Source organism: Providencia vermicola (assembly GCF_010748935.1).
GTDB lineage: Bacteria > Pseudomonadota > Gammaproteobacteria > Enterobacterales > Enterobacteriaceae > Providencia > Providencia zhejiangensis.
On record NZ_CP048797.1, the window covers coordinates 57672 to 115131 of the forward strand.

The window sequence follows — 57460 nt, forward strand, 5'->3', positions numbered from 1 at the left end:
CAACTTGACGCCGAAGCCTATGGCGTGAAATCCAGCGTTATTGATATGGCCCGCTGGGTTCAGGCCAACATGGATGCCAGCCACGTTCAGGAGAAAACGCTCCAGCAGGGCATTGCGCTTGCGCAGTCTCGCTACTGGCGTATTGGCGATATGTACCAGGGATTAGGCTGGGAGATGCTGAACTGGCCGCTGAAAGCTGATTCGATCATCAACGGCAGCGACAGCAAAGTGGCATTGGCAGCGCTTCCCGCCGTTGAGGTAAACCCGCCCGCCCCCGCAGTGAAAGCCTCATGGGTGCATAAAACGGGCTCCACTGGTGGATTTGGCAGCTACGTAGCCTTCGTTCCAGAAAAAAACCTTGGCATCGTGATGCTGGCAAACAAAAGCTATCCTAACCCTGTCCGTGTCGAGGCGGCCTGGCGCATTCTTGAAAAGCTGCAATAACTGACGATGAGGCCCAGGATATTGGGCCTCCTTTCTTTCTCTTTTTTTCCTGTTGTCATTTACACTTAACAAAAATACAGCAAGGAAAATCCCATGCGCATTTTGCCCGTCGTTGCTGCAGTTACGGCTGCATTCCTGGTTGTCGCGTGTAGCTCCCCGACACCGCCGAAAGGCGTTACCGTGGTAAATAACTTTGATGCCAAACGCTATCTGGGAACCTGGTATGAAATTGCGCGCTTCGACCATCGTTTCGAGCGCGGATTGGATAAAGTGACCGCAACATACAGCTTGCGCGACGACGGCGGCATCAACGTTATTAACAAGGGCTATAACCCTGACAGGGAGATGTGGCAGAAAACGGAAGGGAAAGCCTATTTCACCGGCGACCCAAGCAGAGCCGCGCTTAAGGTTTCTTTTTTCGGCCCCTTCTATGGCGGGTATAACGTAATTGCACTCGACCGGGAATATCGTCACGCGCTGGTTTGTGGTCCGGATCGCGACTACCTGTGGATCCTTTCACGGACCCCTACTATTTCAGATGAAATGAAACAGCAAATGTTAGCCATCGCGACCCGGGAAGGGTTTGAAGTGAATAAACTGATTTGGGTGAAACAGCCTGGCGCTTAGTGAGTGCTCAGCTTCAGACCAATAATGCCAGCAACGATCAGCCCAAGGCTCAGCAAACGTGCCGGGCTGGCAGACTCACCCAGCAGCAAAATCCCTGTAATGGCCGCCCCAACAGCGCCAATACCGGTCCAGACCGCATAAGCGGTTCCTACAGGCAACGTGCGCATTGCCCAGGAGAGCATGGCGATACTGACGATCATCGCCGCAATAGTGATAATGCTTGGCGTAAGACGCGTAAAACCGTGGGTGTATTTCAGGCCAATCGCCCAGACAACTTCGAGCAAACCTGCAATTAATAAAACGATCCAGGACATATCAGGCTCCAGAACAATGGGGCCGTCCCCGGTGAAAGAAGCGTTTGCAGGTCGTCCTGCAAAGCTAATGTGTGAAATGGCATTTTTGCCCGGAAGAAAATGAATTTCAACCTTTTTATTCACCGCCTGCTAAAAGCAAGAATTAAGCATAATTAGCGGCGTAGTTCCCGCATTTGGCACTCATCGGAGTTCTCTATGATGAAGGGCTTTCTGAAACCAGAAAGTCGATTGCCCCTCTTCTGAATGCGAAACGTTTATGCTTAAAATTTTAGTGATTGACCGGTGCCACTTTACCCGCACAGGGATAGAGGCCTTGCTTAATCATTCTGGCAGGTTCAGCTCCTCATTTCTGGTATCAGGAATCAATAATCTCCTGTTAGCAAAAGAGCATATTTTGCAATGGAAACCGCATCTGGTGATCGCGGATTTATACAGTTTTATTAGCGAGACGCACTCCAGTCCGCCAATTAAACCTTTTTTTATGAGTTGTGGCGTCATCCCACTAATTTTACTGCAATCAGCAGACAGACAGCATGCACCCATCGTGCCCTCTCAATCCGTAGCCCATTCGGTCTTGACCAAGCACACCACGCTGAACACACTCTCCCACACAATTCAGGATTTCCTTATTTGCTCAAAAAGGGCACTTCCACAGCCCATGTTTATGCACTCCCTCCCGTAACCTCCAGCATTGGGTTCTTGTAACTCAAAACGAATGGAGAATGCGATGATCAATTTCAAGCCTAAAATTCCGGCGATGCTTGGGGCTCTGGCGGTTCTTACCGCTGGTGCTGCTCATGCAGAGCTGCTGGAATACACCTTTAAGGCTCCAGATGGTACGCAACGGTCTCTGACTCCGAATGCCAACTATGCCAACCCAACGGGCAATATCTCGTTTGCCTTGAGTGCCGGTATCGACCGAAAGGTAAAGATTTCGGTGCTTCGGTCGGATGGAACAGTGGTTTCGACAGCGACCAGCCACCTTCTTGGGGCTACTGATCGCATCACAGTGGGTGGAAAATCCTACTATGGTGCGGAACTTCAACTACCAGCTCCAGTTGGTGGGGCATACACTATCAGGGCGGAAATTCTTGCCTCTGATGGTTCTACAGTACAGACGGATGAATACCCTCTTACTGTCGATGTGACGCCGCCAACCTACTCTTCGCTTGCCCCGGTTTATAGTAACTATGGGCAGGTTACTAGCGGTGATGTTTGGAAACTGGGTCTAGGTGGCTCTGAGGATAATGCCTTTTTGCTGTCAGGAATCTCTGATGAGTCACCCATCAAAGGCGTCAAAGCAAAGCTGTATCGTCAAGACGGTTCACTCTACAAAGATGTATCCGTGAACTACGATGACGCTAACGGACAAGCTAGACAGTCTTTCCAATCTGGCTTTTTCCCAGCCTCTGACTTGGATGAAGTGTTTACACTTCAGTTTGAGATAAGCGATAGCGCTGGAAATAGCTATCTTTCACCTCGTCAAAAAGTGATGTTTGATAGCATAACCAATGCTCCGTCTGCACCTTTTGGTGTTTATGACCCTTCAAGTACAAACAACTTAGGCCCTGGATTAACCGGATTTGTTGCTTACACTGAGGGCATGACAGTTAAAACTAACCCAATCAAGTTAGCTTGGCGTGTTCCGCGTGATAACTGGCATGAGTATAGAGAAGGTGGGATAAATATGACCAATGCCTTGGGAGAGATGTCCAAGGTAGGAGAAGATGCCAGCTATGTTTATCTCGTCACAACCGCACCTTATGGCAATACCGACGGCAATTATTGGCGTTGGGTGAACTTCGGCCAGTGGGGGGGAGGCGGTATTGCTTATAACCTCACACTCTCTCCATCAGCGCCTAAAAGTCCCAGACTTTTGGGTGTGGACTACAATTACAGTGATATAGGATGGTCTAGTTTTTACCGCTACTGGGTGAACAATTCTGTTCTTCCTGTCACTGTTAGTAGTATCCGTGTCAAAGTTGAACCAAGGCCTTACGTTCAAACTGCCGTTCACAGGGGAAGCTGTGAAATTCCTGTTGGTCAAGATAGCTGCGTGATTGCAAATAGCTTCACAATGGCTAAAGGCACAACAGGGTACGTCCACGATAATGCGACAGTTTTCAATCCGGATAAATCTCTTCGCTCGAATCCTCTTTGGGCAGAGGTTAACTGGAACGATCAGCACTACCCTCAGCTAAGTCAGCAGTTCGATCAAAATAGCAAGGTATTTACCTTATTCGTTAACCAGCCAGGACGAGGCGCTTACTTTGATAGGCTGCGTCTGCGAAGTGCATGGATTGAAGATAGCAAAGGCAACAAGCTGTCTCCAACTGGTGGGTTAATAGCCAACAACTGGGAGAACTACACTTACCAGTGGGATCTTAAAACTCTCCCTGAGGGGCAATACAGTCTTGTTGCCGCAGCAGAGGAGATGCACGGGCCTTTAACGCGACAACCAATGTTCCAGATAACGTCTGATAGAACGCCACCAACCATGACACTCAGTGTGGCAGATGGAGCAGCTATCCAGACTCTAGATGATGTTGTTATTACCTTGGCTGATGCTATCGACCCTTCACCTAAATTGACCTCTATTGCCCTTGTAGGGGGGCCTGCCAATGACAAGGTGCAGTTGTCTTGGCGTGAGGAGTCGAAAGGTCGATTCCGCCTTGAGTACCCGGTAATGTTCCCTTCTTTGAAGGAAGGGGAATCTTACACGCTGACTGTTTCCGGTGAGGATGCACAAGGCAATGCGGTTCAAAAGGCTGTTGGCTTCGAGTACAAACCTCGTCAGGTAATGCTGGCGGATGGGATGGATGGCAAGGTCATGGTCCCCGCTGTCACTCATGAATTTGTTCATGCAGATGGCAAACGGATCATCGAAACCAAGCCGCTGACGCTCAGTGATGGTGCTGTCGTGACAGGTTCATACGACGTGTTTGCGACCCTACGTTCTGATGCGAAAGTACCGCTGGTGGTTAATGGGGTGCGTATCGAGCCAGGCCAGACAATGGGGATCATGAGCCAACATGATTTCGGTGCGTCAGGTGGTCGTTTGAGCATTCCGGTTAAACCTGCTGTTCCTGATGTGGTCGGCTCTTCCAGCCTTCTTGTCATGACCTCCGCGCCGAACTCACCCATCTTGGTTGTGGACATCAATACCTGGAAAGGGACGGCTAAGCTCTCTGCTGAATCATGGACAATTCGCCAGGTCATTGACCCAGTGAAAATCTATGCCCTGCCAGAGTCGGGTGTGCCTTGCCGGTTCACCACGAAAGAGGATGTGGCTATGGCCGCAGACCCAATTCGTGACCCGGTGTGTTTGCTCCAGTGGGACAGAACTCCAGATGAGGCTGAACAAACTACGCAGGACAACAACGGGATGAAAGTTGCTGGGCTGGTGGGGCAGGCTGTGAGCATTGGTGAACAACCTGTCGAATACAGCCTGTACCTGTTCAGTGGTGACGGTTCCAAGGTAAAAGTTGGGTCTGGCTCTCAGAACCTGACGGTAACTACTGCCTATGGCTCTGTTGGCTACACCCCGATTGATGACATTGCTCAGGTGAATCGCGTCATTGAAGATTTTGATGTGAACTTCAAGCAGAGCAAGGGGCCAGACTGTTCTATAACCCTCAGCGCAGACCGTGCGAAAAAAGAGGCCGCGAACAAGGCTGTTGGTAGTGCAAGCCGTGCCTGTCTGTTCGAGTGGCAGCAGATCCCCGATGGATTGGTCCAAGACCCGTTATCGGAATCACCTTCGCTCTCTGGTTCATTGGCCTCCAACGGCGTTCATCCACTGGGGTGGCGGGTAAGTATTTTCACCCGTAACGGCACTAGGGTGACGTTGAACGACGAGACTTTCAATGTCGAAGCGGTTGACCCACCAGCTCCGACCGTTGAACTAGCCTCCGACTACAACTTCAAAGACAACATCTACTTGGTGCCGATGACAGGTAACTACCTGGGTGATGCCATTATCAACTCTGAACGAGCTGATCTGGATATTGCCATATCGCGCAACTCGGATGTTCTTGAGTCTGAGACCTTCACTCCGGGATGGGGTGCCACCAATAAGGTGTATCGCCGCATCAATACCGATGAGCGAGCGTTGTGGGAGGAGACCACCTACAAGGTGAACGCGGCCTACAACAAGGTGCCTGATGTGAAGACTGAGGTTGTCTACCGGGCTATCTCTGCACCTTCTGACAGTATCCGTCCTATCGTTGAAGTTAAAGGTGATACCGCGATTGACACCCAGGCATTGCCGGTTAGGGTTCTCATCCGTGATCAGTACAAACCTGATGGTGACTATGACGCTAACACGATGGGGGTGTGGAAAGTACGCCTGATCCAGCAAAAGGCCTACAACGAGACGGTTGCGCTCACTGATTATGCGGAAGCATCGAACGGTGAAGCTCAGTTCTCAGTAGACCTGTCTGGTGTGGATACTTCCTCCGTCCGTATCGCTGCTGAGGCTGTTCTGGAAAGCCCTGTTGAGGGTTACAACCGCACAGAGTTGTCTATCAGACCTGCCTTCTTGACAGTGCTTCGCGGTGGTGCCATCGGTGCTGGCGTGGAGGCTCGCAAGTTGTCTGGTGAAGCTCCGTTCACTGCTGTGTTCAAGCTATCTTTGGACGACCGTCAGGATCTCCGGGCTACCGGCCAGGTTGTGTGGGAAACCAGTAAGGACGACGGTAAAACCTGGGAGCAGTTCATCCCAGAAGATCGATACAAGTATCAGCTTGTGAAGACCTTCGACAAGGGGGAGTACCAGGTTCGGGCCAAGGTGGTGAACGTCAACTCAGGTGCGGAAAAGTACACCGAAGCGGTCAGTGTTGTCGCTTACGACAAACCTGATATTGCTGTTATCGGCCCGACCACGTTGTTTGTCGGAAGTGAAGGCAAGTACACAGCGAACCTGACGTTGAACGATGAGCCAATCTCCGGTGGCAATGCCATTGTTGAGTGGTCTACTGACGGTGGCAAAACCTACGCGCAGACAGGGGATAGCATCACGCTTTCGAGCGATGAAGAAACCCGATACCGCCTGTGGGCTCGTGTGCGCTCTGCCACGGCACCGGCTGATGACGGCTATGCCTATGAAGTTGCGAAAACGGCGGTTGACTTCCGAGCAGTGAAGGCACCTCGTCCTTACGTGACAGGGCCGCGAGTTATTGAGACCGGTAAGAAGTATGTGTTCAAAGCCGAAACCAGCCTGCCTTACCGTGGGATGGACGTGAAGCTGAACGGGTTCTTCACGCTGCCTGATGGCTCGATTGTGCAGGGTGATACTGCTGAGTACGAACCCTCTGACACTGACCTCAATCAGGCTACTGTAGAAACGAAGTACACCACCTGGATCGAAGGATACCGAGATCAGGGTGCAGAGGCTTCGCATAGCCTACGCTCCCGCGTTTGGCAGTATGTATGGCCGAGCTTCGGAATGCAGGTTAGGAAGAACGCAGACGTGGCTCCTGCGACGATCACCGCGTCAGTGCGGCCAATTGCCTTCAACGGCAAGCTGGAAGAGCCGACCTACGAGTGGGAGTTGCCGGAAGGCGCTGTGATTCAGGATCAGCGGCAGGATATTGTCCGGTCCTTTGTGATCAATGAGCCGGGTGATTACAACATCAAGGTCACTGTCCGTGATGCTCGCGGCCATGAGACCGTGATCGAGCAACCGCTCAAGATCGGCCAGGCAGCGCCCTATGCCATTGACCTGCAATACTCTGGCTCGAACAAATACGAGCGTGAGCCTCTGGATGTGCTGTTGCGACCGTACATTTCTGGCGGCCACCCACGCGACCGTATTTCGACTCGTGTTTATTCGGTAGATGGTACACCGTTGGAAAGCAGTGGTTACTACGGCAGAGCAACTCTGGGCGCTGGTGAGCACAGCATCAAGCTGAAAATAACCTCAGAAATGGGGCATGAAGCTGAGGGCGAGGTGAACATCAATGTTGCAGAGAACAAGTTGCCTGCATGTAGCCTGAGCTCACGAGAGACCGTTGGGTCGTGGATCGTCTATGCGAACTGCGAAGATACCGATGGCCGCATGAAGTCCTACGAATGGACCATTGCCGGTGAGTTGCAGAGCATCAGCTCTGATCGAGTGACTATCAGCAAGGGCACCTATGAAACGATGCCGACCATCTCTCTGGTTGGGGTCGATGACTCTGGGGGCAAATCCGAAGCTGTTACCATGAACTAAGGTTCATTCCTCTCAAAGCCCGGTTCAGACCGGGCTTTTTTTTGTATCGCGCTGGAATTGTCCAAATTGGGCTATTACAGAGGCGAGTCTATTTCCATCCCCCGGATACACTGCCCAGCATCCAGTAATCCAATCTTAGGGGATAGACATGCGGACAAAATTACTTGGGGCGCTGATGGTGTTCGGGATTATTACCGGCACGGCTCATGCGTCATCGAAATTGGAAATCACCGATCCCAGAGCGGCGAAGATAGAGGACATTGTAGAGCTACCCATCAAAGGGGTTCGAGCCGTCCAAAGTGATGGGCAGATCATGTTCCTCTCTGAAAACGGACGATTTGTTATTTCAGGACAAATCTACGACCTGTGGAGCAAGAAGCCCCTCAACACGATGTCCCAAATGAGGGATGTAGCGGAGCGTATCCACTTCAAGAGCATGGGCATGGATGTGGACACGCTGAACACTGTGTCGATGGGGCGTGGTGACAAAGAGGTGGTGGTCTTTGTTGATCCTAGGTGCGCGGTTTGCCATCAGCTCATGGGTGATGCCAAATCGCTGGTGGATGATTACACCTTTAAATTTATCGTGATTCCAGCTCTGGGTGCTGAGTCCAACCGCCTGGCAAAAAACTTGTACTGCGCGAAAGACAAAACCCACGCGCTTGATGCGCTGATGAACAACACCCTGGGTTCCCTTCCTTCAAAAGAAACCTGCGACCCCGGCCAATACGACCAAACGCTGCTGACAGCTCATTTCATTGGGATTGAGGGCGTTCCGTTCGTTGTTGCTCCGGATGGTCGTGTCAGCAAAGGACGTCCGAAGAACCTGAAATCATGGTTGGAGAGTGCTGAATGATCGTAACCATCAAAAAGAAACTCGAAGAAACGTTGATCCCGGAGCACTTGCGAGCTGCCGGGATTATTCCTGTCCTGGCCTATGACGAAGACGATCATGTCTTCCTTATGGATGATCACAGTGCAGGCTTTGGTTTCATGTGTGAGCCCCTGTGTGGTGCCGATGAAAAAGTTCAGGAGCGAATGAACGGTTTCCTGAATCAGGAGTTCCCGTCGAAGACTACGCTCCAGTTTGTCCTGTTCCGCTCCCCGGACATCAATCAGGAGATGTACCGGATGATGGGTTTGCGTGATGGCTTCCGTCACGAGCTGCTGACATCTGTTATCAAGGAACGGATTAACTTCCTCCAGCACCACACGACAGATCGCATATTTGCCAAGACCAACAAAGGTATCTACGACAATGGCTTGATCCAAGACCTCAAGCTGTTCGTTACGTGCAAAGTCCCCATCAAGAACAATAACCCGACTGAAAGCGAACTCCAGCAGCTCGCACAGCTTCGCACGAAGGTCGAATCATCGCTTCAAACCGTTGGTCTGCGTCCTCGCACAATGACGGCGGTGAACTACATCCGGATCATGAGCACCATCCTGAATTGGGGGCCAGATGCTTCATGGCGACATGACTCTGTGGATTGGGAGATGGATAAGCCCATCTGCGAGCAAATCTTCGATTACGGCACCGACGTGGAAGTCAGCAAGAATGGCATCAGGCTGGGTGACTACCACGCGAAAGTCATGTCAGCGAAAAAGCTGCCTGACGTTTTCTACTTTGGTGATGCGTTGACCTATGCCGGGGATCTCAGCGGCGGCAATTCCAGCATCAAAGAAAACTACATGGTCGTGACCAATGTTTTTTTCCCTGAGGCAGAAAGCACGAAAAACACTCTGGAGCGCAAACGCCAGTTCACTGTAAACCAAGCCTACGGGCCGATGCTCAAATTCGTGCCGGTGCTGGCGGACAAGAAGGAGAGCTTCGACACTCTCTATGAGTCCATGAAAGAGGGGGCTAAGCCAGTCAAGATCACCTACTCGGTGGTTTTATTTGCTCCAACCAAAGAACGTGTTGAAGCGGCGGCGATGGCCGCACGAAACATCTGGCGTGAATCTCGGTTCGAGCTGATGGAGGACAAGTTCGTTGCTCTGCCGATGTTCCTCAACTGCCTGCCATTCTGTACCGACCGGGATGCAGTGCGAGACCTATTCCGCTACAAGACCATGACAACCGAGCAGGCTGCTGTGGTCCTGCCGGTGTTTGGGGAATGGAAGGGGACCGGGACCTATCATGCAGCGCTGATTTCCCGCAACGGCCAGCTCATGAGTCTGTCTCTTCACGACAGTAATACCAACAAGAACCTGGTGATCGCAGCCGAATCCGGCTCGGGTAAATCGTTCCTTACCAACGAACTGATTTTTTCCTACTTGTCCGAGGGGGCTCAGGTCTGGGTTATTGATGCCGGTAAGTCCTACCAGAAGTTGTCGGAAATGCTCAATGGCGACTTCGTTCACTTTGAAGAAGGAACGCACGTCTGCCTCAACCCGTTTGAGCTCATACAGAACTACGAGGACGAAGAAGACGCGATAGTCAGCCTCGTTTGTGCGATGGCTTCGGCTAAGGGCTTGCTGGATGAATGGCAAATCTCTGCGTTGAAACAGGTCCTTTCTCGCCTGTGGGAAGAGAAAGGTAAAGAGATGAAGGTTGACGACATCGCTGAGCGCTGCCTGGAAGAAGAAAATGACCAGCGCCTCAAGGATATTGGTCAGCAGCTCTACGCCTTTACGTCGCAGGGCAGCTACGGGAAATACTTCTCTCGCAAGAACAACGTCAGCTTCCAGAACCAGTTCACTGTACTGGAGCTCGATGAACTGCAAGGGCGTAAGCACTTGCGTCAGGTTGTACTACTCCAGCTTATTTACCAGATCCAGCAAGAAGTATTCCTGGGTGAACGTAACCGCAAGAAAGTCGTCATCGTGGATGAGGCCTGGGACCTGCTCAAAGAGGGCGAGGTCTCGGTCTTCATGGAACATGCCTACCGCAAATTCCGTAAGTACGGTGGCTCCGTTGTCATTGCAACGCAGTCCATCAACGACCTCTATGAGAACGCAGTGGGCCGCGCCATCGCGGAGAACTCGGCCAGCATGTACTTGCTCGGCCAAACCGAAGAAACCGTGGAATCTGTTAAACGTAGCGGTCGTCTGACCCTTTCAGAGGGCGGGTTCCACACCCTCAAAACGGTACACACCATCCAAGGCGTGTACTCAGAAATCTTTATCAAATCGAAGAGCGGTATGGGCGTCGGTCGCTTGATAGTGGGCGACTTCCAGAAGCTACTTTATTCGACCGATCCGGTGGACGTTAACGCCATCGACCAGTTTGTGAAACAAGGCATGAGCATACCTGAGGCAATCAAGGCCGTAATGCGAAGCCGTCGGCAGGCTGCATAACCAGGGAGACAGTAATGGACATTAAATCAATCGCAATCGCCGCCATTCTCGGTGCCGCTGGTGGCTTCGGCGGTAGCTACTACGTGATGAGCGAACAAACGGCAAGCATCCATCAGCGTTTGAATCAAACCCCGCCAGTGGTCGTGGTTGACTTCGCTAAAGTGGCGTCGGCGTATCCCGCTGGTGCCTCTCAGGAGGAAGTTGAAAGGCTGATGGTCAAGACCAATGACGCAATTTTGAAGTTGAAAGACGCAGGTTATTTGGTCCTTGACGCAAGTGCTGTCGTCGGGGCTCCAAGTGACGTGTACCTCCCTGATGAGGTGCTGAAATGAATTTTCCACTCAAGAAGTATTTCGTCAAAAAGGAATCCTGGAAGCGCTTCGGGGTTAAGGCAGGTGTGACACTAGTGGTTCTTTGGGCTGCTGGTGCGGCCTTTGCCAGCCGCTACCGTATTGGCATTGATCCACAACAGGAGAAGTGCCTGCCGGGTTACACCTTCTTCCTCATTGATCTGAACGACCAAACTCTGGAGAGGGGAGCGGTTTACGCCTTCCAAGCCAAGAACATGCAGCCTTTCTACAAGGACGGGACTCGCATGGTCAAAATCCTCACCGGTATGCCGGGGGATAAAGTCGAGATCAACGATAAGTGGAAGATCACCGTCAATGGTGATGTCGTCGGAGAGGGGCTCCAGCTCGCAGGGAAACTACATCTGCCAGAGAGCCACTTTTACGGCAAGACCACGCTGAAAGAGAACAACTACTGGTTTATGGGCAAAAGCCCATTCAGCTTCGACTCACGTTACTGGGGGACTGTGAAAAATGATCAGATCATTGGCCGCGCATATCCCCTGTTCTAAGAGCGTTCTGGTGGCGTTGATGTTCTCTGTGGCTGGCGGGGCATACGCTCAAGAGTCTCCGCTCACAGAGCAGGATAAGGCGCTTATTGAGCAAGGAAAGCAAATTGCCCAAAAGGCCCAGAAGATGGAAATGCCATCTCTGTTGCAAAACCAACACATGGACGAGGCTCAGGCCGAAGCCAAGGCATTTTTCAAGCAGCTCCAAACTACTAACCCAACGCTCAAGGAGATGCACCGGAAACAGGCTGAAAAGGGTATCTACTCTGACCATCGGATACTGGTTTTCGCCTCGTTGTCTCTTGGCGAACAGGGGTTAGATGACGTCCTAACGGCGGTGTCAGGCCAGCCTGATTCTGTAATTGTGTTCCGTGGCATCCCGGAAGGAATGAACTTGGGGCAGGGAGTTAAAGCTATTCAGGCGCTCGCGGCCAAAAAAGACCCAGTGCCGAACATCATCATCAACCCTACGTTGTTCAAAACGTACAACATCACAGCCGTTCCCACGATTGTGATGCTGGAGGATGAGCCGCTGCCTGGCGAACAACCAAACGTCGTCGCCCAGGTCTCCGGGTTGTCCGACCCGGTATGGTTGGCTCGGGAAGTGGATAACGGAGAAAAAGGCGATCTCGGCGTTAAGGGGCCGGTGGAGAAAATCAGTGAGCCAGACCTTATTGATGTTGCCAAGAAACGCCTTGCCAATATCGACTGGGAAGAGAAGAAGAAACAGGCTATAGAGCGCTTCTGGACCAAGCAGAATTTCAATGAGCTGCCAAGAGCGCCAAAATCTCGAACACGAGAAATTGACCCTAGCGTCATGATCACCAGTGACATCAGCACTCCGGATGGCACTGTGTTCGCTCACGCGGGTGACGTGATCAACCCATTGTGCGATCCGAAGGAAGTTTGCAAGCCTGGAACGCGGCCATTTACCCAAGCGGTCGTAGTTTTCGACCCGCTGGACAAAAAGCAAATGGAACTACTCGCCAAGAAGCTGCCTGAAATCAAGCTGGAGCCTGGCGTACAACGGATCACCTATATCGCCACAGAGTTCGACAAAGACAAAGGCTGGGATTCCTACAAGAGTGTCACCGACAACTTTGACGCGCCGGTATATCTGCTGACGCCAGATCTGATTACCCGGTTCGAGCTGGAGCACACACCGAGCGTCATTACTGCCAGAGGCAAGAAGTTTGTTGTCCGCGAACTTGCTGAGGAGGGCGGTGAATGATTTTTGCCCCGGCTTTCCAACCAATTAAAGACGTCGGCACAGGTTCGTTTGTCGCTGCTGAGGTACTGGCTCGTTGGTACGACGAAGGCCGGGTTCTTACACCATCCTCTCTGTCATCTCCTCCTTATTGGGGACTGGTGGATATGGAGATGGCACGGTTCATTCAGGACAACCTTCATTATTGCTTGGATCTGTACCCGGCTCTCTTTCTGAATGTCTCCGAACAAACTTTGCAATCAGACGTCATCTTCAAGGCGTGGTGTAGGGTTGTCCGCGACATTGCTAAAAATCACTCATCACGGCTTGTCATCGAGATTACAGAGGGCATTCAGGACGCCTCTCTCGCATCGAGATGGGAGGCTCTGACCGAAATAGGGGTTGAGCTGGCGCTGGATGACTATGGAGACAAAAACTCTTCTCTGGATCGCCTGAGCCGTTATGACTGGCACTATTGCAAGTTTGACGCGAGAAGACTGCGGTCGCTTGAAGACTACCCGGCCATCCTCCACTGCCGCCGAAAAGGCATACAGCTCATTGCTGAGCAGGTGGAGAGCTTCCCATTGGGGGAGAGCGCCAAATTACTTGGACTGTCATGGCAACAAGGTTTCTATCACGGGAAGCCTGCTGTCATGGAGAAAAATTTGAATTACGTAAAGGCCTTACCATGATGCAAAAAATTCTACGGATCATGGCCGTTAGCGCGGTCTTTTGGGTTGGTTCGGTATCGGCTGACCCTGGGTGCCAGAATGCGGAAGTGATCGGCGGAAAACTGATTACTGACATCTGCTGGAGCTGTATTTTCCCTATCAAAGTAGCAGGGGTTCCTATAAGTGGTGGAGGCGGATCATTCCCGAGTGAAGCCGTAAGCAACCCTCTGTGTATGTGCGAGGATAATCTAGGGGTCCCTCGGCCTGGAGTCACCACTTCTATGTGGGAGCCAGCACGGCTCGTTGAATTTCAGAGAGTGCCTGGCTGCTCATCAGTCTTGAATGGTGTCAGGTTCCCGTTTGATAGGACTAACCAAGGGCATCATGGCATGGGAGACATGGATGGTGGTGATGGTTCTTTTATGCACTATCACTACTATGCGTTTCCTCTGTTGGTGATGCTCGATTTATTTATTAAGCAGACCTGTAATGCTGATGGGTATATGGATCTCGACATCATGTACATGTCGGAGCTCGACCCGACCTGGAACAATGATGAGCTCGCTTTTTTTACCAATCCAGAGGCGGCGGCAGTAGCAAACCCAATTGCGGCGGCTGCGTGTACTGCTGATGCTGTCTCATCAACCGCTGGAAAACCTTTAAAACAGCTTTTCTGGTGTGCTGGTTCATGGGGCACCCTGTATCCATTTAGTGGCAACCAGAATGGTGGAAAAGGTGTTATCCGCGATAGCAGTCTTCTTAGCACAAGGGTTCTGGCTGCTTTGCATCGCCGGGGGTTAGCGTGGAAGACAATGGGTTCTGAGGCTATGTGTAGAGGCGTTATTAGCCCAACACTACCCAAAACGCAGTACAAATTCACGCTATTGCATCCGGTTCCAGAGACAAACTCATCTCACGTAATTGGCGAATCCACTCTTACGTGGGGTCTGGCGCGAACTATACCGGCAATTGGGCAAGACCCTATTTACACCATCTGGCGATGGAATGATTGCTGTAACAATTGAGCAGACCCTAACGAATTTGCACGGGCATTTTAGATTATGCCCCAAAAGGGCCACTACACGTACAGGTGGCCCTTGTCTTCTCAGATAGCATGGGAAGGTTGAAATGGAGAACACAATGCGAAGTCATAATTACTTTATGAAAGCTGTGGCCTCGCTGTTGACAGTAACCATGTCTGCGCTGCCGATACATTCCTACGCTAACGGTAGCCAAGACCAGGACATCACAGCGGTGGGTAAAGAGGCCCAGGCTTTCGGACAAAACCTCTCAAACTCATTCAAGTCGAGCTCGGGGACTGTGCAAGATGGCACAATCTCTATGCCGACGTTGAAAGACGGTCAATTCCAAATGAACGGGGGGAGTCAGATTAATGTCAATGATCTATTCCCCGGAACGAGCGGGACCAACAATAAACCTGATAGTTATTACTTCCCTGATGCCAATAAACCTGATGTGGGCGGTCTGCAAGGCATTTACGACTCTGGCGATGACATGGACAGCGTGGGGAATAATGCAAAAGGGTCGCTGTGGAGTGATGCCAATAGTGCTAATCCATCAATCTCTGGTGCGGCATACAAGGTTCTTCTCGATGCCTCTAATCGATCACGCCCTGATTTCAGTAATGACCCGGTACTAAATCTAAGCAAAAAGACCTATGAGGATATGGACCTCATCGCAGGTGGCTTTGGGGATTGTTCTGCCGAAACAACCATCAATCAGAATACTATCAACGCCCACATTCCAGAGTATGAACGGTGTCAGCGTGTTGTAGATCAAAGCGCGGACTGTGAGGTTGTCCATGACTACGACGCCTCTGTGGTGAAGCACTATGATGGTCCATATAACCTCAAATCTTGTGGAGAAGGCTGTACTGAGTTGTGGATTGGTCGAGTGGGGGACAACTACTGGAGTGGTAACTGCAAGATTTATGAGGAGTACACGCGGGTCCAAGTCAGCAATCCAGATGCCATAGTGTCTGCAACGCTTGAATACGCCAAGTGGGATGACTACATGCAAGTGTGGGTCGGTAAGTCCGGCCAAGAGACTAAAGTGTGGTCTGGCCCAGATGGCAACTTCCCTCCAGAAACAGCCGGTAGATGTGAGCTCTCCACGAGTTGGGAGCGAAACCCTAATGTTGATATCACTCCCTATTTTAAGAACGTGAAAGATGGTGATGTTGTTACGTTTAAGATCCGCGTTTCAGTAAGTGGCGAAGGTGAGGGTTTTGGCCGCATAAAACTCCGCTATGACCCATCGAAAGCCATTACCAAGGATGAGTGGGCTCCACAGAGCTGCATGGATTCAGCCAAAGGGGTGGTAGATGGTTTTGCGGAAGGCGAGATCACATGTATAGATGACCCGACTGATGCTACTGGCTGCACAGTCATCAATGGGATCAAAGTTTGCGAATCTCAACTCAAGCCGTCACCTTTGCCTGGTATTCCAAAACTATGCAAAAAGGTTCGAGTTAAAGCTGACTATGACTTCTATAAGGGGCAAATGGACTGCTGGACAGACCCTCAAGGTGAAACGCACTGTCCGGTAAACACGGGCGGGAATCTCGATAGCTGTCAGAAATATGAAGAAAACCCTCAGTGCGGCTTCATCAGTTCCAAATGTGTTGATGGTGCTCAGGGAAGTTCTGGTACGTGCTACGTCCACGAGGATACTTATGACTGTGGTACAGATGTTTCTGTTCCGACCTTGGAAAAGGAAACTGAGTACCAGTGCGGTGGGCCTATACGCTGCATGGGAGATGACTGCCTTGATTTGACCAAAACACAAAGCACTGATTTTGCTCGCGCTACTGCGTTGCTCAATGCAGCCCAATTCATGACGCAGGATATGAGCTGCACAGGCCAAGATGGGGATGACAATCCTACCGGGGATGAAAACGTTATTTGCTCTGCTTTTGCAGGGGAAGCTGGCGAATGCAAGATAGCTGTTGGGGGAGTTTCTGATTGCTGTGAAAAGCCAACCAATATATCTCTTGCCGATTATCTGAACCTAATAATGGCCGTTCCAAAGCTCGATGGCGCAGTGATGGGGCTGACTGATGGTAATGCGCTTAAAGGTGCTTATCAGGTACTTAGGGAACCTGCCCTTCAAGGGTGGACAGAAGTCACAAAACCGTTCACAAGTTATATAGAGAACGTTTCAGGTGCTGTTGATTCGTTCTTCCAGCCTGTAGAGCAGTTTGTTGATCAACTCATTGACCAGCTCAAAGAGCAAGTCAAAGAAGTGATGATGGATGTCATGAAATCAGCAGGCCAAGATGCAGCAACAGAGCAGGCGGCTGCCGCAGCATCTGAACAAGCTGCCGAAGCAATGATGGAGACTGCGACAACATGGCTTAGCACTGCCATGACGATATATACCGTCTATGTCGTTGCGATGGTGATGATCCAGATGATTTATAAGTGCGAGGAAGAAGAGTTCACTATGAACGCAAAAAGAGCGCTCAAGAATTGCACCTATGTAGGCTCTTATTGTAAATCTAAGGTGTTGGGCGCTTGTATTGAAAAAAGAGAAGCGTATTGCTGCTTCAATTCTCCGCTCTCTCGTATTATACAAGAACAGGTTCGCCCTCAATTGGGGCAGAACTTTGGAGACCCCAAAAATCCTCAGTGTGAAGGGATTCCACTAGATAAAATTGCCGAAATTGATTGGAGCAAAATTAATTTGGATGAGTGGCTTGGGATATTACAGCAGAACGGTAAATTCCCTGATCCGGCCTCAATAAATCTCGACTCGCTGACTGGAGCAGGGAATGACTTCAATATTGACGGGACGCGGAAGAATGCTCAGGAAAGGGCGTTGGAGCGGTTGGAAGGGATTGATATTGACGCGAAGCGAAAAGAGGCGACAAACAGCATAGACCCTCAAACAGGCGCGCCAACTGGTGGTGGATAAAAAAAGGGGCCTTTCGGCCCCTTTCTCATGTAGATTGATTACGCTTCTGGGTAAACAAATAACTCTGCTTTTCCCTGATCAAGAAGGTAAGGGAAAGCAACTTTTTCGCCATTATCCAGCTCAACCGATTTTGGAGCAAGGTAGAGGTAGGCCCAAGCTGGTAGCTGTTTGCTAATAGCTGCGTAGATCGCTTGCTGAGGAGCATGGCTTGCTGCCCCATTACCGACATTCACAAAGTTGTATGCGGTCTCATGGCCTGATGTGAAGGCATACGCTGTACCTTGAACGCCAGAGACAAAATTAGGAGCTGACCCTAGGCGAGGCTCCACGATTTTCACCTTAACGGAACACATGTCAGCTACCTTACTTTGTCCGTTCACCCACGTCGGGCAACCCCATTCATTCTTGTAGAACTGATAGGTTAGGCGACCGTCTTTGTCATACAGAAGCGTGAAATTGGCACCCAAATCAGTCAGCGCTGACTCAATGGAAACTTTCACATGTGAAAGAAATTTGGCCTGAGCGTCTGCCGGTGAAACTGCTTCGTTAGCAGGCATCCAAGCGATCAAGCTATTGCGAGCGCCATGCTGTTTGGGGCCGATAGCCCAGTTCGCAAGGTTGACCAAGCCACCTTGCCAGTCGGTCATTCCGAGCTGAGGGGACATGTAGCCAGACAGCACGTAGGCTGCCCCAAACGTTTTGGTGTCGGTCAGACGCTCCAGCTTGTCACGCGGAACAGAAGCGTCTTGGATGCCTGTTACCAGGCCACCGGCCTCCGCGATGTTGTAAGCGCGACTGTGATTGGTTTTGTACGCTGTGGGTTCGTAACTGCTGGTGGATGCACAGCCAGATAGAGCTGCTACAGCCAGAGCCACGGTGGTGATTAAAGCCTTTTTCATGTTGTTCTCCGTTCTTACCTGAGTTGAATCTGATTTACTTCGATAATATCACAGCATCAAAAAATGCAACCATAAAAGACAAAAAAAAGCCCCTCGGGCGAGGGGCAAAGGTTTGGGCTGGGTTATGCTGCTTTTGTTTTCTCGGCTTCGTCTGCGATTTCCTTGTCGCCGGTTGCAGATTCCGGAGCGGCTTCGGCCACTTCACCTTCTTTGCCTTTGCTGTGGGCGGAAATGCGAGCCCGTTTCTCGATGCCGATGATTCGACCGGCCAGCTTGATGAGGCGTTGCTGCCATTGGTAAGTGGCGTCGGTGCGCTGCTTGCTGGTCAGTACGGTGTTCAGCCAGAGAGTGTCAACGATCCCCATCAGGGTATCCAGTTTGCGGATCAGGTGTGCAAACTGAGCAACCTGAGGAGAGTTGATCTCGATGGTGTATTCATTCGGGTTGGTGTAGCCGGGCATCATGTCGATGCCGTTGTCTTCCATCAGCTTGTTGAGCTGGGCGGTAGCTTTGTCCAGGTCTTCGGAGACCTTGGAAATGTGTTCCAGGATGACGGTTTCAACCTGGTCGATTTCGTCCTGCTCACCGATGATGCGAAGGATCACGTCGATGGAGAACAGGGAGTTGGAAACTCGCTCAAAGCTGCGTTCCATGACGCGCTGAGCTTGGAGGCTGTTTACTTTCAGAACTTGCTTGAAAACAGGGCGAGAGTAGTGGTTGCTGCGGTCGTTGTTTGTGTCCAGTGCTACTTGTGCTTCTGCCATTAGAGATACTCCTAAATTTGAGGTACAGATAAACGCACTGGAAAGGATAAATGCGGTCAATCTGTAACCTGACCTCTCGAAGTGCCCAAAATGGACAGTTACAGCGTTTTCTGTTTAGCAAAGGTGAGCTATATTTGAATCATCTTAGTCGCTCTGCGGCTATAGGTGAGATAGCTGGTCTCCGAAAACAAACAGCATCTAGTCTTATGCCGTATGGCATTACTTAACCCCAAGCCGGGGGCTTCTCCCGGTTTTCGGGTGTTGCCCCTGTTTTTTTTACATAGGAGCAACACCATGCACATCATCACTTTCATTGTAGTTCTGCTTGCATCTCTGGGCGCACTGTACGTAGGCGCGAAGGCATTTGCTTTTTCCTTCATCGTTCTCGCTAAAGTGTTCCAGCGTATCGGTTTGTTCCTTTGGAACAAATTCGCAGTTCCTGCAATGCGGTCTGTACAGGCCGTCATCAAAGAACGTGCTGCCAAGGCTGAACAAGCCAAAGCAGTCGTTGAACCTGAGGTAACTCAAGTTCAAGAAGTCGCTAAACAAGAACCTGACTGGGATTATCTCGAAATCCCGACTTACCTTCGTAAGGGCAAGGAACTTGTTTGGTAATAACTGTCGCTGAGTAATCTTCGACACTTTCAAACCCATCGGGGCAACCATACCCCGACGGGGATGTTGCCCCTTTTTGCTTAGGAGCAACATCATGGAAATCGCTATCATCGCTTTGTGTATCCCTGCTGGTTGGGCAATCTCTCGTCCTTTCGTGAGAATCGCTGAATCGTTCGGTTACTGCTGATAGTCAACGCAAAGGGAGGGGGCAACCCCTCTCTTTCTGGTCAAGCCTCTGTGGCTTGTCCTCAAAGTCTTCTGGTGTCAGTTGGCTTTGACGACAAGCTACAGGGGGAATGTCGAATGCAACAGAATCTTCATGTTTACGACGATCACGCAGGCATCATCTATCTGGCTGATGGACGCGAGGTGAAATTTGATCCGAAACTGTATTCCAGCTCCTACCAGGCGCACAGTGAAGCAGTGAAGTGGGCCAAAGAAACCGGGGTCATTGGTCAAAACGACGATGTGGTGATGTTCGTCCATTGAGGGAGTAGCCTCCAGGAGAGGCTACTCTCCTCGCTCCTTAAAAGTCTTCTTACTCATGGTGAATACCATCAGTAAGCAGATTTTGTTCTCTTCGGAGAGCGAAAAGTGCGATAGCTGGTCGCCAAAAACAAACAGCAAATTAACGTTAATTTACTAGCCCAACCGGGCGCATCCGCCCGGTTCGGGACGTGGTGCGCCTGTCACAATAGGAGCGCACCTATGTCTCAATACTCTCAATTCTCAGTAAGCAAGGTTTTCGGTATGCCCAGCATTCCGGAGAAGGTAACGGCCATCGGCTACGCTGACGGTTCAAACCCTTTCATCCCTGCCACTGATACCAACTACGTTTTCCGCAAAGAGTTTCTGCGAGAGGTCTTGGCCTATCTCAAAGAGCCTGGCGGTGACGCATTGTTCGTAACCGGCCCTACCGGGTCTGGCAAAACCTCAGGTATCACCGAGATCGCTGGTCGTCTCAACTGGCCTGTTCAGCAAATCACTGCCCACGGGCGGATGGAGCTGACAGATCTGATTGGACATCACGCTCTGGTCGCGGAAAAGCCTGGTCAACCACCTGTCATGAAGTTCATGTATGGACCTCTGGCAGTCGCTATGCGTGAAGGTCATCTGCTCCTCATCAACGAGGTGGATTTGGCCGACCCTGCCGAGCTGGCTGGTCTCAACGATGTCCTTGAAGGGCGTCCCCTTGTGATCGCTCAGAATGGCGGGGAAATCATCAAGCCGCACCCGATGTTTCGTGTGGTCGTTACTGGTAACTCTACGGGGTCCGGTGATGCTTCTGGTTTGTACCAGGGGGTGATGATGCAGAACCTCGCAGCTATGGATCGCTATCGTTTCACCAAAGTAGGGTATGCGGATGAGGAAGCTGAACTCAGCATTCTTGGCCGTGCTACTCCGAAACTTCCGGAAAATGTGCGGAAGGGAATGGTTCGGATTGCTAATCAGGTCCGCAAACTGTTTCTTGGCGAAAACGGTGAAGATGGTCAGATCAGCGTCACCATGTCCACTCGGACGTTGGTGCGTTGGGCGAAACTGTCTCTAGCGTTCCGTGGTGCCCCAAATGCTCTTGAATACGCCTTGGATCAAGCTCTGCTTATCCGTGCGGCCAAAGAGGAGCGTGAAGCCATCCTGCGTGTTGCGAAGGATGTGTTCGGGGACCAATGGCGCTAAGAGGTGACGCATGAAGAAAAATGACTGTTTGTGCCGTCGTTACACTGCTAAAGAGTGGGGCAATGACGAAACCACAATAGAAGTCTTCATTGGCTACAAGTTGCTCCGGGAGCCCAGCTCCTCGGAGCCAGGCCAATTCACGATGGTCGAGCTACGCCGAACCGTCACTGATGGGAAAGCTGAAAATTGGTCTGAGACAAAGCTCGAAGGACCTTTTGAAGCTAACGGCCCAGACACGATCCCAATGTCCTACAAGGACAAAGAAAGCCAGTATGTGTCACAGTTTCTCAGCCAGGGGTACACCTTTCTGGATGAGGTGCTGGTAAACGCAGAGACACAGACGGTGCTGGAAGGGGGGAATGTTTCAGCCGGACAAACAGCCAGCTTGGGATCTCTCAACTGGCTGTTATCTCCGCCCTCTGAGTTACCTCCAGGTGACATAAACCTCTTCAAAGGTTTTGTTGCTGGGGTTTTTGCCAAAGGAGCCGGTTTAATCGGCTTTGAGGTTGCTCGGAGCGAAGGCTCAAATGACTTGCTACCCAGTGTGCTGATGCGTACTGACAGCGGTTATGAGCTTGGGGTTAGCACTGGACTAGGCGAAAACACTATCCATCCAGCTACGCTGGAAGGCGCTGGTGAACTCCGCCCGGAACATGGTCACAAACCCCTGCTGATGTTGGTTTACCTGCAACAGCGTTTCGCGGATGACTTTTCAAACGTAGAGAAGCCGCTGGTGGCATTCTGTGATGAACAGGGTGATACCTTCGACTACGAGCGTTTTGATTCACTAAAACCCCTCATTGAACGGTTTGGTTTCAGCTACGACGAAGTAAGAGCAGATGCAGAAAGGCTTGGCCTTGTATCTGAGCTGATTCGCCTGGCAGAGATCGACGCCGAACAAGAGGATCACTTTTTTTAACCCTTACGGGGGCTTGCTCCCCGAAAGGGGCGTTGGCCCTCTCCAAATAACTTGGAGGTCATGATGTCTAAAGGCGTCAACAAAGTAATTCTGGTCGGTAATCTCGGTTCTGACCCGGAAATTCGCTACATGCCAAGCGGCACTGCCGTTGCCAACTTCAACGTTGCAACAACGGATACGTGGCGCGATAAGCAGTCTGGCGAGCAAAGAGAGCATACTGAGTGGCACCGTATTGTGCTTAAAGGTCGTTTGGCGGAAGTCGCTGGTGAGTACCTGAAAAAGGGCTCCCAAGTCTATCTCGAAGGGAGCAACCGCACCCGGAAGTGGACTGACAGCCAACAAATCGAGCGCTACACCACCGAAGTACACTGCGTTGAAATGCAGATGCTTGGTGGTCGTGGAAATGCACCTCAGGACAACTCTCAACGTGCAGCGCCCCAAAAAGGGCAACGTACAGGAGCCGGTACGCAATCTGCTCCTGTGCAGCAATCAGCACCGCAAGGTGGTATGGGCGGAGGCTATGGTCCCGCTCCTGATGGCTGGGATGATGACATCCCGTTCATGCGGCTGCACCACTTGGCTGGCGGGTAACACCGCCAACTCTTACTAAACCCCACGGGGGCACTCATGCCCCGAGGGGGTCATGGTGTCCTCAAACCGTTCATTCGTGAATTGGAGAAACACCATGTCTGATAACAAATCTCTTGTAACCCGTATCGCAAGCCGGTTTGGCGTGGACACCCGAAAGTTCTATGAAACTTTGAAGGCGACCGCATTCAAGCAGCGAGATGGAAGTGCCCCGACCGATGAGCAGATGATGACGCTCCTGATCGTGGCTGAACAGTACGGTTTGAACCCTTTCACTCGGGAAATCTATGCGTTTCCTGACAAGCAAAATGGGATCATTCCGGTAGTAGGTGTTGATGGTTGGAGCCGCATCATCAACGAGCATCCCCAGTATGATGGCGTCGAGTTCGTGTATTCGGACAAGATGGTCAGAATGCAGGGGGCGAAAGTTGACTGCCCTGAGTGGATTGAATGCGTGATTTACCGTAAGGACAGATCTCGCCCTATCCGCATCAAGGAGTTCATTGATGAGGTGTACCGTGAACCGTTTCAGGGTCAAGGTCGCAATGGTGCTTACACTGTTGATGGCCCCTGGCAAACGCACACCAAGCGTCAACTCCGGCACAAGTCGCTGATCCAGTGTTCTCGTGTCGCATTTGGTTTCTCTGGTATTTATGACCAGGATGAAGCTGAACGCATCCGTGAAATGGAGCAGGCATCGGCCATTAACCCGGCTATTGCCAATCTCCCTTCACCATCTCAAGTTCAAAGCCAAGAGCCTTTGGCTATTGAGCACAAAGAGCTTGACCCGATCCTAACCAAACTCGCAAATCGCGCCATTGCTGAAAACGCATGGTCTGCGGCGCATGAGTATGTGAAGGGACGGTATGAAGGTTCGGAACTGCAATATGCGACTCAATTCCTTCGTGACAAGGAGATGGATCAAATGGAGCCTCCGAAACCTGACTACCAGGAAGCGCACGAGCAAGAGTCCGCCGCTGGTGGTTCTGCAAATGCTGAACCTGGTGCCGAAGAAATGCCGCCTTTGAGTGACGAGGACATGATCCCTGTTACAGAAGAGGAGGGCGCGGAAGGCAGTTACTACTAACCCCAACGGGGGGGACTCCCCCGCTGGGGGAGATCTCCCTCCTAACCATTGGAGAGAGGTCCATGAAAATAGTCAACCTATCGCAACGCGAGGAAGATTGGCTTGATTGGCGGCGTCAAGGTGTAACAGCCACTGACGCCGCTATCCTGCTCAATCGGTCTCCGTACAAAACACGATGGAGACTGTGGGCCGAGAAGACTGGGTATGCGCGTGAAGTCGATCTGAGTCTTAATCCGCTGGTTCGCCGGGGGATAGAAAACGAAGATGCTGCAAGACGCGCTTTCGAGGAGAAGTATGATGACATGCTGCTCCCCGCCTGTGTCGAATCGGTTCAATACCCGCTCATGAGGGCCTCCCTGGATGGCCTGAGAGATAACGGGGAGCCCGTCGAGCTGAAAAGCCCGAGTGCGACTGTCTGGGAAGATGTTTGTGCTGAGAAAGCAAACAGCAAGGCATACCAGCTTTATTACCCGCAGGTGCAACACCAGCTCCTGGTAACGGGGGCCAAGCAAGGCTGGTTAGTCTTCTACTTTGAAGGTCAGATTCAGGAGTTTCCAATACTCCGAGACGAAGCCATGATTCAAGAAATCTTGGCCGAGGCTAAAAAGTTCTGGCAACAGGTAGTAGACAAGAAGGAGCCCGACAAAGATCCAGAGAGAGACCTGTACATACCGCAAGGTGAAGAGGTCAACCGTTGGATTGCTGCTGCTGAGGAATACCGCCTCTATGATGCAGAGATTCAGGAGCTGAAACAGCGACTGTCTGAGCTTCAAGAAAGGCAAAAGCCTCATCTCGACACCATGAAGTCCCTCATGGGGGAATACTTCCATGCCGACTACTGCGGTGTGATGGTAACGAGATACAAAGCGGCTGGCCGGGTAGACTACAAAAAGCTGTTGGCTGATAAGGCGTCAGGCGTGAAGCCTGAGGATGTTGACCAGTACAGAGAGAAGTCATCAGAGCGGTGCCGTGTAACGGTTACTGGCTCTGTGAAGCCACGGTACATTGTTGATGAGGACGTGCTTGCTCCTCTTGATGATTTGCCGGAAGAAGTAGAGACGTTCTACTGGTGAGTGGGGGATTTTCCCCCGCTTTCCCTTGGGGATTCTGGGAGTCTCCAACGGAAAGCAAGATTTTGTTCTCTTCGGAGAGCGAAAAGTGCGATAGCTGGTCGCCAAAAACAAACAGCAAATTAACGTTAATTTACTAGCCCAACCGGGCGCATCCGCCCGGTTCGGGACGTGGTGCGCCCCCAACTTTTTGGAGTGCATCATGACTAAAGTGAACCATCTACAAAGCCTCTGTGTTATCCACGTAGACTTTGACATCTGGAGTGGACAAACCCGTTTGTCTGCATCTGATCTCAAGCTGGGCGAGGGTGGTGAAATTCCACCTGAGAAAGTAGCTCAACTGGGAAGTAAGAAGATCTGTGATCCGGCTAAGCTGAAAGGCTTTCATCGCCTGAAAACAGAAACTCGTCGCCTCCTGCTGAAATTCGGTATGCCGTTCATGAACGGATTTGCCGTACCCGTCAGCAAGACCGATGAAATCTGTAACAAGCTGAATGACATCAACTTTCAGTTTAACCAACTGAAACAGGATTTCATCAAAGGTTACAACAAAGCCGTGGATGAATGGTGTCAGGAGAACCCTGAGTATGAACGAGCTATCCGTGCCGGAGCCCTTCCAAAGGAAACGGTCGAGGAGCGGATTGGCTTTGAGTACCAGGTGTTCATGATCCAGCCTGTGAACGAAGATGAGGCCAACGCCAAACGCCTTAACCGCAAGGTTGAGCGCCTGGGTGACGATCTCATCTCCGAAGTGGTTCAGGAAGCGAATAAGTTCTATATGGAACGTTTGGCCGGTCGAGACCAATGTGCGGTCACTACTCGGCAGACACTCCGTAACATCCGCGACAAGGTGGATGGGCTTAGCTTCCTGAACAGCGCTTTTAACCCTCTGGTCAAGCTGCTCGACCAAACCCTCCGGGGATACGAGCAACATGCCGATGGCCGAAACATCGTTGCGCCTTTCTTTTATCAGGTCGTGGCCGCAGTGCTGATCATGAGCGAGAGGGACCGCATCGAGCAGTATGCCAATGGCTCGATTACTGTAGAGGGCATGGCTAATGACATTGGCGGTTCGGGAGCCCAGATGGGGGACCGTTCTAAAGATGAAAAGGCCGAACAGAAAAGCGATAAAGCCGGTGAGCTTATCCCTGCAACAGAGGGTGGCGAAACCAAGCAGCAACAGGTAGGTGGTACTGAATCTGTTCAATCAGAACAGACTAACAGCGGTGGTAACTCTGTTGACCTGGATGAAGACATCGACAACTTCTTCAAGAGTTTTGCAGAACGAGGCGAGGGTGAATCGGAAGATGAATCCAATGCCGGTGATGTGGTTCGAGAAGAGCGTGTTGATGTTGAGGATGAGCTGGTTTTGCCTGAGGAAACTCCGGTAGAGCAAGAGCCTGTCCAAGAGGAGACGACAGAGGAGCCTCTCAACCAGGAGCTGCCTAAAACTGACGACGATGGCGACTATTTCTTCTAATAGTCACTTCAACTAAACCGACCCGGAGGGGATAGCCATTCCCTCCAGGGGTGGACTATCTCCTTCCCTACCAGGAGAAAAGATATGTCCAAAAAACGCACCATTTACAGCGCTCTACCAATCGTGGCCGCAGCCTATGGTGAAAAACTCGGTGTCAAAGTCGCCATCGGTAACGATGACGCATACACCGATGGTAAGACCATCGTGGTTCCGAATATCCCCGACGACTATCCTCACATGGATGCTGTCTGGGGGTATTTGGCCCATGAAGCAGCCCATGTCCGGTTTACGGACTTTGGTGTTGAGCGCCGCAGAGGTCTTCATGCTGAGTTGTCCAACGTTTTGGAGGACTGCCGCATAGAACGGGCCATGATGGAACTCTTCCCCGGTACGTCGCAGACCCTGAATGAGGTTGCTCGCTATATGGCTCAAGCTGGTCATTACGAGCACGTCACAGACAAAGAGGCCCCTGCCTCCATTCTGACAGGGTTTTGTTTGTACTGGTTGCAAACCAAGGCTGTAGGGCAATCCGTCCTTCAACCCTATCTCGATTCGGCTACCCCCGTATTCGAGCGCGTGTTCCCTCAGGGTGTTGTTGTTCGGCTGAACGCTTTACTGCGTAAGGCTGTGAACACTAAGTCAACCGCAGAGGTGACATCCTTGGCCGACCAAATCATCAAGATGATCGAGGAGGAAAAGGAGAAAGAAGAGCAAAAGCCCCAGAATGGTCAGGATGGTAACAACCAGCAGAATGCTGGTGGCAACCAACCTCAGAACAGTCAGGGCGGAAGTGGTAACGATCAAAACCAAGGGCCTGATGCCAATGGTGGTGATCAGCAAGGTAAAGACCAGAAGCAAGACGATGCTAACGGGAAATCTGATCCGAAAGGACAGGGCGACCAAGGCAAGTCGGATACTGATGGTGGCAGCAAGGCAGGACAAAGCCAGGCTGGTGGCAATTCTGACGCGGCGAAACAAGACGCGGCCAAAATGCTCCAGCAGGTTCTGAATGCCGGTGCCGGTGATTTGCGTGGTGACGCGCATGATGCACTTAAAGCCGAGCTCAACCGGGTGGCTCAAGATAAGGGGGACAGTAGCTATATGACTGTTCGCTCTGCTGTGAACACCCAGGACAACCCTGCTGTTGGCAAAAGCCTGGTAGGGGATGTGAAGAGCACCACTTCAAAGATAAGAACGCAGCTCTACGGATTGGTCCAGGCCAGCCAGCGAGTTGCTCACCGTAACCAACGATCAGGGAAGCGTGTGGATGCTCGGAAACTACATCGTGTAGTGACGGGTGATACCCGCGTATTCCTCAAGCCAGAAGCCAAGAAACGCCCTAATACGGCGGTTCACATCCTGGTTGATATGAGCTCCTCGATGGCCTACAAGGCCGCCAATGGAAAGGAGCGTCAAGACATTGCGCGGGAAGCGTCCTTGGCTATTTCGATGGCTCTGGAAGCAATACCCGGCGTAAACCCGGCAGTCACCTTTTTTGGTGGCAACCGGAACCAGCCAGTGTTCAGTGTCGTGAAGCATGGAGATACGGTTCAGAATCGGGCCGGTCGGTTTGGGTTCAAAGCAACTGGCGGTACGCCTATGGCGGAAGCTATGTGGTATGCAGCTTTTGAACTCACCAAGACCCGTGAAGAGCGAAAAATGTTGATCGTAGTGACTGACGGGCAGCCTCAAAGCGCCCCGGCATGTCGCTCAGTGATTGACCTCTGTGAACGAAGCGATGTTGAGGTGATCGGCATAGGGGTAGAGACTACCGCAGTGTCAGGACTGTTCCAAAAGAACATTGTCATTGATGATGCGGCAGCTCTGCAACGCACACTGTTTAAGTTGATGGAGCGGTCATTGACTGCTTTTGCAGCTTAACAGGAAGTGAAACGACAAACGGCTATCCCTTCGGGGGTGGCCGTTTTTATTTGGAGAGTCTATGAACCAATTCCATTCATCTTTGGATTTGTATCATCGGAACAAAGGTAGAAGGGCTACAGTGCCGGAGACGCCTTTTTTACTGCTTGCTAAGCGCATTCCTCCGATGTACTGGAGACTGTTCCAGGGTGTTACTTTGGATAGTCGTATGGGATACACAGGCAGGCGGCAGTTCCACCGTCTTGGGCAAGCAATCGACTGGGCAAAGTCATCAGTTGGCGATTCCTGGTCAAATAAGCGCTTTCACAAGCCGGTAGGCCTCGATGTATTGCTGGCCTGTACTGCGAGTAAGGTGCCTGAACATCTGGTCGAAGAACTGAAAAGACGGGGCAGTTGATGCGTCTTTGAGCTTTGCACCCGAAAAGGGCAGTTTGAGCGTTCCTGTTCACACAGCTCTCGTGGAACAATCAAAGTGAGGAGGGAATACCCTCCCACTTTCTCAGAGGCCTTCATTGAGGGTTGCTGAGAAAGTGAATTTTGTCCTCTCTGAGGGCGAAACGTGCGATAGCTGGTCGCCAAAAACAAACAGCATTCAACCTCAGCCTAAGGGCGCACTGCGCCTGACAGGCTCTGTGTGCCCAAGTTACTTTAAGGAGCACACATGTCTCATCTGAACAATCTCAAATCCGTAATGATCTCTCTCGCCGCCGAACATAAGCTGCCTGAAATCTACCAGGATGACATCACTACCGATGTGGAGTCTCTGGATCGATTCGATGGTTTACGTCTGGTCTGGCTGTTGCGGTCTTGCGGCAGCGTATTGGTGCCAGCGGAAGTTGGCGTTAATCCGATCTATATCACCCATTGGTTGTGGTCTAACCACGGTCAACAGGTGGTTCCATTCTCTGTGGATACCCGCACGGGGTTGATTGAAAAAATCGACTTCGAGCAAGCTGAAAAGCTGATCATGCAGATGCCTTGCAACCTCTCTTCATTGCAGAACAAGGAATACTTGGTTGACCAGGTAAACCGAGTATTGCAACGAGGTTGTGAAATGCGTATCTGGGGTAGCTGGCCCAAAACAGCAATAACCTAACCCCTCGGGAGGAAACCCCTCCTGGGTTCTCTCCCACAAACAAAGGAGAGAAGCATGAGCCTAGACAAGTTAAGTCGGCTGGTGGACCAACAACGAAAGATCCAGGATGAAATCGACAATGAAATCATTCTGGCCGTCAAAGAGGTGTTGGCTACAAACTCAGTCGGTTTAGCCCGTGAGCTTGTTGGGGGTGTCCCGCAAGATCATCCATTCCATCCGTTTTTACTCGCTATAGCTAAGCAGCTTGACCCGAGATAACTAAGTAACCCAACCGGGTACACCAAGGCCCGGTCGGCTTTGGTGTACCTCCAACCAATTTTGGAGGCACTATGTCTAATTCAAATTTCGGCTTTCTAGCTCTGGCCTTGCGCCAACGCCTGATCAAACGCTGGTCACTGATGCACTCTGTTCAACCGGAGTCTGTGTTGGAACACAGCGCTGTTGTTACCCTGCTTTCCTACCTGGCTGGCAATATTGCCATTCAGCAAGGGAAGTCGGTGGATCTGGCAGTCATGCTTGCTCATGCTTCGTTGCATGATGCAGCCGAGGTTCTCTGTTCGGATGTTGTAACACCGGTCAAGAAAGCAAACGCTGTTTTGCAGCGTGAGTTTGAACGACTGGAAAAGGCCGCAGAGGACAAACTCATCCAGACTCTTCCCGAAGAACTCCAGGATGCAGTCGCCATAGCCTTCGCTCCCGGTGGCTATGAACAATCACTGGTTAAGGCCTGTGATACCTACTCCGCTTACATCAAGTGCAAACTTGAGGTGGCCGCAGGTAATGGCCTTGAGTTCCAGGATGCTCTCAGCAAAATGGAACGTGTTGTTGCTCAGGTGAAATCGGACTTCCCGGAAATCGACGCTCTGGACAAATGGTTTGGTAACGGACTCGGCCATTCAGTAGATAAACTGCTGGCAGGGGGTAACGATGACTAATCCAATCCCTGGCGACATCAAGATTAAGGACTTTGGCCGCGACCGGAAATTCCGTTCGGTTGATGAGCTTCAAAGCACTTTGTCAGAACAGTACAAAGGTCAGCATGTCAGCATCGTTTACCCTGCAAAGCCCAGCGGTTTACTCCGCACGGTTTTTGTCAGTGTCGATGATGCTGGTGGCGTGAATCGAACCTATGGGGACCAGTCTCCTGTCGATTTTTCTGCCATCAAAGATGACCTGTATGTACCAAGTGACCTGTAGGAGAGCACTAGCTATGGTGGTGATCATCGTAAACACAGGACACTATGAGTTTATCGGCCTTGGTGAGACCCACGGACAAGCCACAGAAGGGCTTTTGAAACGCTGGGACGAACACTGCGAACGTAATCCGGATGCTGAGTCTGGTTACATGCAGGAGCTGATAGAAGAAGGAAGCGCACAAGTTGTCGAGATGGAGCCCGGCTCCGCCGTAATTTACGGACTTGACGGCTAAGCCTTCTCAACTAACCCACTCGGGCGCATCATCCCGAGAGGGTGTGGTGCGTCCTAACCAAAAGGAATGCACTATGTCTAACTTTGAACAAGCTCTGGAGCGTACTGACGGTAAAACACTGATTCTCAGCAATGGGAGTAAGTGGGCAGGCCAAGACCCGGACAGTATTCAGACTTTACTGGATGTCCTGGGTGACAACGTTCTTGACCCGATGTTTGAGCAGTATCACTGTTATCGCCCATACCCGTTTGAACCAATGGTGAGGACGGGGCGAAATGGCGAAATGTTCCAGCCTTGGCTTGGGGCAGCCTGCTTCTTTGGGAACTTCCTGACTGTCTCTCATGTTTTCAACATCATCACGAAAGATGACGGTGTTGTTGAGGCCTTAACAGAGGCGATCCGGAAGAATATGGCGACTGAACAGTACCAGCAGAATGCCTATGAGCGTTATGCCGGTTGGTTCTACGCTGAAACCAGCGAAGGGTTAAGGCTAGTCTCTCCAAGTGAGGCTGCCGACATCCGAGCTGGCGCAGTTTCAAAGCTGCGTTACCCAAGAAACTTCGAGGTTATGAAAACTGCGGTTCTCAAAGGTCCTCGATTTGATACTGAATTAAGCCGCAAGGCTTCTTAACCCAAACATTAACCCCACGGGGGACATCGGTCCCTGAGGGGATGGTGTCTCCCTCTGAAATTAAGGAGATACCAATGATTAAACAGCATTTTCAAAACGAACTGGTTAAGTGTGGATACCCGGATGATCTGACGATTGAGTACAGTCTCGGATACTGCCAGGGGGATGGCGTAGCCTTCTACGGGGATTTGAGCGTTGATGACGTCAAAGCTCTCATGAATCGCCTATTCAGCACTGAGCCCGGCCAAGTGGATGCTGTCAGCCGCGTGAAGAACCTGATGGCACAGAAAGACATTGAGAATATGCTTTCTGTCCTCCGCGAATATGGTTCCTGTGACCTGTCCATTACTCGGAATAGTCACGGGCATCACTACAGCCATTGGAACTGCATGAACATCGACGACAACGTGGACTTCACAGGGATCTTCCCTGATGATGATTCCATGATTGGCACCGGCATTGAAGGGATTAACCAGGATATGGTCGAGCGCTGGCAAGACCTCTGGGAACGCTTTGTGCTGGAGCTGGCGGATGATGTAAAAAGTCTTTCCAAGAAGCTCGAAGCGGACGGGTACTCGCTGATCGAGGCCTCTCCATGCGAAGATGAAGTGGTTTGGGAACGGGCCACTGAAAACTACCTGGTGCGTGTTACTGAACTCCCTGAGCGGGATTTCGATATGGGCCACTGGGATGACGAAGTAAGAGACCAAACAATTTGTTCTATCCTGGAAGGGAAAGAGCGAGTGCTTGGCCTACGTGTTGAGGTACTCTCTCGTGAAAACGAGATTGTCCTGGGTGAAGAGAGTCTGCACGGCTTGACCGTTGCCAGTGATGACAAGAGCTACGCTGGCTACAGACGAGAACTTCTCCGGGGAGCTATCCAGCAAACCAGGGACTTTTTCTCTCGCCACCTCAAAGCGGCATAACAAGGCAGGGGGAAACCCCTGCTTTACTTCCCAAGTCTTCTTACTCATGGTGAATACCATCAGTAAGCAGATTTTGTTCTCTTCGGAGAGCGAAAAGTGCGATAGCTGGTCGCCAAAAACAAACAGCAAATTAACGTTAATTTATTAATCCCTGCGGGAGTCTATCTCCTGCTGGAGATACCTCCCGTTATTTCTGGAGGTATCCATGAACAAATTCCAAGACTTTAAGTTGGTTTATCGTCAAGGTGGTCGTCGCTTAGAGCGTGTCTTTACGGACACTCTTTACGCGAATGTGAAGCGTGTCGCTGACTCGTTTCCTCCGACCGTTCTTTGGCGCATTCAGCCAGCGTAAAACTCGGAACCTTAAAGCTCGGCTTTGGCCGTGACCTTTCAATAACCCATGCGGGTACACTTCCCCGCACGGGGTAGGTGTACCCATTAACTTTGGAGTACACCTTATGAACCAAGTAGCTAAATTGGACCTCGCCCAAATCCGTCAACAAGCCATCAATGATGGTCTGCTGGTGGACCAATCTTCCATCGGTAAACAAGCTGGTTTCCTGACCAATGTGGCAGTGACCCCGGCAATTGTCGATGGAGTATTTGGTGCAGATGGTAAGCACTCGGTAGAAGACTTCCTTTTCATGTTTTTGCAGCTTTGTGTTGCTCAAACAAAGGTCGCTTTTACCGACAACAAGAATTGGGGAAAGATTCGTCTTTATTACCCCATGCCCACTGTAGATGGCTTTTTCAAACCCACTGAGGTTGTGATTAAGTCAGATCCTGTAACCGCAGATGTCACAATCATGATGGCCTCGGAAGAGGGCGCTCATTTGTGCTTGTGATATTCACAAAATTCGCCTCCGTTTCGGGGGCGACCTTTTTAAACCCCTCGCCGGGGAGAACTCCCCGGCTGGGGAGCCTCCTTGGCACATTCTCCCGGTGTCGGGGTTTCCTTAAAACCCTGGCGACGGGGGTTTAAGGAAGCCTCGATGCTGGGGTTCACGCTAAGGAGAAAACCTATGTCTTACTACAAAGCTGACACCGTTCGTGAAGCTGCAAACGGAAACTGGCTATTCATCCTGGCGGCCCTAGCGCCCCATCTTGAACCAGCTCTCCGTAAACCTGGTCGTCATGTTTCTTGTCCTATCCACGGCGGGAAAGATGGCTTCCGACTGTTCAAGGATGCCCACCTGACTGGTGGCGGCGTATGCAATACATGCGGTGCCAATCATGATGGTTTTGAGCTGCTGATGTGGCTCAATAACTGGGACTTTAAACAGTGCCTGAGCGAGGTTGGTGATTATCTGGGCGTTGAGAAAGAGCAACCCCAGTATCAACAAGCCGCTGCACCGACACGAGCTCCTGTCCAGGCCAAAGCGCCTGTTCAGCAAGAGCCTATGAAGGTGAATAACAAGGTTCTCGATTCCAAGAATCGTAAAAAATCCATTGCCGGTACTCTGATTGCCCACGGTAAAGCTCCTTATGAGCATAACGAAGACAACGAGCTCAGCTACTTTGCCTTCATCCGTGACAAGAGCGGTTTGGAACGCACCATCTGGGGCGTGGATCTTGAAAGAGCCATTGGTGAAAGTGAAGCCAAGTATGGGGATGAGATCGTCATGACAAACCTCGGGCGCGAGCCTGTAACTGTCGTCGTTGAAGTTAAGGACGAGCAGGGGAATGTTGTGAGAGAACAACCTATGCAAACGCATCGCAACACCTGGCTGGTGGAACGTCGCGGCGCTACGGTAACGCAGTTCCGCGCTCGCTCGAACGGTGGTGTTGAGCCGGTGAGTCACCATGTTGAGTCGGCCCCTGTGGTCAACCGCAAGGTAGAAACTCCGGCACCGCAAGTACAACCTGCGGCCACACAACCGGAAGAGCAAAGCAGCGAAAATAAGCCGAAAGTTGTTCCGATGTTTCGTGAACAACCTAAGCCTTGGTTGCTTGAGCTCCAAGAAGAAATGGAGAAGAGAATGGAGCGCGAACGCGCTTACAGTGCTCGTCTCCGTGAGAAAATCGAGAAGGTATGGAACGAGTGTTTGCCGTTCTCCAGTCATGTGACTGAGCCAATGCGTCTGTACTTCAAAAACCGCGAGCTGCTGTTCAAAGTTGATGAAGTAGAAAAAACAGACTGTCTGCGGTTCAATCCGGCTATGGCCTACTACGACGAAGATGGCAATGAAGTTGGGAAATTCCCGGCTATCGTCTGCGCTATCCGAGATGTGGAAGGCAACCTGGTAACGCTCCACCGCACCTATCTCACCCAAAACGGTAAAAAAGCCAAGGTCGGCAACGCCAAAAAGATGATGCCCATTCCTGACGGTTTGGATGTCAATGGCGCGGCCATCCGCCTCGGTGAACCGACTGAGGGTATCCTGGGTGTTGCAGAAGGGCTGGAAACAGCTCTGTCAGCTTATCGAGTCACTCAAATCCCGGTTTGGTCAACGGTCAATGCCACCCTAATGGAGTCCTTCGAGGTTCCAGAAGGTGTTCACACCGTACTGATCTGGGCTGACAAAGATAAGTCTGTGACTGGGGAGAAGTCAGCGAACGTGCTGAAAGCCAAGCTGGAGAAGCGCGGCATTCGTGTGTACGTCCTGCTGCCTAAGCTCCCGATCCCGCCCAGAGCGAAAGGGATTGACTGGAACGATGTCCTGATGAGTCAGGGAAGCCTCGGTTTCCCGAATGCTCGCTACCTGCGCGATTTCATTGCGAGAAGGAGAGCTGAGTATGGCCGTCATTGATGTCTCGAAGGTTGATACAACGCCTGGTAACGACGCGGTGTGCCCCTTCTCTCCCCCTGAGGGGTGGGAGGGGGACTCTGCGGCCTACGTTGAGCTTATGCGGTCTCGGTATCGTCATCTGATGCACGGCCAGAGAATGATGGTGACAGCCTCCTTCGCAAGAAGGGAGCCTATCCAAGTTACTGGCCCGTTTGCTGATGAAGCGACGAAGATCATTAACTCAATGAAGATGAACAAGGCGAAGCCAACAGCTTTGTCTGCCTAAAACTTTAACCCTGAGGGGGTGTTCATGCCCTCTCAGGCATGATTCGCCTCCTCTTCAACTATGGAGGTAATCATGAAAAAGTTTTTGCGTATTAAGACGTGGTTTGTGCGTCTTTTCTCTCCTGACAAGAAGACTCTGGGAGCTATCGGTGAAGACCTGCGTAAGGTCGCCGTAACAGCCATCGGTGTCGGTATTGTAGGGGTCGTCTCAGAAAACGGAATCTATGGTCACTCCCGTTTTTGCAACACCGATTTTGACGATAAATTGGCTTGCTTGAATCTATCCGGCGTCTGAATGGGATTTTATTCCCGCGCCTCGATGAGTTCCGCGCCTGATGAACCTCCAGAAAAATATACGGCTTCAATGAGCCTTTCCGTTTTACAGGTTCCTCAACAGGCCGGTGGGCCGTTAGTATCATCAATATCAGTATTCGCAAAACCAGATCAGTGATTCTTTAAACCGGTGTATTTCTGCCGTTATGCTACATAAGTTTGCTGTCGTGCCGTTAGGGCCCAGGCTATTCTGGCCAGCTTGTTTGCCAGAGCACAAGTGACGACAAAGTTGCTTTTCCTACACAGTAGATCCCTGACCCAATCGGCCAATTTGCCAGACTGGTGTTCCAGTTTTTGTATGAATACCCTGGCACATTGAACCAACAAAGTTCGGATCTTTTTGTTACCTCGCTTACTAATTCCCAGCAATGTCGTCCGACCTCCCGTGCTGTACTGTCGAGGCACTAGCCCTGTTGCCGCCGCAAAGTCACGACTGCTGGCGTACTGCTTCCCGTCGCCAATCTCAGTTGAAATAGTACTCGCTGTCAGTGTTCCGACGCAGGGAATGCTCAGCAAGCGCTGTCCAATCTCATCTTCGTCCAACTTTCGTTTCAACTGGGATTCCAAATCTTTAATCTGCTCAACAAGATAGTGATAATGCTGTTGTAATTTCAGCAATAACTGGCTGAGGTATAGAGGCAAACTATTGTCCTCAAGAAGGGTACTCAGTCGGCTAATAACGGCAGCTCCTCGTGGAACGCTGATGCCAAATTCCAGCAGAAAAGCATGCATCTGATTGGTTGTTTTTACCTTATCCTGAACCAGGGATTCACGGACACGATGCAGCGCACGCATTGCCTGCTGAGATTCAGTTCTGGGCTGTACAAAACGCATAGACGGACGCGATGCAGCTTCACAAATAGCTTCGGCGTCGACAAAGTCGTTTTTGTTACTTTTAACGAATGGACGGACAAATTGTGGTGATATCAGCTTAGGAAAATGCCCCAACTCTTCCAACTTGCGTGCCATAAAGTGAGAGCCACCACAGGCTTCCATTGCGATGGTTGTAGCGGGGCATGTCGCCAAAAATTCGATTAACTTTGGCCGTGTAAATTTTTTACGGTAAACAGCCTTGCCGCGACGATCTTGGCAATGAATATGGAAAGAGTTTTTACCCAGATCGATACCAATGAGCGCAATGTTTTCCATGATAGTTCTCCGAATGAAAGCCTATCCTCAGCATAGTACCGGGAAGGAGGGAGTGACCATCTCATTAAATAAAGCACGCTAAGCCGGTGGCAGCGGTCGCAATGGCCTAAACTTCCCCGCACCGACCTTGGCGCTGCTGCGCCATAGGTAATCGCCGGTCAGGTTGATGTGCTCCCACCCCAGCGGCGACAGATATTGCAACAATGTGTCGTCCAGCGCCGTGCCGTTGCCACGCAAAGCACTGGTGGCACGCTCCAGATATACCGTGTTCCACAACACGATGGCCGCCGTCACCAGATTGAGGCCGCTGGCCCGGTAGCGCTGCTGCTCAAAACTGCGGTCGCGGATTTCACCCAATCGGTAGAAGAAGACCGCCCTGGCCAGCGCGTTGCGCGCCTCGCCCTTATTCAGCCCCGCATGGACGCGGCGGCGCAGCTCCACGCTTTGCAGCCAATCCAAAATGAACAGCGTGCGCTCGATGCGCCCCAGCTCGCGCAACGCCACGGCCAAGCCGTTCTGGCGCGGGTAGCTGCCGAGTTTGCGCAGCATCAGCGAAGCCGTTACCGTGCCTTGCTTGATGGAGGTGGCCAGCCGCAGAATTTCATCCCAATGGGCGCGTATTTGCTTGATGTTCAGCCTGTCGCTGCTAATCATCGGCTTGAGCGCGTCATAGGCGGCATCGCCCTTGGGGATGAATAGCTTGGTTTCGCCCAAGTCACGGATACGCGGCGCGAAGCGAAATCCCAGCAAATGCATCAAGCCAAACACGTGATCGGTGAAGCCTGCCGTGTCGGTGTAGTGTTCCTCGATGCGCAAGTCCGACTCGTGGTACAGCAGGCCATCAAGCACGTAAGTTGAATCACGAATGCCCACGTTGACCACCTTGGCACTGAAGGGCGCGTACTGGTCGGAGATATGGGTGTAGAAAGTCCGTCCTGGACTGCTTCCATACTTCGGGTTGATATGACCAGTGCTTTCTGCTTTGCTGCCGGTTCTGAAGTTCTGGCCGTCCGACGATGACGTGGTGCCGTCACCCCAGTTGCCGGCGAAGGGTTGCCGAAACTGCGCATTCACCAGCTCGGCCAGCGCCGTCGAATAGGTTTCATCGCGGATGTGCCAGGCTTGCAGCCAAGACAGCTTGGCGTAGGTGGTGCCAGGGCAGGACTCGGCCATTTTGGTCAGACCCAGGTTGATCGCGTCGGCCAGGATCGTCGTCAACAGCAAGGTTTTGTCCTTGGCCGTGTCGCTGGTCTTCAGGTGTGTGAAGTGGCGGGTGAAGCCCGTCCATTCATCGACCTCCATCAGCAACTCGGTGATTTTGAGGTGCGGCAGCAGCATAGCTGTCTGGTCGATCATGGCTTGCGCGGCGTCTGGTACTGCCGCGTCCAGCGGCGTGATCTTCAGGCCTGACGCGGTGGTGATGATGGCATCCGGTAAGTCGTTGGCCGCAGCCATGCGGTTGACTGTGGCGAGTTGCGCCTCCAACAATTCCAACCGGTCATGCAGGTATTGGTCGCAGTCGGTGGCCACTGCCAGCGGCAATTCGCTGGCCAGCTTCAAAGTGGCGAACTTCTCGACCGGCACCAGGTATTCGTCGAAGTCCTTGAACTGGCGAGAACCCTGCACCCAGACATCACCGGAGCGCAGCGCGTTCTTCAGCTCCGACAGGGCGCATAACTCGTAGTAACGCCGGTCGATGCCGTCGTCGGTCAGAACCAGCTTTGCCCAGCGCGGCTTGATGAATGCGGTTGGCGCATCGGCGGGCACCTTGCGCGCGCTGTCGCTGTTCATGCCGCGCAGCATGTCGATGGCATCGAGCACACCCTTGGCGGCGGGCGCAGCCCGCAATTTGAGCACGCCCAGGAACTGCGGCGCGTAGCGGCGTAGCGTGGCATAGCTTTCACCGATGTGGTGCAGGAAATCAAAGTCGGCAGGCCGCGCCAATGTTTGCGCTTCGGTGACGCTGGCGGCGAAGGTGTCCCAGGGCATAACGGCCTCGATGGCGGCGAACGGATCGCTGCCGCTTTGCTTGGCCTCAATCAACGCTTGACCGATGCGCCCATACATCCGCACCTTGTCGTTGATCGCCTTGCCGGAAGCCTGGAACTGCTGCTGATGCTTGTTCTTGGCCGCGTTGAACAGCTTGCCGATGATGCGATCGTGAAGGTCGATGATTTCATCGGTGACGGTGGCCATGCCTTCGATGGCCAGCGCTACCAGCGTGGCATAGCGTCGTTGCACCTCGAACTTTGCCAGATCAGCAGGCGTCATCTGGCCACCTTCACGAGCGATTTTGAGCAGGCGGTTCTGGTGAACCTGCCGCTCGATGCCTGCGGGCAGATCAAGTGCTTGCCAGGATTTCAGGCGCTCAATATGTTCGAGCATGTGGCGAGAGTTCGGTTTGGCAGGCGACTGGCGCAGCCATGCCAGCCACGTCACTTTACTGCCGTCCTTGCGCTTGAGAAGTTCGTCCAGGCGCTGACGGTGGGGTGATAACAAAGAATCGGTCAGCGCCGCGTAAATGCGTCGGTTGGCACGGGTGATGGCCTCGGCGCTTGCGCGCTCGATGGCATTCATGGCGGGCAGGATAATGCTCTGCCGCCGCAGATTCTCGACAAGTGCGCTCGCCAGCACGATGCCTTTGTCGGTCTGCAAGGCCAGCTCGGTCAATGTATGCACGGCTTGCCGATAGTGGCTCATGGTGAAGGGCTTGAACCCAAAAACCGTTTGCAGCTCGACCAAGTGCTCCCGCCGTGTCTGTTCGCGCTGGCCGTACTCGCTCCAACTTTCCACTGGCATCTTGAGTTGCGCGGCCACCATGCGCAACAGGGGCGGAAACGGAGGCTCATCGACGCCCAAAAAGGTGCCAGGGAATCGCAAGTAGCAAAGCTGCACAGCGAAGCCCAATCGATTCGCGGCGCCGCGACGCTGACGGATCACCGACAGGTCGGTTTCGTTGAACGTGTAGTGCCGTATCAGTTCGTCTTTGGCATCTGGCAGTGCCAGCAGGCTTTCGCGCTCGGTGGCGGACAGGATTGAGCGGCGTGGCATGGTCAGTCTTCCCGCAGGTACTGGTACAAGGTTTCGCGGCTGATGCCGAAGTCACGGGCCACCAAGGTTTTTTGGTCGCCTGCCGCAACTCGCCGTTTCAACTCGGCAATTTGTTCGCTGTTCAGCGATTTCTTTCGTCCCCGGTAGGCACCGCGCTGCTTGGCCAGCACGATTCCCTCGCGCTGACGTTCGCGGATCAGGGCGCGCTCGAACTCAGCGAAGGCTCCCATGACCGACAGCATCAGATTGGCCATCGGTGAGTCCTCGCCGGTGAACTTCAGCCCTTCTTTGACGAACTCCATGCGCACGCCCCGTTGTGTCAGCCCTTGGACGATGCGGCGCAGGTCATCAAGGTTGCGTGCCAGCCTGTCCATGCTATGCACCACCACGGTGTCGCCCTCGCGGACGAAGGCCAGCAGCCTTTCCAGCTCGGGACGCTGGGTGTCCTTGCCAGAAGCCTTGTCGGTGAACACCCGCGCCACCTGAACACCCTCCAATTGCCGTTCCGGGTTCTGGTCGAAGCTGCTGACGCGGACATAGCCGATGCGTTGACCTTGCAAGATGCCTCCAAAGGCAAAAGTGTCAGGATGAAATCTATTACCTTTGACGGAATATGTCAATCAATAGGAAATTTAACTCTATTCTGACATCGTTTGCACATGGTGTCGTTTTCAGAAGACGGCTGCACTGAACGTCAGAAGCCGACTGCACTATAGCAGCGGAGGGGTTGGATCCATCAGGCAACGACGGGCTGCTGCCGGCCATCAGCGGACGCAGGGAGGACTTTCCGCAACCGGCCGTTCGATGCGGCACCGATGGCCTTCGCGCAGGGGTAGTGAATCCGCCAGGATTGACTTGCGCTGCCCTACCTCTCACTAGTGAGGGGCGGCAGCGCATCAAGCGGTGAGCGCACTCCGGCACCGCCAACTTTCAGCACATGCGTGTAAATCATCGTCGTAGAGACGTCGGAATGGCCGAGCAGATCCTGCACGGTTCGAATGTCGTAACCGCTGCGGAGCAAGGCCGTCGCGAACGAGTGGCGGAGGGTGTGCGGTGTGGCGGGCTTCGTGATGCCTGCTTGTTCTACGGCACGTTTGAAGGCGCGCTGAAAGGTCTGGTCATACATGTGATGGCGACGCACGACACCGCTCCGTGGATCGGTCGAATGCGTGTGCTGCGCAAAAACCCAGAACCACGGCCAGGAATGCCCGGCGCGCGGATACTTCCGCTCAAGGGCGTCGGGAAGCGCAACGCCGCTGCGGCCCTCGGCCTGGTCCTTCAGCCACCATGCCCGTGCACGCGACAGCTGCTCGCGCAGGCTGGGTGCCAAGCTCTCGGGTAACATCAAGGCCCGATCCTTGGAGCCCTTGCCCTCCCGCACGATGATCGTGCCGTGATCGAAATCCAGATCCTTGACCCGCAGTTGCAAACCCTCACTGATCCGCATGCCCGTTCCATACAGAAGCTGGGCGAACAAACGATGCTCGCCTTCCAGAAAACCGAGGATGCGAACCACTTCATCCGGGGTCAGCACCACCGGCAAGCGCCGCGACGGCCGAGGTCTTCCGATCTCCTGAAGCCAGGGCAGATCCGTGCACAGCACCTTGCCGTAGAAGAACAGCAAGGCCGCCAATGCCTGACGATGCGTGGAGACCGAAACCTTGCGCTCGTTCGCCAGCCAGGACAGAAATGCCTCGACTTCGCTGCTGCCCAAGGTTGCCGGGTGACGCACACCGTGGAAACGGATGAAGGCACGAACCCAGTGGACATAAGCCTGTTCGGTTCGTAAACTGTAATGCAAGTAGCGTATGCGCTCACGCAACTGGTCCAGAACCTTGACCGAACGCAGCGGTGGTAACGGCGCAGTGGCGGTTTTCATGGCTTGTTATGACTGTTTTTTTGTACAGTCTATGCCTCGGGCATCCAAGCAGCAAGCGCGTTACGCCGTGGGTCGATGTTTGATGTTATGGAGCAGCAACGATGTTACGCAGCAGGGCAGTCGCCCTAAAACAAAGTTGGGCGAACCCGGAGCCTCATTAATTGTTAGCCGTTAAAATTAAGCCCTTTACCAAACCAATACTTATTATGAAAAACACAATACACAGCATCGTGACCAACAGCAACGATTCCGTCACACTGCGCCTCATGACTGAGCATGACCTTGCGATGCTCTATGAGTGGCTAAATCGATCTCATATCGTCGAGTGGTGGGGCGGAGAAGAAGCACGCCCGACACTTGCTGACGTACAGGAACAGTACTTGCCAAGCGTTTTAGCGCAAGAGTCCGTCACTCCATACATTGCAATGCTGAATGGAGAGCCGATTGGGTATGCCCAGTCGTACGTTGCTCTTGGAAGCGGGGACGGATGGTGGGAAGAAGAAACCGATCCAGGAGTACGCGGAATAGACCAGTTACTGGCGAATGCATCACAACTGGGCAAAGGCTTGGGAACCAAGCTGGTTCGAGCTCTGGTTGAGTTGCTGTTCAATGATCCCGAGGTCACCAAGATCCAAACGGACCCGTCGCCGAGCAACTTGCGAGCGATCCGATGCTACGAGAAAGCGGGGTTTGAGAGGCAAGGTACCGTAACCACCCCAGATGGTCCAGCCGTGTACATGGTTCAAACACGCCAGGCATTCGAGCGAACACGCAGTGATGCCTAACCCTTCCATCGAGGGGGACGTCCAAGGGCTGGCGCCCTTGGCCGCCCCTCATGTCAAACGTTAGATGCACTAAGCACATAATTGCTCACAGCCAAACTATCAGGTCAAGTCTGCTTTTATTATTTTTAAGCGTGCATAATAAGCCCTACACAAATTGGGAGATATATCATGAAAGGCTGGCTTTTTCTTGTTATCGCAATAGTTGGCGAAGTAATCGCAACATCCGCATTAAAATCTAGCGAGGGCTTTACTAAGCTTGCCCCTTCCGCCGTTGTCATAATCGGTTATGGCATCGCATTTTATTTTCTTTCTCTGGTTCTGAAATCCATCCCTGTCGGTGTTGCTTATGCAGTCTGGTCGGGACTCGGCGTCGTCATAATTACAGCCATTGCCTGGTTGCTTCATGGGCAAAAGCTTGATGCGTGGGGCTTTGTAGGTATGGGGCTCATAATTGCTGCCTTTTTGCTCGCCCGATCCCCATCGTGGAAGTCGCTGCGGAGGCCGACGCCATGGTGACGGTGTTCGGCATTCTGAATCTCACCGAGGACTCCTTCTTCGATGAGAGCCGGCGGCTAGACCCCGCCGGCGCTGTCACCGCGGCGATCGAAATGCTGCGAGTCGGATCAGACGTCGTGGATGTCGGACCGGCCGCCAGCCATCCGGACGCGAGGCCTGTATCGCCGGCCGATGAGATCAGACGTATTGCGCCGCTCTTAGACGCCCTGTCCGATCAGATGCACCGTGTTTCAATCGACAGCTTCCAACCGGAAACCCAGCGCTATGCGCTCAAGCGCGGCGTGGGCTACCTGAACGATATCCAAGGATTTCCTGACCCTGCGCTCTATCCCGATATTGCTGAGGCGGACTGCAGGCTGGTGGTTATGCACTCAGCGCAGCGGGATGGCATCGCCACCCGCACCGGTCACCTTCGACCCGAAGACGCGCTCGACGAGATTGTGCGGTTCTTCGAGGCGCGGGTTTCCGCCTTGCGACGGAGCGGGGTCGCTGCCGACCGGCTCATCCTCGATCCGGGGATGGGATTTTTCTTGAGCCCCGCACCGGAAACATCGCTGCACGTGCTGTCGAACCTTCAAAAGCTGAAGTCGGCGTTGGGGCTTCCGCTATTGGTCTCGGTGTCGCGGAAATCCTTCTTGGGCGCCACCGTTGGCCTTCCTGTAAAGGATCTGGGTCCAGCGAGCCTTGCGGCGGAACTTCACGCGATCGGCAATGGCGCTGACTACGTCCGCACCCACGCGCCTGGAGATCTGCGAAGCGCAATCACCTTCTCGGAAACCCTCGCGAAATTTCGCAGTCGCGACGCCAGAGACCGAGGGTTAGATCATGCCTAGCATTCACCTTCCGGCCGCCCGCTAGCGGACCTGGTCAGGTTCCGCGAAGGTGGGCGCAGACATGCTGGGCTCGTCAGGATCAAACTGCACTATGAGGCGGCGGTTCATACCGCGCCAGGGGAGCGAATGGACAGCGAGGAGCCTCCGAACGTTCGGGTCGCCTGCTCGGGTGATATCGACGAGGTTGTGCGGCTGATGCACGACGCTGCGGCGTGGATGTCCGCCAAGGGAACGCCCGCCTGGGACGTCGCGCGGATCGACCGGACATTCGCGGAGACCTTCGTCCTGAGATCCGAGCTCCTAGTCGCGAGTTGCAGCGACGGCATCCATGTCTCGACGATGCCAGCGGAGTGCTTAAGCTACTCCTAGCGCATTGGGCGCTGGGACGGGGCGGGGGTGCATAGCCATGCACCGGCGGATAAGCGTGCGCGCGGCTCGCTCCACCGATTTGGCTAGGGGAGCGCGGTGCTGCGCCAGCTTTCTAGAATGTCGCTTACTTCGCGGCTGACAATTAACCGCGCCTCGGCGCGAGCCATACCGGAGATCGCCAAAAGTCGATCGTAGTCGGTAAGTTGGTGGCGGGCGAAGGTTGAGGCCACAATGCCGACGACCTTGCCTAGCGAGGCTTCTGTCCACCGTTTGGCCAGAATCCGTTCGATGAGGATCTCGCGGTATTCCGGCGGGCAGCGAGCTTGATGTTTGCGAAAATGTCGCTCGACCGTCCGCCGGGTGAATAATGTGCCTTGCTGCATGCGATGCCTCCAAGGAGACGCTCGCATCGGCCTACGCCAAAAGGGGTCGCATGAGGTGCTTGGGGGCCGCCAAAAGGGTAGCTCAGCGACATGCCTTCCGATGTTGCCGTCAGCTAATCGCCAACCTTGGGGGGCGGCAGTTCGTTCGGCGTTCCCCACGACAATAGCCAGGCTTTCACAGCCTCGTGGCTGATAGTCCGGCCTGCCTCAATGTCGGCAATGCCCTCGGCGGTCGCTTCCTGGTCGTCGTCAAAGTTGTCGGCTTGGGAGTTCACGCAGTCCAACTACCACAACACCCGACCGCCCGGCCACACCGGTCCGACGCCTACGCCTTTACGGCCACACGGTGTAATGGAGGAGAGAGAGCCAACACATGCGCCAGCGCGAATGGCTTGGCGGCGGTCCGCAGGATTTCAGTCGCCGCCTCGTAGGCTTCAGACGGGACCACTCGGTCCGGAGGCGTTGCGGCGGGACCCCTAGTGTGCGCCCTTCACAGACCCTGAGGAGCGCACCGCTCGCCTTCTTGCTGCCCATCGCGATAGCGGGGACATCACAACTGAGCAAACTCAGGGACGCCCAGTGTTGCGGCGGGACATCCACTTCTGCGTTTTTACAGCTGCGCGCCGGCGGGCATCGCAACAGCCATGCGAACGCCGGTGTCGTACCCGCCATCGCTTTCGCGCAGAACAACCGTGGTGAAGTGCGCTTCGAGTCGGGCCATGGCCAGGTGGCTTGCACCGTGCTGTCCAACGGCAAGCCGGGCTACGGCGTGCCGATGGTGGCCTGCGTGTCTCTGCGCGGCCGCGAGCAGGGCCTTGCAGCGGAGCTGGGCGGCAGCGTAGCGGCCACACTGCGTACCAGCGGCGGCGGCGCGGACAAGCCCCATGTGCTGGCCCCCGACTTCGAGGCGCATTTCCGCTACGACTGGAACGACCCCGGCCCCGGCGACTGGTCGCACTGGCGGGTGCGGCGGCTGATGCCGACGGAGTGCGAGCGGCTGCAAGGCATGCCCGATGACTACACGCTGATCCCCTACCGCGGCAAGCCCGCCGCGGATGCGCCGCGCTACAAAGCAATCGGCAACTCCATGGCCGTCCCGTGCATGGCATGGCTGGGCCAGCGCCTGGTGCAGTGCCTGCACAAGACGGGCTCGACCGCTTCGGATTGATCGGCGACGCAGCCTGCGGGCCGCGCCATTCTCCCTCCTGCATTGCCGACGTATCGGCAGCAGCCCGCAGCCAGGGTGTCAAGGCTGCCGTGGGTTCCCCCCGCGCCACCCGCCAGTTCGCCTCGGCATCTCACCGGCGAACGCTGCCCACCGGGGCATCGATGCCTCTTTTCTCCAACCCACGGGATGGCCGCCACGTCCCGTCAGGGGCATGTCGCCACCCGGTCGATTTCAGGAGAATTTTAAAGTTTTTACCATCATTCTTGTCACTGTTACCTTTCGAACTCACATTAAATTCTTTCATCTTCTAAAAATTAATATTAACTAATGTATAATCCTACTGTGAACAAGAAAACGCGTGCAAAATATGTATTAGAAGAGATGGAAAAGCTTTTTCCGGATAGTAGCTCAGAGTTGAGGAACTGGGAAACAGATTTCCAATTTCTTCTTTGCATCATTTTATCAGCTCAGACGACTGATTTGCAGGTGAATAAAGTGACTCATAATCTATTCGCTAAATATCCTGATCCGGCTTCACTTTCGGAGGCGGAAGTCGGAGAGGTAGAGAAGATATTAAGCTCTATAAATTACTATCGCACTAAATCTAAGAATATTGTAAATGCGGCTAAGGTTGTGAAAACTAGGTTTCACGGCCGAGTTCCTAGGAGTGTAGAAAAATTGATCGAAATCCCAGGCGTCGGATTGAAGACTGCTAATGTATATTTGAATAGTATGTATCAAGCGAATCAGGGAGTGGGAGCAGACACTCATGTGATGCGAGTTTCGAGGAGACTTGGTTTCACGGATAGTCGTGACCCTAGGAAGGTCGCAATCGCGCTACAAAAGCTGTATCCGAAAAAAGATTGGTACCGAGTTACGGCGTTATTTGTCTTGTATGGGAGGTACTATTGCAAGGCTAGAGTCAAGCCAGAAAATAGCAAATGTATTTTTAAGGAATTTTGTACTCACTGTAGTGGTTTGGATCCTTATAGCTAGGCGAGGTGTGTTAGAATTTGCCTTCGTAGAGGCGGAAGTTACACATGCACGACTTACGTATTATACACCTCAAAGAAAAATCTTCTCCACCCTAAAGTTACAATCTCGATACGATAAAATACATCTCGTTTCCTAATTTCAATTTTTGCATGATTCTCAGATCTGACCCAACAAGATCATTCTCGAACTTAACAGTGTAATTCTCTTCCATCCCAACATCTCTCCCACTTATAGTTTTAATAGGAAAAGAGATCACAGCATTTTTGTATTTCCACTCTTGAAGAATTTTCAAACCAGAGGCCTCTTCCTGCCGATCGAGTAGAGTATATAGCTTGAACATAAGTAGAAGATCACTCTCGCCTGACGGATCGGATAATATATCTCCCTGTTTGACAACAATACCCTCTGGGGCGTTAAGCGTTCTCAACGAGTGTTCGATCGCTTCGATCATACCTTTATCAAGATCGAAACCTATGTATTGCCCAAGCATGCCAGCCTCCGTAAAGAATGGAAAAGAAAATGGATTCAAAGCGCAACCTGCATCGGTGATACTTGTTGGAACCCCTGTTACCTCAAAGATCTTTTGGTAAAGCTCATCGTAAGCCACCGTTCGCTCATTTGTTGAAGTGTGCAAGTTCAATATTTTCAGGCAGATCTCTTTTTCCCACTCCGTACGAGTTGCTTCATCCGTAGTTGGATTTGGTATCTCATGAATTATCTTCTCAATCTTCTTCTCCAACCTTTTCCCATCGATCCCACCAATATAAGCACCATATGCTTGATGCAATTTCTTGCGAACCTCCTTCTCTAGCTGCTTGGGAGGGTATCGATCGAAAAGCCTCTCAGTTACACGTCGTACAGTTGGTGGATAAAGTGTGGAGTATTTACCACTTGTGAGTACTTTGGCTGTTACTTCTTCGATATAATTATCGTTGGTTTTCATATATGGTCTGTGAAAAAGGATTATTTTAATCCTAAATTCCACGTGTGTTTTTTATTAGCTTCAAAAATCACTATTTCACGAAGAATTTAGACTGCTTCTCACACATTGTAACATTATTTACAACCACCTTTCAATCATTTTTGATAAATCATTGATTTCATCTTTGCTGCAATGATACTTAATAAACTCTGCAAGTTATCCACAGAGCAACACTCAATTTTATTGATGATATTCTTATTATACCAGACATTTTTGGTGATGCTACCAACTTGCTGATTTAGTGTATAATGGTGTTTTTGAGGTGCTCCCGTGGCTTCAGTCTCCGTCTGCTGTCCCTCCTGTTCCGCTACTGAAGGCGTGATGCGTAATGGCAAAAGTACTGCCGGGCATCAACGTTATCTCTGCTCTCACTGCCGTAAAACATGGCAGCTCACCTTCACTTATGCCGCTTCTCAGCCCGGTACACACCAGAAAATCATTGATATGGCTATGAACGGCGTCGGTTGCCGTGCCACCGCACGACTAATGGGCGTGGGCCTCAACACCATTTTGCGCCATTTAAAAAACTCAGGCCGCAGTCAGTAACCTCCCGGATACAGCCGGGCAGTGATGTCATTGTCTGTGCGGAGATGGACGAGCAATGGGGCTACGTCGGTGCAAAATCACGTCAGCGCTGGCTGTTTTACGCGTATGACAGGATACGCAGGGCGGTGGTAGCCCACGTTTTCGGTGAACGCACTATGGCCACACTGGAGCGTCTTCTGAGCCTGCTGTCAGTTTTTGACGTGGTGGTATGGATGACGGACGGCTGGCCGATGTATGAGTCACGTCTGAAGGGAAAACTGCACGTCATCAGTAAGCGTTACACGCAGCGAATTGAGCGACACAACCTGAATCTGAGACAGCATCTGGCAAGGCTGGGCAGGAAGTCCCTGTCGTTCTCAAAATCGGTGGAGCTGCATGACAAAGTCATCGGGCACTATCTGAACATAAAACACTATCAGTAAATTGGAGTCATTACCAGATTGGCTTACACCATTAGAGAAATTTGCTCAGCTTGTTGATTATCATATGGCTTTTGAAACTGTCGCACCTCATGTTTGAATTCGCCCCATATTTTTGCTACAGTGAACCAAATTAAGATCATCTATTTACTAGGCCTCGCATTTGCGGGGTTTTTAATGCTGAATAAAAGGAAAACTTGATGGAATTGCCCAATATTATGCACCCGGTCGCGAAGCTGAGCACCGCATTAGCCGCTGCATTGATGCTGAGCGGGTGCATGCCCGGTGAAATCCGCCCGACGATTGGCCAGCAAATGGAAACTGGCGACCAACGGTTTGGCGATCTGGTTTTCCGCCAGCTCGCACCGAATGTCTGGCAGCACACTTCCTATCTCGACATGCCGGGTTTCGGGGCAGTCGCTTCCAACGGTTTGATCGTCAGGGATGGCGGCCGCGTGCTGGTGGTCGATACCGCCTGGACCGATGACCAGACCGCCCAGATCCTCAACTGGATCAAGCAGGAGATCAACCTGCCGGTCGCGCTGGCGGTGGTGACTCACGCGCATCAGGACAAGATGGGCGGTATGGACGCGCTGCATGCGGCGGGGATTGCGACTTATGCCAATGCGTTGTCGAACCAGCTTGCCCCGCAAGAGGGGATGGTTGCGGCGCAACACAGCCTGACTTTCGCCGCCAATGGCTGGGTCGAACCAGCAACCGCGCCCAACTTTGGCCCGCTCAAGGTATTTTACCCCGGCCCCGGCCACACCAGTGACAATATCACCGTTGGGATCGACGGCACCGACATCGCTTTTGGTGGCTGCCTGATCAAGGACAGCAAGGCCAAGTCGCTCGGCAATCTCGGTGATGCCGACACTGAGCACTACGCCGCGTCAGCGCGCGCGTTTGGTGCGGCGTTCCCCAAGGCCAGCATGATCGTGATGAGCCATTCCGCCCCCGATAGCCGCGCCGCAATCACTCATACGGCCCGCATGGCCGACAAGCTGCGCTGAGCCATGGCTGACCACGTCACCCCCAATCTGCCATCGCGCGATTTCGATGTGACAGAGGCGTTTTATGCGAAGCTGGGCTTTGCGACGAGTTGGAAGGATCGCGGCTGGATGATCCTGCAGCGCGGCGGTTTGCAGCTCGAATTCTTCCCCTATCCTGACCTCGACCCAGCTACGAGCTCGTTCGGCTGTTGCCTGCGGTTGGATGATCTCGATGCCATGGTGGCATTGGTGAACGCGGCGGGAGCCGAGGAAAAAAGCACCGGCTGGCCGCGCTTCAAAGCTCCGCAACTGGAGGCGAGCGGCCTGAGGATCGGCTACCTGATCGATCCCGACTGCACGCTGGTGCGGCTGATCCAGAACCCCGACTGACCGCATGCCCGCGAAAATCAAGATTTGCGGGATCAGCACACCCGAGGCGCTCGATGCGACCATCGCGGCGCGGGCGGACTATGCCGGGTTGGTGTTCTATCCAGCGTCGCCCCGTGCGGTTACGTCGAATGTCGCGGGCGCTTTGACATCGCGCGCAGCTGGCCAGATCGCCATGGTCGGTTTGTTCGTCGATGCGGATGATGCTGTCATCGCCGACGCACTGGTGGCAGCCAAGCTGAACGCGCTGCAGCTGCACGGTTCGGAATCGCCCGAACGCGTGGCCCAGTTGCGCGCGCGGTTTGGCAAGCCGGTGTGGAAGGCGCTGCCCGTCGCCAGCGCCAGCGATGTCGCACGCGCCGCAGCCTATGCCGGGGCGGCGGACTTGATCTTGTTCGACGCCAAGACCCCCAAAGGCGCGCTGCCCGGCGGCATGGGGTTGGCGTTCGACTGGTCGCTGCTGGCCGGATATCGCGGTGCCTTGCCGTGGGGGCTGGCAGGCGGGCTAAATCCGACGAATGTTGCCGAGGCGATTGCGCGCACCGGAGCGCCGCTGGTCGATACCTCCAGCGGCGTCGAAAGCGCGCCGGGCGTCAAGGATACCGACAAGATTACCAATTTCGCCTTTGCGGTGCGCTTGGCCTAAATCGCGTCGATCAATAGGCGTCGTTCAGCGCAAAGATCGGCTTGCGGGTGCGCCACTGCCCTCGGGTGAAGTCGGGAAAATCTAACGTGCGATTGCCCTCAGCAATCGATTGTTCCGACAGAGGCGTGATCGCGCTCCAGGCCAGCGCGTCGTAAATGTCGATTGGCATCGGGGCCTTGGCCTTCAGCGCCTCGACAAAAGCGTGGATCACGAACCAGTCCATCCCGCCATGCCCGGCCCCTGCCGCCAGATCGGCGTAGCGTTTCCATAGCGGGTGATCGTATTTCGCAAACCAGCCCTCGGCAGGCTCCCAGCGGTGCGGCTGTGGGCTCTTGCCCTCCAGATAGATCGACTTGTTGACGTCCATCCACAGCCCCTCGGTGCCTTGCACCCGAAAGCCGAGAGAATAGGGGCGCGGCAGCGAGGTGTCGTGGCACAGCATGATCGTTTCACCATTAGTGCAGCCGATCATGGTGTTGACCACATCACCCAGTGCGAATTTCACCTCGGCGTTGGGATGATCGGCAGAGCCGTTCTTGACGACATAATCATGCAGCCCGCGCGCCTTACAGCCGAAGCCGCCAGCGCCCGCTTCGCCCGGCAACGCGACCTTCAGGGTGCGGGTCTGCGGCGGGTAGCACACGCCGGCATCGGCGCAGCCCTGGTACTTCACGGTCAGGGTGGTCGCGCTCGCGCCGGCCGCGGGCGTGCCGGTGAGGGTGCCGAGCAATTCCTTGCGGTAGGTTTCGACGTCGCCGAAGAATTCGTCGCGGTAGGCCTTGCCCTTCGGCAGCGCCATGGTCGCGCCGGTGAAGGCGGCATCGGCCTTGACCGAGGTGCGGTGCCGGTACAGGTAATAGCCGTCGGCGATCCGCCAGCGCACCTCGATGCGGTCCGGCGCGGTGGCCTGCGCGGACAGGACGAAGACCTCGTCGACCGGCGGCAGTTCGAAGTCCTGGGCGACGGCCGAGGTCGCGGGCAGCGCAAGCAGCAGGGCGAGCCCGGCCAGCCAGCGGCGCAGGCGGATCGTGGATGCGGTCATTGGCTCAGTTTACCGGTCGGCTCTCGGCGGCCAGCCATTGCAGGTATTCGGGCAGGCCGGACGCGGCTTCGACCGCGAGCAGCTCCGGGAGTTCGTAGGGATGCAGTTGGCGCAGGCGTTCCTGCAGGGCGGGGTAGGCCTCGGCACTGGTCTTGACCAGCAGCAGGACCTCGGCCGCGGCCTCGACCTTGCGTTGCCAGCGATAGACCGAACGCAGGCCGGGCAGGAGGTTGACGCAGGCGGCCAGGCGCTCGGCCACCAGCGCGGTGGCGATGCGCTCGGCGCTGTCGGCGTCGGGACAGGTGCAGAAGCAGATCAGGGCGCTCACCGGCATAGGGTAGCGGCTGCCCCGATCCGGCGGGCCTGGCGGACATCCGCGTGCGGCCCTTGAAAGTCGGCGGGCCCGCCCCATCTCGGTGGCATGCCGGGTTCGCCCGGTTCTGTTGTCCGCGGTTTGGCACTCGCTTCGCGCGACTGCTAAAATCGCCGGGTTTTTCCACGTCAATCAACCATTTACCGAGGTTGCCATGTCCAATATCAAGCCGCTGCACGACCGCGTGGTCATCAAGCGCATGGAAGAAGAGAAGCTGTCCGCCGGCGGGATCGTGATCCCGGATTCGGCCACCGAGAAGCCGATCAAGGGCGAAGTCGTCGCCGTCGGCACCGGCAAGGTGCTGGACAACGGCCAGGTCCGCGCGCCGCAGGTCAAGGTCGGCGACAAGGTGCTGTTCGGCAAGTACAGCGGCACCGAAGTGAAGCTGGACGGCGTCGAGCTGCTGGTGGTGAAGGAAGACGACCTGTTCGCGATCCTCGGCTGATCGCGCGTCGCTCCCACACATTTCTCATCCGAATAATTTTTCGAGGTAATTCGCAATGGCTGCCAAGGACATTCGTTTCGGCGAAGACGCGCGCTCCAAGATGGTGCGCGGCGTCAACGTGCTCGCCAACGCCGTGAAGGCGACCCTCGGCCCGAAGGGCCGCAACGTCGTGCTGCAGAAGAGCTACGGCGCGCCGACCATCACCAAGGACGGCGTCTCCGTCGCCAAGGAAATCGAACTGGCTGACGCGTTCGAGAACATGGGCGCGCAGATGGTGAAGGAAGTCGCTTCCAAGACCTCCGACAACGCCGGCGACGGCACCACCACCGCCACCGTGCTGGCGCAGGCGTTCATCCGCGAGGGCATGAAGGCGGTCGCCGCCGGCATGAACCCGATGGACCTGAAGCGCGGCATCGACCAGGCGGTGAAGGCCGCGGTCGGCGAACTGAAGTCGCTGTCCAAGCCGTCGTCGACCAGCAAGGAAATCGCCCAGGTCGGCGCGATCTCCGCGAACTCGGATGCCAACATCGGCGACCTGATCGCGCAGGCGATGGACAAGGTCGGCAAGGAAGGCGTGATCACGGTCGAGGAAGGCAGCGGCCTGGACAACGAACTCGACGTGGTCGAGGGCATGCAGTTCGACCGCGGCTACCTGAGCCCGTACTTCGTCAACAACCAGCAGTCGATGTCGGCCGACCTGGATGATCCCTTCATCCTGCTGTACGACAAGAAGATCTCCAACGTGCGCGACCTGCTGCCCGTCCTCGAGGGCGTGGCCAAGGCCGGCAAGCCGCTGCTGATCGTGGCGGAGGAAGTCGAAGGCGAAGCGCTGGCGACCCTGGTGGTCAACACCATCCGCGGCATCGTCAAGGTCTGCGCGGTGAAGGCCCCGGGCTTCGGCGACCGTCGCAAGGCGATGCTGGAAGACATGGCGATCCTGACCGGCGGCGTGGTGATTTCCGAGGAAGTCGGCCTGTCGCTGGAGAAGGCCACCATCAAGGACCTCGGCCGCGCCAAGAAGATCCAGGTGTCGAAGGAAAACACCACCATCATCGATGGCGCCGGCGAAGGCGCGGGCATCGAGGCGCGCATCAAGCAGATCAAGGCGCAGATCGAGGAGACCTCCTCCGACTACGACCGCGAGAAGCTGCAGGAGCGCGTGGCCAAGCTGGCCGGCGGCGTTGCGGTGATCAAGGTCGGTGCCGCCACCGAAGTCGAGATGAAGGAAAAGAAGGCGCGCGTCGAAGACGCCCTGCACGCGACCCGTGCGGCCGTCGAGGAAGGCATCGTCCCGGGCGGCGGCGTCGCCCTGATCCGTGCCAAGGCGGCGATCGCCGGCATCAAGGGCGTGAACGAAGACCAGAACCACGGCATCCAGATCGCCCTGCGCGCGATGGAAGCCCCGCTGCGCGAGATCGTGACCAATGCCGGCGATGAGCCGTCGGTCATCCTCAACCGCGTGGTCGAAGGTTCGGGTGCGTTCGGCTACAACGCCGCCAACGGCGAGTTCGGCGACATGATCGAGTTCGGCATCCTGGACCCGACCAAGGTCACCCGCACCGCGCTGCAGAACGCCGCGTCGATCGCGGGCCTGATGATCACCACCGAAGCGATGGTGGCCGAGGCCCCGAAGAAGGACGAGCCGGCGATGCCGGCCGGCGGCGGCATGGGCGGCATGGGCGGCATGGATTTCTAAGCCCCGCGATCCATCAAGCAAGACCACAAAGCCCGGCCTCGTGCCGGGCTTTGTGCGTTCTGGCGTCCGAGGCGGGAGACTTCCTACCCGCCCCGCGGCAATGTCTGACGCGAAGATCAGAAAACGCCGATATGAACGCGTGCTCGCGGGCGCAACCCTGAGCAGCCGTCCCTGCAACGGAGCGCTGCGTGCCGCGCCTGACCGCACCCCGGCGGCAGGCCGAGGTGTGCGCGCCACTGCCGGCCGCCCACGCCGCTGCGCGTTACGCGCGCCACCTGCCCGAGCGCACGCTGCTGTACGCGCTAGTGCAGGCGCACTACCCGGACTTCATCGCGCGTCTTGAGGCCGAAGACCGCCCGCTGCCCGAGTATGTGCGCGAGGAGTTCGAGACCTACCTGCGCTGCGGCGTGCTCGAGCACGGCTTCCTGCGCGTGGTCTGCGAGCACTGTCGTGCCGAGAGGCTGGTGGCGTATTCCTGCAAGAAGCGCGGGCTGTGCCCGAGCTGCGGCGCACGGCGCATGGCCGAGTCGGCGCGGCATCTGGTGGACGAGGTGTTCGGCCCGCGGCCGGTGCGGCAATGGGTGCTGAGTTTCCCGTACCCGTTGCGCTTCCTGTTCGCCAGCAAGCCTGAGGCGATCGGCCCGGTGCTGGGCATCGTGCATCGTGTGATCGCCGGTTGGCTTGCCGATCAGGCCGGCGTGCCGCGGGATACGGCGCAATGCGGCGTGGTGACCCTGATCCAGCGCTTCGGCAGCGCGCTGAATCTCAAGTGTAACCCAAACCCTCACCTATGACGCCAGAGGAAGACTTGTCAGCTCCACTGGGCCAGAAGGAACCACGGTCTACAACTATGATGCTGTGGGCCTCCTGAGTTCGCTGACCAAGCCAAATGGTGCAACCGTCAGCTATGAGTACGACGCTGCACATCGGCTGGTGGCGGAAACAGATGCACAGGGCAACCGGCGCGAGCTTGAGCTCAATGACCTCGGGAACCCAGTAGAAGAGCGACTGCTCGATGCGCTGGGCCAGACCCGTTGGATAGAGCGCCGGATCTTCAACGAAATCGGCTGGCTCTCCAGTGTCTCCGACGCCTATAGCAATCAGTCATCGTTTTCCTACGATGTGGTGGCAAACCTGATACAGGAGACCAGTCCCTCTGGTAACACACACTCCTACAAGTACGACGGCTTCCATCACCGGACACAAACGACCGATCCCCTCGGGAAGGTCACGCAGGTGCTCTACAAGGATACCGGCGATGTTTACCGTGTCTCCGACCCTCGTTCGCGCCTGACCTACTACAGCTACAACGGCTTTGGCGAAGTGACCCAGGTCCGGAGCCCGGACACCGGCACCACCGACATTACCTATGACGAAGCCGGTAACGTGGCAACGCGCAAAACGGCCAAGGGGCAAACCACAAGCTACAGCTATGACGCGCTGAACCGGATCATCGAAACCTCCAGCGATGTCGCTGGCGAATCGCCAATTCTGTACGGGTACGACGAAGCAACCTCACCATACGGCATAGGCCGCTTGACCTCAGTCGATGATGGCAACGGTGTCCGGAGATTTGGCTACACCCCCGAAGGATGGCTGGCTTACGAAACCTGGGAAACCCACGGGCAGAGCCTGACTACCCAGTACCAATACGATGGTGCAGGCCTCGTCACGAAGATCACGTATCCCAGTGGCCGTGAGGTCTCCTACACCCGTGACTCAGCCGGTGACGTCATCGAGGTGACAACGACACAAGCAGGCACCACAACAAACCTGGCAAGCCAGATTGAGCGAGCGCCCTTTGGCCCCGTCACCAGTATGGTCAGAGGGAACGGCATTTCAGAAAGCCGCACTCTGGATCTCGATTACCGTGTCACCGGCATCGACGCTGCTAGGGTGCATTCGCTGGTCTATCGGTACACGCCAGACTCGTTGATTTCAGCCATAGACGACAATCTCAGCTCATCAGTCAATCAGTCACTCGGTTATGACGCGGTTGGCCGCATCACCTCTGCTGAGGGGATCTATGGCGTTTTGGGCTATGGCTATGACGCCACCGGCAACAGGACCTCGATCACGACCGATGGCCTGAGCCAAAGCTACACCATCAACTACATGAACAACTGGTTGGTGAAGGCCGGGCAAACCTCCAGAAGCTATGACGCCAATGGCAACCTGACGAAGCAGGGGGCGGATACCTTCACCTATGACAGCCAGAACCGGCTGGTGGCCGCAACGGTCGCGGGAGTGACTGTAAGCTACACATACAACCATCTGGATCAGCGTGTAACCAAGACCCTAAACGGGCATACCCGGCTGCTGGTTTACGACCTGGCAGGAAACCTCATCGAGGAGCTGGACGCGGCCACTGGAGACGTGCTGGCGGAGTACATCTGGCTCGATGGGACACCCTTGGGCTTTGTTCAGTCAGGACAGACCTACCAAGTCCACGTCGATCACCTGGGCACCCCGAAGGCACTGACCGACGTCAGCGGCCAAGTCGTTTGGAAGGCGAGCTACAGCCCGTTCGGTAAGGCCAGCATCATCATCCAGGGGCCAACCTTCAACCTGCGATTCCCAGGACAGTATTACGACGCGGAGACCGGGTTCCACTACAACTGGCGGCGTTACTACGACCCAGCGACCGGGCGGTACATTACCAGCGACCCTCTTGGCCTGATCGATGGAGTAAACACCTACGGGTATGTGCATGGAAACCCTATGTCCAATACCGACCCGACGGGTGAATTTGCGTTTGTTGGTGCAGGTATTGGAGCTGGGTTGGAGCTACTTAGCCAACTAATCGAAAATAATGGGAGTTGGAA

Annotated in this window: 56 protein-coding genes and 5 pseudogenes (2 of these 61 only partly in view); 49 read left to right on the plus strand and 12 right to left on the minus strand. The window is 53.9% G+C overall.

Annotated elements, in window-relative coordinates; translation table 11 throughout:
- Both G3341_RS19945 and G3341_RS19950 read left to right on the plus strand, forming a co-directional pair.
- On the plus strand, positions 1-444 hold the final stretch of the coding sequence (locus G3341_RS19945; protein ID WP_015058212.1) for a class C beta-lactamase CMY-6. It extends 702 nt beyond the left edge of the window; the window shows 444 of its 1146 coding nt (coding positions 703-1146); its start codon lies beyond the left edge, outside the window; its stop codon occupies positions 442-444.
- 93 nt (positions 445-537) lie between these two features.
- A complete protein-coding gene (locus G3341_RS19950; protein WP_001221666.1) occupies positions 538-1071 on the plus strand; it encodes a lipocalin family protein in 534 nt (177 codons plus the stop codon).
- Here the strand turns inward: G3341_RS19950 and sugE are convergent.
- Complete coding sequence (gene sugE / locus G3341_RS19955; protein WP_000118520.1) at positions 1068-1385, minus strand: quaternary ammonium compound efflux SMR transporter SugE; 318 nt, start codon at positions 1383-1385, stop codon at positions 1068-1070. The two genes, G3341_RS19950 and sugE, sit on opposite strands and share 4 nt — an antisense overlap.
- A gap of 256 nt (positions 1386-1641) precedes the next feature.
- Here sugE and G3341_RS20925 point away from each other — a divergent pair.
- The 10 genes and pseudogenes from G3341_RS20925 to traN form a co-directional block, all read left to right on the plus strand.
- A pseudogene (locus G3341_RS20925) lies at positions 1642-2013 on the plus strand (LuxR family transcriptional regulator); the annotation flags it as partial.
- Between the two features lie 99 nt (positions 2014-2112).
- Positions 2113-7599, plus strand: coding sequence for an Ig-like domain-containing protein (locus tag G3341_RS19965; protein ID WP_000606835.1), 5487 nt, complete (start codon positions 2113-2115; stop codon positions 7597-7599).
- Between the two features lie 148 nt (positions 7600-7747).
- Positions 7748-8455, plus strand: coding sequence for a DsbC family protein (locus tag G3341_RS19970; protein ID WP_001259346.1), 708 nt, complete (start codon positions 7748-7750; stop codon positions 8453-8455).
- Positions 8452-10899: a type IV secretion system protein TraC gene (gene traC / locus G3341_RS19975; protein WP_000637384.1), complete on the plus strand. Its 2448-nt coding sequence runs from the start codon at positions 8452-8454 to the stop codon at positions 10897-10899. Before G3341_RS19970 ends, traC begins: the two co-directional genes overlap by 4 nt.
- Before the next feature lie 14 nt (positions 10900-10913).
- Complete coding sequence (locus tag G3341_RS19980; protein WP_000351984.1) at positions 10914-11231, plus strand: hypothetical protein; 318 nt, start codon at positions 10914-10916, stop codon at positions 11229-11231.
- Positions 11228-11758 carry a S26 family signal peptidase gene (locus G3341_RS19985; RefSeq protein ID WP_001010740.1) on the plus strand — a complete coding sequence of 177 codons (531 nt, stop codon included), beginning with the start codon at positions 11228-11230 and terminating at the stop codon, positions 11756-11758. The genes G3341_RS19980 and G3341_RS19985 overlap by 4 nt, the downstream gene beginning before the upstream one ends.
- Positions 11721-12986 carry a TrbC family F-type conjugative pilus assembly protein gene (locus G3341_RS19990; protein ID WP_001447719.1) on the plus strand — a complete coding sequence of 422 codons (1266 nt, stop codon included), beginning with the start codon at positions 11721-11723 and terminating at the stop codon, positions 12984-12986. Before G3341_RS19985 ends, G3341_RS19990 begins: the two co-directional genes overlap by 38 nt.
- Entirely contained in the window at positions 12983-13654 is a 672-nt protein-coding gene (locus G3341_RS19995) for an EAL domain-containing protein (RefSeq protein WP_000575345.1), read from the plus strand. Before G3341_RS19990 ends, G3341_RS19995 begins: the two co-directional genes overlap by 4 nt.
- A complete protein-coding gene (locus G3341_RS20000) occupies positions 13651-14658 on the plus strand; it encodes a TraU family protein (protein ID WP_000983282.1) in 1008 nt (335 codons plus the stop codon). Before G3341_RS19995 ends, G3341_RS20000 begins: the two co-directional genes overlap by 4 nt.
- Before the next feature lie 115 nt (positions 14659-14773).
- Positions 14774-17569 (plus strand): conjugal transfer mating pair stabilization protein TraN, encoded by a 2796-nt coding sequence (gene traN, locus G3341_RS20005; protein ID WP_212505473.1) that lies wholly within the window; start codon positions 14774-14776, stop codon positions 17567-17569.
- A 38-nt stretch (positions 17570-17607) separates the two neighbouring features.
- On the opposite strand, the gene G3341_RS20010 is transcribed toward traN, so the two are convergent.
- Positions 17608-18249: a hypothetical protein gene (locus G3341_RS20010; protein WP_223854615.1), complete on the minus strand. Its 642-nt coding sequence runs from the start codon at positions 18247-18249 to the stop codon at positions 17608-17610.
- Between the two features lie 341 nt (positions 18250-18590).
- Positions 18591-19232, minus strand: coding sequence for a hypothetical protein (locus tag G3341_RS20015; RefSeq protein WP_000796664.1), 642 nt, complete (start codon positions 19230-19232; stop codon positions 18591-18593).
- 294 nt (positions 19233-19526) lie between these two features.
- Between G3341_RS20015 and G3341_RS20020 the strand changes: the two genes are divergently transcribed.
- From G3341_RS20020 to G3341_RS20130, 23 genes are all read left to right on the plus strand, one after another.
- On the plus strand, positions 19527-19847 hold the full coding sequence (locus G3341_RS20020; RefSeq protein ID WP_000547566.1) for a hypothetical protein: 321 nt from the start codon (positions 19527-19529) through the stop codon (positions 19845-19847).
- A 303-nt stretch (positions 19848-20150) separates the two neighbouring features.
- Complete coding sequence (locus G3341_RS20025; protein WP_001186917.1) at positions 20151-20336, plus strand: hypothetical protein; 186 nt, start codon at positions 20151-20153, stop codon at positions 20334-20336.
- A 219-nt stretch (positions 20337-20555) separates the two neighbouring features.
- The gene (locus G3341_RS20030) at positions 20556-21524 is read left to right on the plus strand and encodes an AAA family ATPase (protein ID WP_000085160.1); all 969 of its coding nucleotides are present in this window, start codon (positions 20556-20558) and stop codon (positions 21522-21524) included.
- 10 nt (positions 21525-21534) lie between these two features.
- Positions 21535-22443 (plus strand): hypothetical protein, encoded by a 909-nt coding sequence (locus G3341_RS20035; protein ID WP_000739139.1) that lies wholly within the window; start codon positions 21535-21537, stop codon positions 22441-22443.
- A 60-nt stretch (positions 22444-22503) separates the two neighbouring features.
- Positions 22504-23034: a single-stranded DNA-binding protein gene (gene ssb / locus G3341_RS20040; protein WP_000987165.1), complete on the plus strand. Its 531-nt coding sequence runs from the start codon at positions 22504-22506 to the stop codon at positions 23032-23034.
- A gap of 94 nt (positions 23035-23128) precedes the next feature.
- Positions 23129-24118, plus strand: coding sequence for a phage recombination protein Bet (gene bet / locus G3341_RS20045; protein WP_001282585.1), 990 nt, complete (start codon positions 23129-23131; stop codon positions 24116-24118).
- Positions 24119-24180: 62 nt separating this feature from the next.
- Positions 24181-25191, plus strand: coding sequence for a YqaJ viral recombinase family protein (locus G3341_RS20050; RefSeq protein ID WP_000706865.1), 1011 nt, complete (start codon positions 24181-24183; stop codon positions 25189-25191).
- 199 nt (positions 25192-25390) lie between these two features.
- The gene (locus tag G3341_RS20055) at positions 25391-26668 is read left to right on the plus strand and encodes a DUF3150 domain-containing protein (RefSeq protein WP_000170087.1); all 1278 of its coding nucleotides are present in this window, start codon (positions 25391-25393) and stop codon (positions 26666-26668) included.
- An 84-nt stretch (positions 26669-26752) separates the two neighbouring features.
- Positions 26753-28549: a VWA domain-containing protein gene (locus tag G3341_RS20060; protein ID WP_000039319.1), complete on the plus strand. Its 1797-nt coding sequence runs from the start codon at positions 26753-26755 to the stop codon at positions 28547-28549.
- A 61-nt stretch (positions 28550-28610) separates the two neighbouring features.
- Positions 28611-28946, plus strand: a complete 336-nt coding sequence (locus G3341_RS20065) for a hypothetical protein (protein ID WP_001447572.1) — start codon at positions 28611-28613, stop codon at positions 28944-28946.
- A 264-nt stretch (positions 28947-29210) separates the two neighbouring features.
- A complete protein-coding gene (locus tag G3341_RS20070) occupies positions 29211-29645 on the plus strand; it encodes a hypothetical protein (protein WP_004200877.1) in 435 nt (144 codons plus the stop codon).
- A 54-nt stretch (positions 29646-29699) separates the two neighbouring features.
- Positions 29700-29903: a hypothetical protein gene (locus G3341_RS20075; RefSeq protein ID WP_000050847.1), complete on the plus strand. Its 204-nt coding sequence runs from the start codon at positions 29700-29702 to the stop codon at positions 29901-29903.
- Between the two features lie 71 nt (positions 29904-29974).
- Entirely contained in the window at positions 29975-30580 is a 606-nt protein-coding gene (gene yfbR / locus G3341_RS20080) for a 5'-deoxynucleotidase (protein ID WP_000071870.1), read from the plus strand.
- Complete coding sequence (locus G3341_RS20085; RefSeq protein ID WP_000184110.1) at positions 30573-30842, plus strand: hypothetical protein; 270 nt, start codon at positions 30573-30575, stop codon at positions 30840-30842. Before yfbR ends, G3341_RS20085 begins: the two co-directional genes overlap by 8 nt.
- Positions 30843-30855: 13 nt before the next feature.
- A complete protein-coding gene (locus G3341_RS20090; protein ID WP_000260293.1) occupies positions 30856-31074 on the plus strand; it encodes a hypothetical protein in 219 nt (72 codons plus the stop codon).
- Between the two features lie 73 nt (positions 31075-31147).
- Positions 31148-31705: a hypothetical protein gene (locus G3341_RS20095; protein ID WP_000064432.1), complete on the plus strand. Its 558-nt coding sequence runs from the start codon at positions 31148-31150 to the stop codon at positions 31703-31705.
- A 74-nt stretch (positions 31706-31779) separates the two neighbouring features.
- Positions 31780-32631 carry a hypothetical protein gene (locus G3341_RS20100; RefSeq protein ID WP_000595210.1) on the plus strand — a complete coding sequence of 284 codons (852 nt, stop codon included), beginning with the start codon at positions 31780-31782 and terminating at the stop codon, positions 32629-32631.
- Between the two features lie 205 nt (positions 32632-32836).
- On the plus strand, positions 32837-32983 hold the full coding sequence (locus G3341_RS20105; protein WP_001032043.1) for a hypothetical protein: 147 nt from the start codon (positions 32837-32839) through the stop codon (positions 32981-32983).
- A 106-nt stretch (positions 32984-33089) separates the two neighbouring features.
- Complete coding sequence (locus G3341_RS20110; RefSeq protein ID WP_001077336.1) at positions 33090-33476, plus strand: hypothetical protein; 387 nt, start codon at positions 33090-33092, stop codon at positions 33474-33476.
- 177 nt (positions 33477-33653) lie between these two features.
- The gene (locus tag G3341_RS20115) at positions 33654-35381 is read left to right on the plus strand and encodes a DUF7146 domain-containing protein (RefSeq protein WP_000122922.1); all 1728 of its coding nucleotides are present in this window, start codon (positions 33654-33656) and stop codon (positions 35379-35381) included.
- Positions 35368-35646 (plus strand): hypothetical protein, encoded by a 279-nt coding sequence (locus tag G3341_RS20120; protein WP_000268337.1) that lies wholly within the window; start codon positions 35368-35370, stop codon positions 35644-35646. The genes G3341_RS20115 and G3341_RS20120 overlap by 14 nt, the downstream gene beginning before the upstream one ends.
- Positions 35647-35718: 72 nt before the next feature.
- The gene (locus tag G3341_RS20125; protein WP_000714163.1) at positions 35719-35940 is read left to right on the plus strand and encodes a hypothetical protein; all 222 of its coding nucleotides are present in this window, start codon (positions 35719-35721) and stop codon (positions 35938-35940) included.
- A complete protein-coding gene (locus tag G3341_RS20130) occupies positions 35941-36096 on the plus strand; it encodes a hypothetical protein (RefSeq protein WP_163863686.1) in 156 nt (51 codons plus the stop codon).
- A gap of 26 nt (positions 36097-36122) precedes the next feature.
- Here G3341_RS20130 and G3341_RS20135 read toward each other — a convergent pair whose 3' ends face one another.
- The 4 genes from G3341_RS20135 to intI1 all read right to left on the minus strand — a co-directional run bounded on the left by G3341_RS20135 (position 36123) and on the right by intI1 (position 42057).
- Positions 36123-37127, minus strand: a complete 1005-nt coding sequence (locus tag G3341_RS20135) for an IS110-like element IS4321 family transposase (protein ID WP_000427620.1) — start codon at positions 37125-37127, stop codon at positions 36123-36125.
- 78 nt (positions 37128-37205) lie between these two features.
- Complete coding sequence (locus G3341_RS20140; protein ID WP_001138073.1) at positions 37206-40178, minus strand: Tn3 family transposase; 2973 nt, start codon at positions 40176-40178, stop codon at positions 37206-37208.
- Between the two features lie 2 nt (positions 40179-40180).
- The gene (locus G3341_RS20145) at positions 40181-40738 is read right to left on the minus strand and encodes a recombinase family protein (protein ID WP_001162012.1); all 558 of its coding nucleotides are present in this window, start codon (positions 40736-40738) and stop codon (positions 40181-40183) included.
- Between the two features lie 305 nt (positions 40739-41043).
- Complete coding sequence (intI1, locus tag G3341_RS20150; protein WP_000845048.1) at positions 41044-42057, minus strand: class 1 integron integrase IntI1; 1014 nt, start codon at positions 42055-42057, stop codon at positions 41044-41046.
- Between the two features lie 206 nt (positions 42058-42263).
- On the opposite strand from intI1, the gene aac(6')-Ib reads away from it, so the two are divergent.
- The 4 genes from aac(6')-Ib to G3341_RS20170 all read left to right on the plus strand — a co-directional run bounded on the left by aac(6')-Ib (position 42264) and on the right by G3341_RS20170 (position 44560).
- Positions 42264-42842: an AAC(6')-Ib family aminoglycoside 6'-N-acetyltransferase gene (gene aac(6')-Ib / locus G3341_RS20155; protein WP_015058213.1), complete on the plus strand. Its 579-nt coding sequence runs from the start codon at positions 42264-42266 to the stop codon at positions 42840-42842.
- Between the two features lie 168 nt (positions 42843-43010).
- Entirely contained in the window at positions 43011-43358 is a 348-nt protein-coding gene (locus tag G3341_RS20160; protein ID WP_000679427.1) for a quaternary ammonium compound efflux SMR transporter QacE delta 1, read from the plus strand.
- Positions 43352-44191 carry a sulfonamide-resistant dihydropteroate synthase Sul1 gene (gene sul1, locus G3341_RS20165; protein WP_000259031.1) on the plus strand — a complete coding sequence of 280 codons (840 nt, stop codon included), beginning with the start codon at positions 43352-43354 and terminating at the stop codon, positions 44189-44191. Before G3341_RS20160 ends, sul1 begins: the two co-directional genes overlap by 7 nt.
- Positions 44192-44317: 126 nt before the next feature.
- Positions 44318-44560: a hypothetical protein gene (locus G3341_RS20170; protein ID WP_000376617.1), complete on the plus strand. Its 243-nt coding sequence runs from the start codon at positions 44318-44320 to the stop codon at positions 44558-44560.
- An 83-nt stretch (positions 44561-44643) separates the two neighbouring features.
- Here the strand turns inward: G3341_RS20170 and G3341_RS20175 are convergent, their stop codons facing one another.
- Positions 44644-44943 (minus strand): DUF2293 domain-containing protein, encoded by a 300-nt coding sequence (locus tag G3341_RS20175; RefSeq protein WP_001183923.1) that lies wholly within the window; start codon positions 44941-44943, stop codon positions 44644-44646.
- 616 nt (positions 44944-45559) lie between these two features.
- On the opposite strand from G3341_RS20175, the pseudogene G3341_RS20180 reads away from it, so the two are divergent.
- A pseudogene (locus G3341_RS20180) lies at positions 45560-46111 on the plus strand (DNA cytosine methyltransferase); the annotation flags it as partial.
- A gap of 381 nt (positions 46112-46492) precedes the next feature.
- A complete protein-coding gene (locus G3341_RS20185; protein ID WP_000413042.1) occupies positions 46493-47107 on the plus strand; it encodes an endonuclease III domain-containing protein in 615 nt (204 codons plus the stop codon).
- A gap of 97 nt (positions 47108-47204) precedes the next feature.
- Here G3341_RS20185 and G3341_RS20190 read toward each other — a convergent pair whose 3' ends face one another.
- Positions 47205-48050 (minus strand): RmtC family 16S rRNA (guanine(1405)-N(7))-methyltransferase, encoded by an 846-nt coding sequence (locus tag G3341_RS20190; protein ID WP_000855769.1) that lies wholly within the window; start codon positions 48048-48050, stop codon positions 47205-47207.
- Between the two features lie 309 nt (positions 48051-48359).
- Between G3341_RS20190 and G3341_RS20195 the strand changes: the two genes are divergently transcribed.
- The 4 genes from G3341_RS20195 to G3341_RS20210 all read left to right on the plus strand — a co-directional run bounded on the left by G3341_RS20195 (position 48360) and on the right by G3341_RS20210 (position 51079).
- A protein-coding gene (locus G3341_RS20195) for an IS1 family transposase (RefSeq protein WP_223174630.1) occupies positions 48360-49057 on the plus strand; the annotation gives its coding sequence in 2 pieces (ribosomal slippage) (positions 48360-48609 and positions 48609-49057; 699 coding nt in all).
- Between the two features lie 197 nt (positions 49058-49254).
- Positions 49255-50067, plus strand: coding sequence for a subclass B1 metallo-beta-lactamase NDM-1 (locus tag G3341_RS20200; RefSeq protein WP_004201164.1), 813 nt, complete (start codon positions 49255-49257; stop codon positions 50065-50067).
- A gap of 3 nt (positions 50068-50070) precedes the next feature.
- The gene (gene ble / locus G3341_RS20205; protein ID WP_004201167.1) at positions 50071-50436 is read left to right on the plus strand and encodes a bleomycin binding protein Ble-MBL; all 366 of its coding nucleotides are present in this window, start codon (positions 50071-50073) and stop codon (positions 50434-50436) included.
- A 4-nt stretch (positions 50437-50440) separates the two neighbouring features.
- Positions 50441-51079: a phosphoribosylanthranilate isomerase gene (locus tag G3341_RS20210; RefSeq protein ID WP_004201168.1), complete on the plus strand. Its 639-nt coding sequence runs from the start codon at positions 50441-50443 to the stop codon at positions 51077-51079.
- Between the two features lie 10 nt (positions 51080-51089).
- Here G3341_RS20210 and G3341_RS20825 read toward each other — a convergent pair.
- The 3 genes and pseudogenes from G3341_RS20825 to cutA all read right to left on the minus strand — a co-directional run.
- A pseudogene (locus G3341_RS20825) lies at positions 51090-51656 on the minus strand (hypothetical protein); the annotation flags it as partial.
- Between the two features lie 90 nt (positions 51657-51746).
- Positions 51747-52121, minus strand: a pseudogene (locus G3341_RS20830) (protein-disulfide reductase DsbD domain-containing protein); the annotation flags it as partial.
- A gap of 4 nt (positions 52122-52125) precedes the next feature.
- A complete protein-coding gene (gene cutA / locus G3341_RS20220) occupies positions 52126-52455 on the minus strand; it encodes a divalent-cation tolerance protein CutA (RefSeq protein WP_004201171.1) in 330 nt (109 codons plus the stop codon).
- 193 nt (positions 52456-52648) lie between these two features.
- On the opposite strand from cutA, the gene groES reads away from it, so the two are divergent.
- The 4 genes and pseudogenes from groES to G3341_RS20240 form a co-directional block, all read left to right on the plus strand.
- Complete coding sequence (gene groES, locus G3341_RS20225; protein WP_004201172.1) at positions 52649-52939, plus strand: co-chaperone GroES; 291 nt, start codon at positions 52649-52651, stop codon at positions 52937-52939.
- 55 nt (positions 52940-52994) lie between these two features.
- Positions 52995-54635 carry a chaperonin GroEL gene (gene groL / locus G3341_RS20230; protein ID WP_004201176.1) on the plus strand — a complete coding sequence of 547 codons (1641 nt, stop codon included), beginning with the start codon at positions 52995-52997 and terminating at the stop codon, positions 54633-54635.
- A gap of 236 nt (positions 54636-54871) precedes the next feature.
- Positions 54872-55402 (plus strand): annotated as a pseudogene (locus tag G3341_RS20235) (transposase zinc-binding domain-containing protein); the annotation flags it as partial.
- Between the two features lie 91 nt (positions 55403-55493).
- Positions 55494-57460 carry the 5' portion of an RHS repeat-associated core domain-containing protein gene (locus tag G3341_RS20240; RefSeq protein ID WP_004201181.1) on the plus strand. The gene runs 436 nt beyond the window's last position, so the window shows 1967 of its 2403 coding nt (coding positions 1-1967); the start codon lies at positions 55494-55496; the stop codon falls past the right edge of the window.

Coding starts and splice junctions, on each gene's coding strand:
- G3341_RS20060 (WP_000039319.1), top strand. CDS start 26,753: ATGTCCAAAAAACGCACCATTTACAGCGCTCTACCAATCGTGGCCGCA.
- intI1 (WP_000845048.1), bottom strand. CDS start 42,057: ATGAAAACCGCCACTGCGCCGTTACCACCGCTGCGTTCGGTCAAGGTT.
- G3341_RS20090 (WP_000260293.1), top strand. CDS start 30,856: ATGGTGGTGATCATCGTAAACACAGGACACTATGAGTTTATCGGCCTT.
- G3341_RS20110 (WP_001077336.1), top strand. CDS start 33,090: ATGAACCAAGTAGCTAAATTGGACCTCGCCCAAATCCGTCAACAAGCC.
- G3341_RS20020 (WP_000547566.1), top strand. CDS start 19,527: ATGCACATCATCACTTTCATTGTAGTTCTGCTTGCATCTCTGGGCGCA.
- G3341_RS20050 (WP_000706865.1), top strand. CDS start 24,181: ATGAAAATAGTCAACCTATCGCAACGCGAGGAAGATTGGCTTGATTGG.
- G3341_RS19980 (WP_000351984.1), top strand. CDS start 10,914: ATGGACATTAAATCAATCGCAATCGCCGCCATTCTCGGTGCCGCTGGT.
- G3341_RS19950 (WP_001221666.1), top strand. CDS start 538: ATGCGCATTTTGCCCGTCGTTGCTGCAGTTACGGCTGCATTCCTGGTT.
- G3341_RS20140 (WP_001138073.1), bottom strand. CDS start 40,178: ATGCCACGCCGCTCAATCCTGTCCGCCACCGAGCGCGAAAGCCTGCTG.
- G3341_RS20105 (WP_001032043.1), top strand. CDS start 32,837: ATGAACAAATTCCAAGACTTTAAGTTGGTTTATCGTCAAGGTGGTCGT.
- cutA (WP_004201171.1), bottom strand. CDS start 52,455: ATGCCGGTGAGCGCCCTGATCTGCTTCTGCACCTGTCCCGACGCCGAC.
- bet (WP_001282585.1), top strand. CDS start 23,129: ATGTCTGATAACAAATCTCTTGTAACCCGTATCGCAAGCCGGTTTGGC.
- G3341_RS19965 (WP_000606835.1), top strand. CDS start 2,113: ATGATCAATTTCAAGCCTAAAATTCCGGCGATGCTTGGGGCTCTGGCG.
- G3341_RS20085 (WP_000184110.1), top strand. CDS start 30,573: ATGACTAATCCAATCCCTGGCGACATCAAGATTAAGGACTTTGGCCGC.
- G3341_RS20210 (WP_004201168.1), top strand. CDS start 50,441: ATGCCCGCGAAAATCAAGATTTGCGGGATCAGCACACCCGAGGCGCTC.
- G3341_RS20135 (WP_000427620.1), bottom strand. CDS start 37,127: ATGGAAAACATTGCGCTCATTGGTATCGATCTGGGTAAAAACTCTTTC.
- G3341_RS19970 (WP_001259346.1), top strand. CDS start 7,748: ATGCGGACAAAATTACTTGGGGCGCTGATGGTGTTCGGGATTATTACC.
- yfbR (WP_000071870.1), top strand. CDS start 29,975: ATGTCTAATTCAAATTTCGGCTTTCTAGCTCTGGCCTTGCGCCAACGC.
- G3341_RS19995 (WP_000575345.1), top strand. CDS start 12,983: ATGATTTTTGCCCCGGCTTTCCAACCAATTAAAGACGTCGGCACAGGT.
- G3341_RS20030 (WP_000085160.1), top strand. CDS start 20,556: ATGTCTCAATACTCTCAATTCTCAGTAAGCAAGGTTTTCGGTATGCCC.
- ble (WP_004201167.1), top strand. CDS start 50,071: ATGGCTGACCACGTCACCCCCAATCTGCCATCGCGCGATTTCGATGTG.
- G3341_RS20095 (WP_000064432.1), top strand. CDS start 31,148: ATGTCTAACTTTGAACAAGCTCTGGAGCGTACTGACGGTAAAACACTG.
- sugE (WP_000118520.1), bottom strand. CDS start 1,385: ATGTCCTGGATCGTTTTATTAATTGCAGGTTTGCTCGAAGTTGTCTGG.
- sul1 (WP_000259031.1), top strand. CDS start 43,352: ATGGTGACGGTGTTCGGCATTCTGAATCTCACCGAGGACTCCTTCTTC.
- G3341_RS20125 (WP_000714163.1), top strand. CDS start 35,719: ATGAAAAAGTTTTTGCGTATTAAGACGTGGTTTGTGCGTCTTTTCTCT.
- G3341_RS20175 (WP_001183923.1), bottom strand. CDS start 44,943: ATGCAGCAAGGCACATTATTCACCCGGCGGACGGTCGAGCGACATTTT.
- G3341_RS20185 (WP_000413042.1), top strand. CDS start 46,493: ATGGAAAAGCTTTTTCCGGATAGTAGCTCAGAGTTGAGGAACTGGGAA.
- traC (WP_000637384.1), top strand. CDS start 8,452: ATGATCGTAACCATCAAAAAGAAACTCGAAGAAACGTTGATCCCGGAG.
- G3341_RS20120 (WP_000268337.1), top strand. CDS start 35,368: ATGGCCGTCATTGATGTCTCGAAGGTTGATACAACGCCTGGTAACGAC.
- traN (WP_212505473.1), top strand. CDS start 14,774: ATGCGAAGTCATAATTACTTTATGAAAGCTGTGGCCTCGCTGTTGACA.
- G3341_RS20035 (WP_000739139.1), top strand. CDS start 21,535: ATGAAGAAAAATGACTGTTTGTGCCGTCGTTACACTGCTAAAGAGTGG.
- G3341_RS20025 (WP_001186917.1), top strand. CDS start 20,151: ATGCAACAGAATCTTCATGTTTACGACGATCACGCAGGCATCATCTAT.
- G3341_RS20000 (WP_000983282.1), top strand. CDS start 13,651: ATGATGCAAAAAATTCTACGGATCATGGCCGTTAGCGCGGTCTTTTGG.
- G3341_RS20160 (WP_000679427.1), top strand. CDS start 43,011: ATGAAAGGCTGGCTTTTTCTTGTTATCGCAATAGTTGGCGAAGTAATC.
- G3341_RS20170 (WP_000376617.1), top strand. CDS start 44,318: ATGGACAGCGAGGAGCCTCCGAACGTTCGGGTCGCCTGCTCGGGTGAT.
- G3341_RS20130 (WP_163863686.1), top strand. CDS start 35,941: ATGGGATTTTATTCCCGCGCCTCGATGAGTTCCGCGCCTGATGAACCT.
- G3341_RS19985 (WP_001010740.1), top strand. CDS start 11,228: ATGAATTTTCCACTCAAGAAGTATTTCGTCAAAAAGGAATCCTGGAAG.
- G3341_RS20065 (WP_001447572.1), top strand. CDS start 28,611: ATGAACCAATTCCATTCATCTTTGGATTTGTATCATCGGAACAAAGGT.
- G3341_RS20070 (WP_004200877.1), top strand. CDS start 29,211: ATGTCTCATCTGAACAATCTCAAATCCGTAATGATCTCTCTCGCCGCC.
- G3341_RS20075 (WP_000050847.1), top strand. CDS start 29,700: ATGAGCCTAGACAAGTTAAGTCGGCTGGTGGACCAACAACGAAAGATC.
- G3341_RS20200 (WP_004201164.1), top strand. CDS start 49,255: ATGGAATTGCCCAATATTATGCACCCGGTCGCGAAGCTGAGCACCGCA.
- ssb (WP_000987165.1), top strand. CDS start 22,504: ATGATGTCTAAAGGCGTCAACAAAGTAATTCTGGTCGGTAATCTCGGT.
- groL (WP_004201176.1), top strand. CDS start 52,995: ATGGCTGCCAAGGACATTCGTTTCGGCGAAGACGCGCGCTCCAAGATG.
- G3341_RS20100 (WP_000595210.1), top strand. CDS start 31,780: ATGATTAAACAGCATTTTCAAAACGAACTGGTTAAGTGTGGATACCCG.
- G3341_RS20055 (WP_000170087.1), top strand. CDS start 25,391: ATGACTAAAGTGAACCATCTACAAAGCCTCTGTGTTATCCACGTAGAC.
- G3341_RS20015 (WP_000796664.1), bottom strand. CDS start 19,232: ATGGCAGAAGCACAAGTAGCACTGGACACAAACAACGACCGCAGCAAC.
- G3341_RS20115 (WP_000122922.1), top strand. CDS start 33,654: ATGTCTTACTACAAAGCTGACACCGTTCGTGAAGCTGCAAACGGAAAC.
- G3341_RS20190 (WP_000855769.1), bottom strand. CDS start 48,050: ATGAAAACCAACGATAATTATATCGAAGAAGTAACAGCCAAAGTACTC.
- G3341_RS19990 (WP_001447719.1), top strand. CDS start 11,721: ATGATCAGATCATTGGCCGCGCATATCCCCTGTTCTAAGAGCGTTCTG.
- groES (WP_004201172.1), top strand. CDS start 52,649: ATGTCCAATATCAAGCCGCTGCACGACCGCGTGGTCATCAAGCGCATG.